This window comes from Extensimonas perlucida (assembly GCF_007655255.1).
GTDB lineage: Bacteria > Pseudomonadota > Gammaproteobacteria > Burkholderiales > Burkholderiaceae_C > Extensimonas > Extensimonas perlucida.
Genome location: NZ_VMYE01000002.1, coordinates 56,250 through 112,057 on the forward strand (window position 1 = coordinate 56,250; position 55,808 = coordinate 112,057).

Annotated in this window: 53 protein-coding genes (2 of these 53 cut by a window edge); 29 read left to right on the forward strand and 24 right to left on the reverse strand. The window is 66.7% G+C overall.

The genetic code is table 11. The features are described 5' to 3' along the window. The 3 genes from FK527_RS02895 to FK527_RS17455 form a co-directional block, all read right to left on the reverse strand. A protein-coding gene (locus tag FK527_RS02895) for a threonine ammonia-lyase (protein WP_144730004.1) crosses the window boundary here: on the reverse strand, window positions 1-1,206 show its 5' portion. It extends 6 nt beyond the left edge of the window; only the first 1,206 of its 1,212 coding nucleotides appear in the window; its start codon is at window positions 1,204-1,206; its stop codon lies off the left edge, out of view. Window positions 1,207-1,257: 51 nt separating this feature from the next. Further along, window positions 1,258-1,713 carry a PACE efflux transporter gene (locus FK527_RS02900; protein WP_144729539.1) on the reverse strand — a complete coding sequence of 152 codons (456 nt, stop codon included), beginning with the start codon at window positions 1,711-1,713 and terminating at the stop codon, window positions 1,258-1,260. A 159-nt stretch (window positions 1,714-1,872) separates the two neighbouring features. Further along, a complete protein-coding gene (locus FK527_RS17455) occupies window positions 1,873-2,958 on the reverse strand; it encodes a patatin-like phospholipase family protein (protein ID WP_144729541.1) in 1,086 nt (361 codons plus the stop codon). 373 nt (window positions 2,959-3,331) lie between these two features. On the opposite strand from FK527_RS17455, the gene FK527_RS02910 reads away from it, so the two are divergent. Further along, window positions 3,332-3,853: a flavin reductase family protein gene (locus FK527_RS02910; RefSeq protein WP_144730007.1), complete on the forward strand. Its 522-nt coding sequence runs from the start codon at window positions 3,332-3,334 to the stop codon at window positions 3,851-3,853. A gap of 65 nt (window positions 3,854-3,918) precedes the next feature. On the opposite strand, the gene minE is transcribed toward FK527_RS02910, so the two are convergent. The 4 genes from minE to FK527_RS02930 all read right to left on the reverse strand — a co-directional run bounded on the left by minE (window position 3,919) and on the right by FK527_RS02930 (window position 6,843). Next, complete coding sequence (gene minE / locus FK527_RS02915) at window positions 3,919-4,185, reverse strand: cell division topological specificity factor MinE (RefSeq protein ID WP_144729543.1); 267 nt, start codon at window positions 4,183-4,185, stop codon at window positions 3,919-3,921. 3 nt (window positions 4,186-4,188) lie between these two features. Then, complete coding sequence (minD, locus tag FK527_RS02920; RefSeq protein ID WP_144729545.1) at window positions 4,189-5,004, reverse strand: septum site-determining protein MinD; 816 nt, start codon at window positions 5,002-5,004, stop codon at window positions 4,189-4,191. Between the two features lie 59 nt (window positions 5,005-5,063). Then, window positions 5,064-5,852, reverse strand: a complete 789-nt coding sequence (gene minC, locus FK527_RS02925; RefSeq protein WP_144729546.1) for a septum site-determining protein MinC — start codon at window positions 5,850-5,852, stop codon at window positions 5,064-5,066. A gap of 88 nt (window positions 5,853-5,940) precedes the next feature. Continuing rightward, the gene (locus FK527_RS02930; RefSeq protein ID WP_144729548.1) at window positions 5,941-6,843 is read right to left on the reverse strand and encodes an ion transporter; all 903 of its coding nucleotides are present in this window, start codon (window positions 6,841-6,843) and stop codon (window positions 5,941-5,943) included. Between the two features lie 37 nt (window positions 6,844-6,880). On the opposite strand from FK527_RS02930, the gene FK527_RS02935 reads away from it, so the two are divergent. From FK527_RS02935 to FK527_RS02950, 4 genes are all read left to right on the forward strand, one after another. Further along, window positions 6,881-7,630: an enoyl-CoA hydratase/isomerase family protein gene (locus FK527_RS02935; protein ID WP_144729549.1), complete on the forward strand. Its 750-nt coding sequence runs from the start codon at window positions 6,881-6,883 to the stop codon at window positions 7,628-7,630. 35 nt (window positions 7,631-7,665) lie between these two features. Then, window positions 7,666-8,088, forward strand: a complete 423-nt coding sequence (locus tag FK527_RS02940) for a hotdog fold thioesterase (protein WP_144729551.1) — start codon at window positions 7,666-7,668, stop codon at window positions 8,086-8,088. 65 nt (window positions 8,089-8,153) lie between these two features. After that, window positions 8,154-8,645: a cyclic nucleotide-binding domain-containing protein gene (locus FK527_RS02945; protein ID WP_144729553.1), complete on the forward strand. Its 492-nt coding sequence runs from the start codon at window positions 8,154-8,156 to the stop codon at window positions 8,643-8,645. A gap of 236 nt (window positions 8,646-8,881) precedes the next feature. Further along, window positions 8,882-9,472, forward strand: coding sequence for a hypothetical protein (locus FK527_RS02950; RefSeq protein ID WP_342778953.1), 591 nt, complete (start codon window positions 8,882-8,884; stop codon window positions 9,470-9,472). A gap of 55 nt (window positions 9,473-9,527) precedes the next feature. Here the strand turns inward: FK527_RS02950 and FK527_RS02955 are convergent, their stop codons facing one another. After that, window positions 9,528-11,513 (reverse strand): monovalent cation:proton antiporter family protein, encoded by a 1,986-nt coding sequence (locus FK527_RS02955; RefSeq protein ID WP_144729557.1) that lies wholly within the window; start codon window positions 11,511-11,513, stop codon window positions 9,528-9,530. A 39-nt stretch (window positions 11,514-11,552) separates the two neighbouring features. Between FK527_RS02955 and FK527_RS02960 the strand changes: the two genes are divergently transcribed. From FK527_RS02960 to lptC, 3 genes are read left to right on the forward strand one after another with little or no spacing between them, the layout of a single operon-like run. After that, entirely contained in the window at window positions 11,553-12,554 is a 1,002-nt protein-coding gene (locus tag FK527_RS02960) for a KpsF/GutQ family sugar-phosphate isomerase (protein ID WP_144729559.1), read from the forward strand. After that, window positions 12,554-13,135 carry a KdsC family phosphatase gene (locus FK527_RS02965; RefSeq protein ID WP_186298367.1) on the forward strand — a complete coding sequence of 194 codons (582 nt, stop codon included), beginning with the start codon at window positions 12,554-12,556 and terminating at the stop codon, window positions 13,133-13,135. Before FK527_RS02960 ends, FK527_RS02965 begins: the two co-directional genes overlap by 1 nt. After that, the gene (gene lptC, locus FK527_RS02970; protein WP_144729561.1) at window positions 13,132-13,782 is read left to right on the forward strand and encodes an LPS export ABC transporter periplasmic protein LptC; all 651 of its coding nucleotides are present in this window, start codon (window positions 13,132-13,134) and stop codon (window positions 13,780-13,782) included. Before FK527_RS02965 ends, lptC begins: the two co-directional genes overlap by 4 nt. A 107-nt stretch (window positions 13,783-13,889) precedes the next feature. On the opposite strand, the gene FK527_RS02975 is transcribed toward lptC, so the two are convergent. Together FK527_RS02975 and FK527_RS17195 are read right to left on the reverse strand one after the other, a co-directional pair. Further along, entirely contained in the window at window positions 13,890-14,543 is a 654-nt protein-coding gene (locus FK527_RS02975; protein WP_144729563.1) for a YiaD family glycine zipper/OmpA-like lipoprotein, read from the reverse strand. A gap of 69 nt (window positions 14,544-14,612) precedes the next feature. Continuing rightward, on the reverse strand, window positions 14,613-14,816 hold the full coding sequence (locus FK527_RS17195; protein ID WP_186298379.1) for a hypothetical protein: 204 nt from the start codon (window positions 14,814-14,816) through the stop codon (window positions 14,613-14,615). Between FK527_RS17195 and mltA the strand changes: the two genes are divergently transcribed. Continuing rightward, window positions 14,749-15,942: a murein transglycosylase A gene (mltA, locus tag FK527_RS02980; RefSeq protein WP_144730013.1), complete on the forward strand. Its 1,194-nt coding sequence runs from the start codon at window positions 14,749-14,751 to the stop codon at window positions 15,940-15,942. The two genes, FK527_RS17195 and mltA, sit on opposite strands and share 68 nt — an antisense overlap. A 254-nt stretch (window positions 15,943-16,196) precedes the next feature. Here the strand turns inward: mltA and FK527_RS02985 are convergent, their stop codons facing one another. Both FK527_RS02985 and FK527_RS02990 read right to left on the reverse strand, forming a co-directional pair. After that, window positions 16,197-17,921, reverse strand: coding sequence for an MFS transporter (locus FK527_RS02985; protein WP_144729565.1), 1,725 nt, complete (start codon window positions 17,919-17,921; stop codon window positions 16,197-16,199). A 120-nt stretch (window positions 17,922-18,041) separates the two neighbouring features. Then, the gene (locus FK527_RS02990; protein ID WP_144729567.1) at window positions 18,042-18,533 is read right to left on the reverse strand and encodes an Lrp/AsnC family transcriptional regulator; all 492 of its coding nucleotides are present in this window, start codon (window positions 18,531-18,533) and stop codon (window positions 18,042-18,044) included. Window positions 18,534-18,728: 195 nt separating this feature from the next. On the opposite strand from FK527_RS02990, the gene FK527_RS02995 reads away from it, so the two are divergent. After that, complete coding sequence (locus tag FK527_RS02995; RefSeq protein WP_144729569.1) at window positions 18,729-22,319, forward strand: indolepyruvate ferredoxin oxidoreductase family protein; 3,591 nt, start codon at window positions 18,729-18,731, stop codon at window positions 22,317-22,319. Between the two features lie 79 nt (window positions 22,320-22,398). On the opposite strand, the gene FK527_RS03000 is transcribed toward FK527_RS02995, so the two are convergent. Then, entirely contained in the window at window positions 22,399-23,700 is a 1,302-nt protein-coding gene (locus FK527_RS03000) for a helix-turn-helix domain-containing protein (RefSeq protein WP_144729570.1), read from the reverse strand. Window positions 23,701-23,826: 126 nt separating this feature from the next. Further along, window positions 23,827-24,102: a DUF4242 domain-containing protein gene (locus FK527_RS03005; RefSeq protein ID WP_144729572.1), complete on the reverse strand. Its 276-nt coding sequence runs from the start codon at window positions 24,100-24,102 to the stop codon at window positions 23,827-23,829. Here FK527_RS03005 and FK527_RS03010 point away from each other — a divergent pair. The 3 genes from FK527_RS03010 to FK527_RS03020 all read left to right on the forward strand — a co-directional run bounded on the left by FK527_RS03010 (window position 24,101) and on the right by FK527_RS03020 (window position 28,210). Continuing rightward, window positions 24,101-24,304, forward strand: coding sequence for a hypothetical protein (locus FK527_RS03010; RefSeq protein WP_144729574.1), 204 nt, complete (start codon window positions 24,101-24,103; stop codon window positions 24,302-24,304). The genes FK527_RS03005 and FK527_RS03010 overlap by 2 nt on opposite strands. Before the next feature lie 140 nt (window positions 24,305-24,444). Further along, window positions 24,445-25,953 (forward strand): aldehyde dehydrogenase family protein, encoded by a 1,509-nt coding sequence (locus FK527_RS03015; RefSeq protein ID WP_144729576.1) that lies wholly within the window; start codon window positions 24,445-24,447, stop codon window positions 25,951-25,953. A gap of 130 nt (window positions 25,954-26,083) precedes the next feature. Beyond that, entirely contained in the window at window positions 26,084-28,210 is a 2,127-nt protein-coding gene (locus FK527_RS03020) for a PQQ-dependent dehydrogenase, methanol/ethanol family (RefSeq protein ID WP_144729577.1), read from the forward strand. Between the two features lie 77 nt (window positions 28,211-28,287). Here the strand turns inward: FK527_RS03020 and pip are convergent, their stop codons facing one another. After that, window positions 28,288-29,253 (reverse strand): prolyl aminopeptidase, encoded by a 966-nt coding sequence (gene pip / locus FK527_RS03025; protein ID WP_144729579.1) that lies wholly within the window; start codon window positions 29,251-29,253, stop codon window positions 28,288-28,290. A 28-nt stretch (window positions 29,254-29,281) separates the two neighbouring features. Between pip and FK527_RS17200 the strand changes: the two genes are divergently transcribed. The 15 genes from FK527_RS17200 to FK527_RS03095 all read left to right on the forward strand — a co-directional run bounded on the left by FK527_RS17200 (window position 29,282) and on the right by FK527_RS03095 (window position 47,214). Then, window positions 29,282-29,428 carry a hypothetical protein gene (locus FK527_RS17200; RefSeq protein ID WP_186298368.1) on the forward strand — a complete coding sequence of 49 codons (147 nt, stop codon included), beginning with the start codon at window positions 29,282-29,284 and terminating at the stop codon, window positions 29,426-29,428. Window positions 29,429-29,564: 136 nt separating this feature from the next. Further along, window positions 29,565-29,639 carry a pyrroloquinoline quinone precursor peptide PqqA gene (gene pqqA / locus FK527_RS03030; protein ID WP_144730016.1) on the forward strand — a complete coding sequence of 25 codons (75 nt, stop codon included), beginning with the start codon at window positions 29,565-29,567 and terminating at the stop codon, window positions 29,637-29,639. 118 nt (window positions 29,640-29,757) lie between these two features. Beyond that, a complete protein-coding gene (pqqB, locus tag FK527_RS03035; protein WP_222116128.1) occupies window positions 29,758-30,678 on the forward strand; it encodes a pyrroloquinoline quinone biosynthesis protein PqqB in 921 nt (306 codons plus the stop codon). Then, window positions 30,675-31,421, forward strand: coding sequence for a pyrroloquinoline-quinone synthase PqqC (pqqC, locus tag FK527_RS03040; protein WP_144729583.1), 747 nt, complete (start codon window positions 30,675-30,677; stop codon window positions 31,419-31,421). Before pqqB ends, pqqC begins: the two co-directional genes overlap by 4 nt. Then, the gene (gene pqqD, locus FK527_RS03045) at window positions 31,414-31,695 is read left to right on the forward strand and encodes a pyrroloquinoline quinone biosynthesis peptide chaperone PqqD (protein WP_144729585.1); all 282 of its coding nucleotides are present in this window, start codon (window positions 31,414-31,416) and stop codon (window positions 31,693-31,695) included. The genes pqqC and pqqD overlap by 8 nt, the downstream gene beginning before the upstream one ends. Continuing rightward, window positions 31,692-32,858, forward strand: coding sequence for a pyrroloquinoline quinone biosynthesis protein PqqE (gene pqqE / locus FK527_RS03050; RefSeq protein WP_144729586.1), 1,167 nt, complete (start codon window positions 31,692-31,694; stop codon window positions 32,856-32,858). The genes pqqD and pqqE overlap by 4 nt, the downstream gene beginning before the upstream one ends. Window positions 32,859-32,934: 76 nt before the next feature. Continuing rightward, window positions 32,935-33,429 carry a (2Fe-2S)-binding protein gene (locus tag FK527_RS03055; RefSeq protein WP_144729588.1) on the forward strand — a complete coding sequence of 165 codons (495 nt, stop codon included), beginning with the start codon at window positions 32,935-32,937 and terminating at the stop codon, window positions 33,427-33,429. After that, the gene (locus FK527_RS03060; RefSeq protein WP_144729590.1) at window positions 33,426-35,741 is read left to right on the forward strand and encodes a xanthine dehydrogenase family protein molybdopterin-binding subunit; all 2,316 of its coding nucleotides are present in this window, start codon (window positions 33,426-33,428) and stop codon (window positions 35,739-35,741) included. The genes FK527_RS03055 and FK527_RS03060 overlap by 4 nt, the downstream gene beginning before the upstream one ends. Before the next feature lie 267 nt (window positions 35,742-36,008). Then, window positions 36,009-37,856, forward strand: a complete 1,848-nt coding sequence (locus FK527_RS03065) for a PHA/PHB synthase family protein (protein ID WP_144729592.1) — start codon at window positions 36,009-36,011, stop codon at window positions 37,854-37,856. A gap of 108 nt (window positions 37,857-37,964) precedes the next feature. After that, window positions 37,965-39,479, forward strand: a complete 1,515-nt coding sequence (locus FK527_RS03070; protein WP_222116123.1) for an efflux transporter outer membrane subunit — start codon at window positions 37,965-37,967, stop codon at window positions 39,477-39,479. 21 nt (window positions 39,480-39,500) lie between these two features. Next, window positions 39,501-40,580, forward strand: a complete 1,080-nt coding sequence (locus FK527_RS03075; RefSeq protein WP_144729594.1) for an HlyD family secretion protein — start codon at window positions 39,501-39,503, stop codon at window positions 40,578-40,580. Beyond that, window positions 40,577-43,369: a ribosome-associated ATPase/putative transporter RbbA gene (gene rbbA / locus FK527_RS03080; protein ID WP_144729596.1), complete on the forward strand. Its 2,793-nt coding sequence runs from the start codon at window positions 40,577-40,579 to the stop codon at window positions 43,367-43,369. The genes FK527_RS03075 and rbbA overlap by 4 nt, the downstream gene beginning before the upstream one ends. Before the next feature lie 2 nt (window positions 43,370-43,371). Next, entirely contained in the window at window positions 43,372-44,508 is a 1,137-nt protein-coding gene (locus tag FK527_RS03085; protein WP_144729598.1) for an ABC transporter permease, read from the forward strand. A gap of 34 nt (window positions 44,509-44,542) precedes the next feature. Beyond that, window positions 44,543-45,994 carry a bifunctional enoyl-CoA hydratase/phosphate acetyltransferase gene (locus tag FK527_RS03090; RefSeq protein ID WP_144729600.1) on the forward strand — a complete coding sequence of 484 codons (1,452 nt, stop codon included), beginning with the start codon at window positions 44,543-44,545 and terminating at the stop codon, window positions 45,992-45,994. Continuing rightward, window positions 45,991-47,214 carry an acetate/propionate family kinase gene (locus FK527_RS03095; protein WP_144729602.1) on the forward strand — a complete coding sequence of 408 codons (1,224 nt, stop codon included), beginning with the start codon at window positions 45,991-45,993 and terminating at the stop codon, window positions 47,212-47,214. The genes FK527_RS03090 and FK527_RS03095 overlap by 4 nt, the downstream gene beginning before the upstream one ends. Here FK527_RS03095 and FK527_RS03100 read toward each other — a convergent pair. The 8 genes from FK527_RS03100 to FK527_RS03135 form a co-directional block, all read right to left on the reverse strand. Then, complete coding sequence (locus tag FK527_RS03100; protein WP_144729604.1) at window positions 47,202-47,696, reverse strand: aromatic-ring-hydroxylating dioxygenase subunit beta; 495 nt, start codon at window positions 47,694-47,696, stop codon at window positions 47,202-47,204. The two genes, FK527_RS03095 and FK527_RS03100, sit on opposite strands and share 13 nt — an antisense overlap. 34 nt (window positions 47,697-47,730) lie before the next feature. Beyond that, window positions 47,731-49,050: an aromatic ring-hydroxylating oxygenase subunit alpha gene (locus FK527_RS03105; RefSeq protein ID WP_144729606.1), complete on the reverse strand. Its 1,320-nt coding sequence runs from the start codon at window positions 49,048-49,050 to the stop codon at window positions 47,731-47,733. 59 nt (window positions 49,051-49,109) lie between these two features. Beyond that, complete coding sequence (locus FK527_RS03110; protein WP_222116124.1) at window positions 49,110-50,105, reverse strand: PdxA family dehydrogenase; 996 nt, start codon at window positions 50,103-50,105, stop codon at window positions 49,110-49,112. A 154-nt stretch (window positions 50,106-50,259) separates the two neighbouring features. Continuing rightward, on the reverse strand, window positions 50,260-51,276 hold the full coding sequence (locus tag FK527_RS03115) for an amidohydrolase family protein (RefSeq protein ID WP_144729608.1): 1,017 nt from the start codon (window positions 51,274-51,276) through the stop codon (window positions 50,260-50,262). Beyond that, on the reverse strand, window positions 51,273-52,052 hold the full coding sequence (locus FK527_RS03120; RefSeq protein ID WP_144729610.1) for a TetR/AcrR family transcriptional regulator: 780 nt from the start codon (window positions 52,050-52,052) through the stop codon (window positions 51,273-51,275). The genes FK527_RS03115 and FK527_RS03120 overlap by 4 nt, the downstream gene beginning before the upstream one ends. A gap of 25 nt (window positions 52,053-52,077) precedes the next feature. Continuing rightward, entirely contained in the window at window positions 52,078-52,878 is an 801-nt protein-coding gene (locus FK527_RS03125; protein ID WP_144729612.1) for an SDR family oxidoreductase, read from the reverse strand. Then, window positions 52,875-53,786, reverse strand: coding sequence for a VOC family protein (locus FK527_RS03130; protein ID WP_144729614.1), 912 nt, complete (start codon window positions 53,784-53,786; stop codon window positions 52,875-52,877). The genes FK527_RS03125 and FK527_RS03130 overlap by 4 nt, the downstream gene beginning before the upstream one ends. A 12-nt stretch (window positions 53,787-53,798) precedes the next feature. Next, window positions 53,799-54,287 (reverse strand): aromatic-ring-hydroxylating dioxygenase subunit beta, encoded by a 489-nt coding sequence (locus FK527_RS03135; protein WP_144729616.1) that lies wholly within the window; start codon window positions 54,285-54,287, stop codon window positions 53,799-53,801. Window positions 54,288-54,355: 68 nt separating this feature from the next. Here FK527_RS03135 and FK527_RS03140 point away from each other — a divergent pair, with 68 nt between their 5' ends. After that, window positions 54,356-55,390 (forward strand): IS630 family transposase, encoded by a 1,035-nt coding sequence (locus FK527_RS03140; protein WP_073673098.1) that lies wholly within the window; start codon window positions 54,356-54,358, stop codon window positions 55,388-55,390. 21 nt (window positions 55,391-55,411) lie between these two features. Here the strand turns inward: FK527_RS03140 and FK527_RS03145 are convergent, their stop codons facing one another. Next, a protein-coding gene (locus FK527_RS03145; RefSeq protein WP_186298369.1) for an aromatic ring-hydroxylating oxygenase subunit alpha crosses the window boundary here: on the reverse strand, window positions 55,412-55,808 show its 3' end. It continues 890 nt past the right edge of the window; only the last 397 of its 1,287 coding nucleotides appear in the window; its start codon lies beyond the right edge, outside the window; its stop codon occupies window positions 55,412-55,414.

Sequence of the window (55,808 nt, forward strand, 5' to 3'; positions counted from 1 at the left end):
GCCGGCGTCCAGCAGCTTGGCGTTCAGCGCCTGCGCGCGCAGGCGCTGCAGCAGCTCCTGCACGTGCGCACGATCGCGCGTTTGCAGCACGAGCTCGATGTCCACGTATTGCCCTGCGAGCGGCGTGAAGGCGCGCTGGTGGTGGATTTCCTGCACGTTGGCGCCGGCCTCGGCCACCAGGGCGGTGATGCGCGCGAGTGAGCCGGGCACGTCGCGCGTGCTGACCACGAGGCGCACGAGCCGCCCGCTGCGCACCATGCCGCGCCCGATGATGGCCGCGAGCAGCAGTGGGTCGATGTTGCCGCCCGAGAGCACCAGCCCCACTTTGCGCCCGGCAAAGCGCGCCCGCTGGCGCAGCAGCGCGCCCAGGGCCGCCGCGCCTGCGCCTTCGGCCAGGGTTTTTTCGATTTCGAGCAGCATGACGATGGCCTGCTCCACGTCGCCCTCATCGACGAGCAGCACCTCGTCCACATGCGCGCGGATGGCCGCGAGGCAATGCGCGCCGGGGCCGCTCACGGCGATGCCCTCGGCGATGGTGCTGTCGCCCTGCGGCAGGGCGCTGCCCGTGAGGGCGTTGAACACGCCCGGAAAGCGCATGGTCTGCACGCCCAGCACTTGCACGTCGGGGCGCAGCGCCTTGGCCGCGGTGGCCACGCCGCCGATGAGCCCACCGCCGCCCACGGGCACGACCAGCGTGTCGATGGTGGGCTGCTGGGCGAGCATTTCGAGCGCCAGCGTGCCCTGGCCGGCCATGATGGCCTCGTCGTCGTAGGGGTGCACGAACACCAGCTGCTGCGCGGCCGCGAGCGCCTGCGCGTGCGCGCGTGCGGCGTCCAGCGTGTCGCCGTGCAGCACCACCTCGGCACCGAAGCTGCGCGTGCGCGCCACCTTTACGCCGGGTGTGAAGCGCGGCATGACGATCACCGCCCGAATGCCCAGCCGCTGCGCATGGAAGGCCACGCCCTGCGCGTGGTTGCCCGCGCTCATCGCGATGACGCCGCGCGCACGCTCCGCGGGGGTGAGCTGGGCGAGCTTGTTGTAGGCGCCGCGCTCCTTGAACGAGGCGGTGAACTGCAGGTTTTCGAACTTCAGGAACACCTGCGCGCCGCAGACTTCGCTGAGCGTGCGCGACTCGACGCAGGGAGTCTCGAGCACCTGGCCGCGCAGGCGTTCGGCGGCTCGTTGGATGTCGTGCAGGGTAAGCATGGTGCGCATGGTAGGCCGGCGCCATGGGCGGTGTGGGCGCAGCGAGCGGCCTCAGCGCGCCGCGGCTGGCAGGCCGAACAGGTGGTCGAACACCCAGGTGAAGACGAAGGTATAGACCAGAAAAAACAGCAGCAACCCAAAGTCCATCGCCAGCGCCTGCCACAGGCTCACGCCAAACCACCAGGCGAGCAGCGGCACCAGCACCAGCGACAGCCCGGCCTCGAAGCCGATGGCGTGCGCCACGCGCCGCGCCAGGCTGCGCCCGCGCACGCGCTGGCGGCGCTCCCAGCGCTCGAACAGCGTGTTGAAGAGCACATTCCACACGATCGCGATCACCGAGCACACGACCGAGATCACACCCGAATGCACCGCGTTCTGCCCGGTGGCCCACATGAAGCCCAGCGCCGAGACGGCGATCGCGATGGCCTCGTACGCGGCGACGAAAATCACGCGCCGCCAAGGGCCTTGCAAGGAGCACAGCAGCGGCGCCGTAGGTGGATGTGGCATGGGGCGAGACTGTAACCCTTGCCGATGCACGCCATGCGCGGGACGGCAATGAGCGCCAGCATTAGGAGGTTTTCGCTCGTTTTAGAGGAGCTGCTTGTGCTTATTGATAGAGCGCTAGAAGGCTAAAACATTACCCGATTTTTGCTACATATACAATAGCTATCCCCGCGCCCGCGCCGCCACGGCGGGCCACTGTGCGGCGAGCTGCTCGCGCGCGCTGCGCCAGCCAATGGCGATGATCTCCTCGACGCGGTCGAACTCCATGAAGCGCACCGCGCCCAGCGGCGGCTGGATCAGGATCTCGGGCGGGTCTTGCTGCAAGCTGGCCTCGGTGATGCGCGCCTGCATGATGTAGAGCGAGCCCAGCAGCACCTCGAAGATGCCGGGCAGCGGCTCTTGCGGCGTGCGGCGCAGCCAGGCGCTGATCTGCGCGAACATGGGGCTTTCCTTGGCGCGCAGGCTCTCGAGCAGGCGCGTGAGTATGGGCGTGAGCGCACCGCCGTTGGTTTTGCCGCGCTCCTTGCCTTGTGCGTCGCTCAGGCCGTTTGTGGTTGCGCTGTTGCCCTCGGCGCCGTTGCCGTCTGCGATACCACCTCTGGCTGCGCCATTGCCGTTCGCACCCTGGCCCTTCACCGCCACGCGGTTGCGCCGGCCGCTCACGATGTCGTGGTTCAGGTCCACCGCGATCACCACCTCGGCCCCCAGCGCGCGCGCCACGCTCACGGGCACGGGGTTGACCAGGCCGCCATCGACGAGCAGGCGGCCGTTGCTGCGCACCGGTGTGACGATGCCGGGCACGGCGATGCTCGCGCGTACGGCCTCGGTCAGCTCACCGCTGCGCGCCACCACCTCGGCGCCGGTCTCCCAGTCGGTGGCCACGGCGGCAAAGGGCAGCGCCAGGTCTTCGATCAGCGCGCCGGGCACGTGCGCGCGCACGAACTCGGCCACGCGCTGGCCGTCGATCAGCCCCGAGCGCGGAAACACCGGGTCCAGCAGCGCGACGATGCCCGCCCAGTCGAGGTTGGCCAGCCGCTCGGCCATGCGCTCGATCTTGCCCGACGCATACACTGCGCCGACCACCGCGCCCATGCTCGTGCCCGCGACGCAGTGCACATTGATGCCGGCCTCCTGCAGCGCGCGCAGCACGCCGATGTGTGCCAGCCCGCGCGCCGAGCCACTGCCCAGCGCCACGCCGACGCGCGGCTGGGTTGCAAGGGCAGGGGTGGTGGGTGAGGGTGACGGCATGGTTTTTTGAAGTTGAAGTGTGCGAAGACAGGCCCGTAGTTTGGCGCAGACTTTGCGTTCATCACGGTTGTCCATGAGGCGGAATTTCCCGATATGCGCGATATATGCCCCGTCATTGCGAGGGCCGTCAGGCCCGCGGCAATCCATACGGCCTTCGATGCGAGGCCTGCACCCCTTGCAAAGCCGGGGCTGGATTGCCGCGCCCCCACGGGGCTCGCAATGACGGGTGTCTTTCATGCCGGGATATCAAAACCGGAACCCACCCGCGACCCAATTGCCTCGCCAGCCGCCTCGCCAACACCCCCAGCCGAACAAGGCATATTCACCCTGCCCATAATGGCGCCGATTTTCCCGCCCCCCGATTGCGATGACCGTGTCCCAGCTGCTGCCCCGCCCCATGCAGGCCCGTGCGCCTGCGTTTTCGTCGCGCGAATTCCGTGCGGCGCTGGGCATGTTCGCCACGGGCGTGACCATTGTCACGGCGCGCGGGGCCGGGGGTGAGCTGGTCGGGTTGACGGCGAGCTCGTTCAACTCGGTGTCGCTGGCGCCGCCGCTGGTGCTCTGGAGTCTGGCGCATGCGGCCTCGGTGCTGCCGGCCTTCATGGCCGGCTCGCACTACGCGATCCATGTGCTCGCGGCCGACCAGCGCGACCTGGCCGAACGCTTTGCGCAGCGCGGCGTCGATCGCTGGGCGGGCGTGCAGCACGCGCCGGGCGTGGCCGGTGCGCCCATCATTGCGGGCGCGGCGGCGGTGTTCGAATGCTTCAACCGCAGCCAGTATGTCGAGGGCGACCACACCATCTTCGTCGGCGAAGTCGAGCATTGCGCACACCGCCCCGGCACGCCGCCGCTGCTGTACCACGGCGGGCGCTTTTACACCGAGCATCCGCTGTAACGCTCTTATAAAAAGAGCTTTTCACGCAAACTGGGTGGGCTCAATAGCTGAAAAATGTGTGCGCTTCAGCGCCCGGCGTCGGGCAGCTCGATCTTCACTTCGAGCACTTCGAGGTTGTCCTGGCGTTCGAGGTGGACTTTGATGTCGTTCGGGTCAATGGCCACGTATTTGGAGATGACGGCCATCAGTTCGCGCTGCAGCGCGGGCAGGTAGTCGGGCTGGCCGGCGTTGCGGCCGCTGCGCTCGTGCGCGAGGATGATCTGCAGGCGCTCCTTGGCGACGGTGGCCGTCTTCTTTTTCTCGCCGAGCAAAAAGGACAGGAAAGAGGCCATGGCTCAGCGACCCCCGAACAGGCGTTTGAAGAAGCCGGGTTTTTCGGCTTCGACGAAGCGCAGCGGTTTGTCTTCGCCGAGAAAGCGCGCGACCACGTCTTTGTACGCCTCGGCCACGTCCGTGCCTTGCAGGTGGATCGCCGGGACGCCCTGGTTGGACGCCTGCAGCACGGACTCGGACTCGGGGATCACGCCGATCAGCGGGATGCGCAGGATGTCCTGGATGTCTTCGAGCGAGAGCATCTGCCCGTCCTGCACGCGGCTGGGGTTGTAGCGCGTGATGAGCAGGTGCTCCTTGACGGGCTCGGCGCTTTCGATGGCGCGGCGGGTTTTGCTGCCCAGCATGCCCAGGATGCGGTCGGAGTCGCGCACCGAGGAGACTTCGGGGTTGGTCACGAGCAGCGCCTCGTCGGCAAAGTGCATGGCCATGAGGGCACCGGTTTCTATGCCCGCGGGCGAGTCGCAGACGATGTATGCAAAGCCCATGTCGGCCAGATCTTTGAGCACTTTTTCGACGCCTTCGAGCGTGAGCGCGTCCTTGTCGCGCGTCTGGCTCGCGGCGAGGATGAACAGGTTGTCGCACTGCTTGTCCTTGATCAGCGCCTGGTTCAGGTTGGCCTCGCCGTGGATCACGTTGATCAGGTCATAGACCACGCGGCGCTCGCAGCCCATGATGAGGTCGAGGTTGCGCAGGCCGACGTCGAAGTCGATCACTGCGGTCTTGTGGCCGCGCAGCGCGAGGCCCGAGGCAAAGCTGGCACTGGTGGTGGTTTTGCCCACGCCACCTTTGCCGGAGGTCACGACGACGATTTTGGCCATGTGTTGCAAAGTCCCTGAGGGATGAGAAGGTGAATGAGTGTCAGATCCGTGAATGGTAATCAAAGCGGCTCGATGAGCAGCTTTTCGCCTTCGAGGCGCACCTGCGCGGGCTTGCCCAGCACTTGCGCGGGCAGGGCCGTTTCGGTGGTGCGGTAGATGCCGGCAATCGACACAAGCTGCGGCTCCATGCAGGTGCTGAAGATGCGCGCTTCGGTGTTGCCGCGCGCGCCCGCGATGGCGCGCCCGCGCAGCGGCGCATAGACATGCACGTTGCCGTCGGCGATCACCTCGGCGCCAAAGCTCACCACCGACAGCACCACGAGGTCGGCGCCGCGCGCATAGACCTGCTGGCCCGAGCGCAGCGGCTTGTCGATCACCACGGCGGCAGCGCCGGGCACGGGCACTTCGCGCACGACCTCGCGTACCACCTCGCGCACTACCTCGACCTCGCGCACGCTGGTCTGCGGCGCGGCCGAGGCGGGCGCTACGGCGCTCGCGCCGCGTTCGCGGGCGGCGCTCGCGTCGGGCGCGGCCACCAAGCCCGCAGCGTGCGCCGCCGCCATCTGCGCCAGGCTGCCGCCGCGCACGGCCACGGGTTGCGTGCGGTGCTGGCGCAGCAGGGCGCCGAGCGCGGCAAAGTCCACGGCCGCGTCGCTCTCACGCAGCGCGGCCAGGTCGATCAGCACCGGGTCGTTGTCGAAAAAACCGGGATCGGCGGCCAGGCGCGCGGTGAGCTCGGCCGCCACCTGTGCCAGATCGGCCGTTTTGAGCAGCACCGCCACCAGGGGCAGCGAGGCGCTTTTGAGTTCAAAGCTGGTGCGGGTCGCGCCCGGGGAGTCCATGGACATGGGGTGGTGCTGTGTCGAGGAAAAGCACTGTGCACCCAAAAAGCACAGGCGCAGCAGAGCCGGCAAGTGTAATGTGCGCGTGGGTACCTCAGACGTCGTGCGTCCAGGGCGGCAGCGGCGCCCCGCAGTGCATGCAAAAGCGCGCCTCGGGCAAATGCCCTTCGCTCAAGCATTCGGGGCAGGTGCGGGTGGTGACGGGGGTGGGCGCGATGCCCAGCGAGGCTTGGCGCTGCGCTGCCATCTCGGCCGTCACGATGCCCGTGGGTACAGCCAGGGTGCCCCAGCCCAGCAGCATCATCACCGACGAAATGAAGCGGCCCAGGTCCGTCTTGGGCGTGATGTCGCCAAAGCCCACGGTGGTCATCGTGGTGATGGCCCAATACACAGAGGTGGGAATGGTGGTGAAGCCGTGCGCCGGCCCCTCGACCACGTACATCAGTGTGCCCAGAACCAGCACCACCATGAGCACGCCGGTAATGAACACCGTGATCTTGCGTCGGCTGGCGTGCAAGGCCAGCGCCAGACCGCGGTACTCGGTCATGTAGGCCGTGAGCTTGAACACGCGAAACACGCGCAACAGGCGCAGCACGCGCACGTCGATCAGCACATGCGCTTCGGGCAGTAGCAGCGCCAGATAGGTGGGCAGCAGCGCGAGCAGGTCGACGATGCCAAAAAAGCTGGTGGCGTAGCGCCACGGGTGCGGCACGCAGGCCAGGCGCAGCAGGTATTCGAGCGTGAACAGCAGCGTGAAACCCCACTCCGCCAAGGTGAAGACGCCGCCCAGGCGCTGGTGCAGCGCGGGCACGCTGTCGGCCATGACCACGGCCACGCTGAGCAGGATCGCCACGATCAGGCCCTGGTCGAACCAGCGCCCGGCGCGCGTGTCCGACTCGAAAATGATGGTGTAAAGCCGCTGGCGCCAGCCCTGCAGGGGGCGGCCCGCAGCGACAGGGCGTGGCGGCGCTGCCTGGGTGCCCCGTTTTTGATACATTTTTCGCTTCCGCTCCACTTCGACCACTCCTTGTCCCATGCTTCCGCTGCTTCACGTCGATGGTGCCATCGCCACCATCACCCTGCGCCGCCCGCGCGTGGCCAACAAGCTCACGCCCGAGGACCTGCCCGAACTCATCCGCCACGTCGCCACCGTCAACCAGACGCCCGGTGTGCTGGTGCTGGTGCTGCAGTCCGAAGGCAAACATTTTTGCAGCGGCTACGACATCGGCCAGGTCGCGCAGAGCCAGAACAAGGGCAGCGCTTTCGGCGAGATGGTCGATGCGCTCGAAGATTGCCGCGCTGTCACCATCGCCGCGATCCAGGGCGGCGTCTATGGCGGCGCCACCGACATGGCGCTGGCCTGTGATTTTCGCGTGGGCACCAGTGCCGCGGAGATGTTCATTCCGGCCGCGCGCCTGGGCCTGCACTTTTACCAAAGCGGTCTGGAGCGCTACGTCAGCCGGCTGGGTGTCGACATGGCCAAGCGCCTGTTCCTGTGCGCCGAAAAGCTCGACGCGCGCGCGATGCATGCCTGCGGCTACCTCACGCACCTGGTCGAAGGCCCCGACCCTGCCGAAACCGTGCGCGCCCTCGTGCAGACACTCGCGGCCATGGCGCCGATTGCCTTGCTGGGCATGAAAAAGCACCTGAACCAGATCGCCCGCGGCCATGCCGACGCCGAGAGCATCGCGCGCGAAGTGCAGCGCAGCGCAGCCTCGCAAGACCTGCGAGAAGGCGGTCTGGCCTGGCAGGAAAAGCGTGCGCCGGTCTTTCAGGGGCGCTGAGCCGACTTTTTTCTCCGCCTCACCACGCCATTCCCATGTCCATCTGGAAAAAACCCATTTCATTGCAAGCGCTGCAAGACGCCCAAGCCAATACTGCCGCCAGCCACCTGGGCATAGAGATCACCGAAATCGGTCCCGATTTTCTGCGTGGGCGCGTGCCCGTGGACGCGCGCACCAAGCAGCCTTTTGGTCTGCTGCATGGCGGCGTGAGCGTGGTGCTGGCCGAATCGCTGGGCTCCATGGGCGCCTACCATGCCTGCCCCGAAGGCCACCACGCCGTGGGCCTGGAAATCAACGCCAACCACATCCGCTCGGCCACGAGCGGCTGGGTCACGGGCACGGCGCGTGCGGTGCACGTGGGGCGCACCACCCAGGTCTGGCAGATCGACCTCGTCAACGATGCCGGGGAGCTGACCTGCACCTCGCGCCTCACCATGGCCATCCTCGCGCCGCGCTGAGTTTTGTAAGTGTGGGTAAATAGGACTTGTGGCGGCGCGACAGGCGCGGTAGCGTATGCGGCATCATGTCCAGCCTCGCACACCCCGCCGCCAGAATCGACCTCTCGGGCCTCGTCGCGGCCGTCGCCCAGGCACCTGACGACGAGAGCCTGAACAACCCGCTGTCGCCTGCGCAATGGGACTTGCTGGGCACTTATTTGCAGCCCTTGACCATTCCGAGCGGGCATGTGCTGTTTGCGCAAGGTTCGGCGGATCGGACGCTGTATTTCATCGAAAGCGGCAACCTGAGCGTGCACTACCAGGACGAAAAAGAGCGCCTGCGCATTGCACTTGTTGGCCCAGGGTCCGTGGTCGGCGAGGGCGCGTTCTTCGCGCACCGGCCACGCAGCGCGACGGTGCAGTCCACCGCGGCCAGCAAGCTCTGGGCCTTGGCGGCGCTGCGTTTTGCCGAACTCGCCAACCGCCAGCCAGCCATTGCCTTGGGGGTGGCGATGGCAGCCGGCGCCGTGATGGCCAAGCGGCTGGGTAACCGGCGGCGGCGCGTGGCAGTGACTTGATGCAACCCGCCCGCTGCGGTGCGGTACCGCGGCTGCGCGCAACTTCGGAGAGCTAAACTAATCAAGCCCACCTCCCCCCGAGAATTGCCGTCATGTCCTTGTTCAGCTGGTTCACCCGTCGCCCTGCCAGACCCTCCGCCGCTTCACGGAACACACCCCATCCTCCCACGGCGAGCCAGGCGCACGCCAGCCCGTCGGCGCTGGGCGCGCCTGCAGGCGCATGGCGAAACGAGCGTATGGAACGGCGCGAATTGCTGTACGCGGTGGTACGAAACGCCATGATCCGCGCGGGTGTGCTGTCGGCCCATTACAAATTCAAGGTGCTGTCGCTCGATCCACGCGGTCACCAGTTTCTCGTCATGATCGACCTGGCGCCCGAGTATGGCGGCCAGGTGGAGCGCCTGGGCACCCTCGAAACCCTGATCACTGACACGTCCAGAAGCCGTCACGACATCCTGGTCACCGCCGTTTATTGGCGCATCAAGGACTTTGCCGCCGCCGCACGTGCAGCGCAGCCCGCGGCAGTGCAAAAGACCCCGCAAACGGCCACGCCAAGCGTCCCTGCCGCCGGTGCGCGGCAGCCCAGCGTCGGTGCGGCGCCGGCCTACGACCCCATCGCCGAGGACGAGGTCGCCGCCTTCAAGCGTGCGCTCGCCAGCGCCGGTGCTGCGGCAAAGCCCGTCGCGGCCAGTCAGCCCGGTGTTCTGGCGCACTCCGGCCCCTTGCTCTCGCCAAACCGTCCCACGGGTTTCGAAAACACGGAACTGGTGGACCTCGACGACCACGCGCACATGCTCGGTAATACCCAGTACGGCGCCCTGACTTGACCGGCGCATCGGGGGTCAGCCGTGGCCCGTTTCGGGCCTTGGCGCGTCCGGCGTGTCAACCGCGCAGCAGCTTGTCTTCCGCCAGCGCGAGCGCCGCGGGCTGGCCCGAGAGCACCAGCGTATCGCCTTCGGCCAGCACCACGTCGTCTGCCGCCTCGACCATGCGGCCCTGGCTGCGGCGCAGGTTCACCACCTCCACCCCCATGGCGTGTAAGGCCAGCGCGCCCAGCGTGCGCCCCACGGACGGCGCCTGCGGGGGCAGGCTCACGGTGGTCAGGCGCTCCTGTTCGCGCTCGCTCCCGCCGTCATCGTCGGCGCCATGAAAATAGCCGCGCAGCAGTTGATAGCGCGCGTCGCGCTGCTCCTGCACCAGGCGCAGCACGCGCCGCAAGGGCACGCCCACGAGCGCGAGCGCGTGGCTCGCGAGCATGAGCGAGCCCTCTATGGTTTCGGGTACGACCTCGGTCGCGCCGGCGTCGCGCAGTTTGTCGAGCTGCAGGTCGTCTTGCGTGCGCACCACGACGGGCACCTGCGGCGCGTGCGCGCGTGTGTGCGCGAGCACCTTGAGCGCGCTCGGGATGTCCACATAGGTCACGACGACGGCGCTCGCGCGTGCCAGGCCTGCGGCCGTCAGCGCCTGCAGGCGGCTCGCGTCGCCATAGACCACCGATTGCCCCGCGGCGGCGGCCTGGCGCACGCGGTCCGGGTCCAGGTCGAGCGCGATGTAGGGAATGCGCTCGCGCTCCAGCATGCGCGCCAGGTTCTGCCCGCAGCGGCCAAAGCCGCAGATGACCACGTGCCCACTGGTGTTGATGGTCTGGCGTGCGATCGCCGTGACCTGCAGCGACTGCTGCAGCCAGTCGCTCGCCACGAGGCGCATCACGATGCGGTTGCTGTACATGATCAGAAACGGCGTGGCCAGCATGGACAGCACCATGGCCGCAAGAATGGGGTTCATGAGCGCGGGCCGCACCAGCCCTTGATCCTGTGCAAGCGACAGCAGCACGAAGCCAAACTCCCCCGCCTGCGCCAGGTACAGCCCCGTGCGCAGCGCCACGCCCGTGCTCGAACCCACGCCGCGCGCGAGCAGCAGGATCAGCGCTGCCTTGAGCACCAGGGGCACAATGAACAGCGCGAGTACCAGCACGGCCTGGTCGACGAGCACATGCCAGTCGAGCATCATGCCTATGGTGATGAAAAACAGGCCCAGCAGCACGTCATGAAAAGGGCGGATGTCCGTGCCCACCTGGTGGCGGTATTCGGTCTCGGACACCAGCACGCCCGCAATGAAGGCGCCCAGCGCCAGGCTCAGGCCTGCCAGGTCGGTGAGCCAGGCCAGGCCCAGCGTGATCAAGAGCAGGTTGAGCATGAACAGCTCGTCGCTCTTGCGCCGTGCCACCAGCGTGAGCCACCAGCGCATCACGCGCTGCCCGCCGGTGAGCAGCAGGCCCACGAGCAGCGTGGCCTTGAGCAGCGCCCACGCCAGCGAAGAGACCAGGTCCTCGGGCGCCGCACCGAGCGCAGGAATCAGCACCAGCAGCGGCACCACGGCAAGGTCCTGGAACAGCAGCACCCCCATCACGTTGCGGCCGTGTGCGCTCTCGAGCTCGGCGCGCTCGACCATGAGTTTGACGACGATGGCCGTGCTGCTCATGGCCAAGGTGCCAGCGAGCGCCAGCGCCGTCTGCCAGCCCATGTCCCACACGCCGCCGCGCAGGCGCGACAGCAACAGCAGCAGGGCCATCATGACGAGCATGGTCGTCAGCACCTGCAACAGCCCCAGGCCGAATACCTGCCGGCGCATGGCGCGCAGCTTGGGCAGACTGAACTCGAGCCCGATCGCGAACATCAGAAACACCACGCCGAATTCGCCCAGATGGCGCGCGCTCTCGGGGTTGCGCGCAAACCCGAGTGCATACGGTCCGATCAGCACACCCGCCGTCAAATAGCCCAGCATGGGCGGCAGCTTGAGGCTGCGAAACAGTGCCACGCCGAGCACGGCGGAGAGCAGATACAACAAAGTCAGCGCAAGTGAAGACATGGGGTGGATGCTATCCCACGGCTCTATAAAATCGCCCCAATGACCGCAGTCCCTGGCGCCCCGCGCCCCTTCGACGCCGAGCAGGCCCTGCGCCTGGCCCGCGAAACCTTCGAGATCGAAGCCGCCGCGCTGCGCGCCCTGGCCGCGCGTGTGGATGCGCACTTTGCGCAGGCGGTGCAGCAGATTCTGGCCGTCAAGGGCCGCGTGGTGGTCATGGGCATGGGTAAAAGCGGGCACATCGGGCGCAAGATCGCCGCCACGCTGGCCTCCACGGGCACGCCCGCGTTCTTCGTCCACCCGGCCGAGGCCAGCCATGGCGATTTGGGCATGGTGACGGCCGACGACCTGGTACTGGCCATCTCCAACAGCGGCGAGAGCCACGAGCTCACGGCGCTGCTGCCCGTGCTCAGGCGCCTGGGCGTGCCGCTCGTCGCGCTCACCGGCCAGCTGCAATCGACGCTCGCGCAGCACGCCGACCTCACGCTCGACTGCAGCGTGGAGCGCGAGGCCTGCCCGCTCAATCTGGCCCCCACGACCAGCACCACGGCGCAGCTCGCGATGGGCGACGCGCTTGCCGTGGCCTTGCTCGAAGCGCGCGGCTTTCGGCCCGAAGACTTCGCGCGCTCGCACCCCGGCGGTGCGCTCGGGCGCAAGCTGCTCACGCATGTGCGCGACGTGATGCGCACGGGCGACGCCCTGCCGCGTGTGCACCCCGAGGCCACGTTCAGCACCCTGATGCGCGAGATGAGCGCCAAAAGCCTGGGCGCGGCCGTGGTCGTCGATGCGCAGGAGCGCGTGCTCGGCATCTTCACCGACGGCGACCTGCGCCGGCGCATCGAAGCCGGCGCCGAGCTGCGCACGGCCACCGCCGCGCAGCTGATGCACGCGAATCCGCGCTGCATAGCCCCCGACGCCCTCGCCGCCGACGCCGCCGAGATGATGGAGCGCCACGCGATCACGAGCGTGCCCGTGGTCGATGCGCAAGGCACGCTGCGGGGCATGGTGCATATCGGCGACCTCATGCGTGCCAAGGTGATCTGATGCGTATCTCCCACCCTGCGAACCTCGCGCCCGCACAGTCCTTCGCGCCTGAGCTGCTGCTCGCCGCGCAGGGCGTGCGCGTGGTGTTTTTCGACGTGGACGGCGTGCTCACCGACGGCGGGCTGTACTACAGCGCCGAGGGCGAGACGCTCAAGCGCTTTTCCACCCTCGACGGGCACGGTCTCAAGCTGCTGCGCCAGGCCGGCATCACGCCGGCCGTGGTCAGCGGGCGCGACTCGGCGCCGCTGCGCCTGCGCCTGCAGGCCCTGGGCGTGGAGCACGCGGTGTTCGGCACCGAAGACAAAGCCCCCGCGGCCGAGCGCATCCTCGGCGCGCTGGGGCTCGAGTGGGCGCAGGCCGCCGCCATGGGCGACGACTGGCCCGACCTGCCCGTGCTGCTGCGCAGCGCCTTCGCCTGCGCGCCGCCCGAGGCGCATGTGGAGGTGCGCCACGCGGCGCACTACGTGACCGCGGCGCGCGCCGGCGCCGGCGCGGTGCGCGAGCTGTGCGACCTGCTGCTCACCGCACGCGGGCGCTACGCTGCCTTGCTCCAAGCGTACCAACCACGGTACCAACCATGAGCACACACCGCCCTCTACGACGCCCCCAAGGCGCAGGCCTGCGCCAGCGCACGGAAAGACTCTCGCTCTACCTGCCCATCATGGTCATGGGCGCGCTCGCCCTCGGTTCGTGGTGGCTGGTGCGCAATGCCCCGCGCGCCCCCAGCGCCACGGGCGCACAGGCCGTGCGCCACGACCCCGACTACTTCATGCGCGATTTTTCCGTGCGCAACTTCGACGCCGCCGGGCGCCTGAAAAACGAGGTGCGCGGCACCGTCATGCGCCACTATCCCGACACCGAGACGCTGGAAATCGACCAGGTGCGCATGCGCGCGCAGGGCCAGGACGGCCGCTGGACCGTGGCCACCGCCAAGCGCGCGCTGAGCAACGCCGATGGCTCCGAAGTGCAGCTGTTCGGCAACGCCGTCGTCACGCGCGAGCCGCTGCCGCCCCAGCCCGGGCAGCCGTCGCAGCCGCGCATGGAGTTCCGCGGCGACTTCCTGCACGCCTTTACGCAGACCGAGCGCGTGCGCTCGAACCAACCCGTGACGCTGATCCGCGGCGCCGACCGCTTCACGGCCGACGCCATGGAATACGACAACGTCGAACAAGTGCTGCAGATGCGTGGCCGGGTGCACGGCGTGCTGATGCCCAAAACCGAGCGCTGAGAGGCTGAGAGTTTTTCGGCCGCGGCCGAAAAACTCTCAGCCTCTGAGGCCGCACGCCGGAGCCGGGCATCGCGCCCCAAGGCGCTGCATCCGGCCCGCTGCAGCTTTCAGCTGCGCTCCGCCGCGCGCTCGCCGACGAAAATCTCCACGCGGCGGTTGCGTGCGCGCCCTTGCGAGGTGTCGTTCGACGCCACTGGTTGGTACGAACCACGGCCCTCGATGGTGATGCGGCTGATATCCACGCCGCGCGACACCAGGTAGTCGCGCGTACTTGCGGCGCGGTTCAGCGACAAGGGGTTGTTGACCGCGTCACCTCCCGTGCTGTCGGTATGGCCGACGATATGCACCGTGGCGTTCGGGTTGCCGCGCAGGCTCGCCGCGAACTGGTCGAGCACCGGCGCGAAATCGGGCTGGATGTCGGCACTGCCCACGGCGAACGAGATGTCGCTCGGAATGTCGAGCTTGAGCCGGTTGTCCGCCGTCTGCGTGACTGCCACGCCCGTGCCGCGTGTGGCCGCCTCCATGTCGCGCTTTTGGCGCTCCATGTTCTGCGACCAGATGTAGCCACCCAGCGCACCTACGCCCGCGCCTATGAGCGCGCCTTTGCCGGCGCTGCCGTCCGTGGCCGAGCCGATCACGGCCCCGGCCGCCGCGCCCACGGCCGCGCCGGTGGCCGTGCGCCGCTGGGTCTCGCTCATGTCTGCACAACCCGCGAGCGCAATGGCTGCGGCGCCGAGGCCTGCAATGAAGGTTTGACGCATGATGGAACTCCTTTGAAAGTCATGGAGGGGAAACGGGAGGCGCAAGATTGCAAGAGGCCTTCCCGACCCTCATTGTGGCGGTTCGTGCGGCGGCTGCGGCGAATGCGTGGGCGGGGACGGGGCAGTGGGGCCGGCTGCAGCGGACGGCCCTTGTTCGCCGCTGGGTGGCGGCGTTGGCAGCTCGCCCCGCTTGCGCCCCGCGAACATCGTCCACCAGACGATGAACAGCAGCAGCGCGAGCGCGAGCAGCGCTTCAAGCAAAATGATTCCCATGAGATCAAACCTCCTGCGCCTGTGGATGGCGCTGATTGTAGGAACGCTGGCCGCGTGCTCCACGACCCCACCGGGCCCTGCGCGCCCTTCGGCGCCCGCCGCGGTCACGCCCGCCGCTGCACCCACGCCGGCCGCGCCCACTGCAGGCAAGAGCCGCTGGGTGCCCGCGTCCTGGGACGAGCTGCCCGGATTTGGCACCGACGCACTTCATGAAGCCTGGAACGCCTGGCTCAAGAGCTGCGAGCGCCCCGCGCCCACCTTTGCCCCCCTGTGCCGCGAGGTGCGCCAGCTCAGCATCGCAAGCGCCGAGGAGCAGCGTGCCTGGATGGTCGCGCGTCTGCAGCCCTACCGCATCGAGGCCGCGGACGGCAACCCCGACGGCCTGCTCACGGGCTATTACGAGCCGCTGTTCGATGCCGCACGCCAGCCCGGCAACGGCTTCAGCATCCCGCTCTATGGTTTGCCCGCGGGCTACGGCGCGCGCCGCCCCTGGTTCACGCGCCAGCAGATCGACACCCTGCCCGAAGCCCAGGCCGCGCTGCAGGGCCGCGCGATCGCCTGGCTGCGCGACCCGCTCGAGGCGCTGGCGCTGCATATCCAGGGCTCGGGCCGGCTGCGCATCACCGAGCCCGACGGCAGCGTGCGCCTGGTGCGCCTGGCCTTTGCCGGCACCAACGACCAGCCCTACCAGAGCGTGGGCCGCTGGCTGCTCGACCAGGGCCTCACGCGCGACGCCACCTGGCCCGGCATACGCGCCTGGCTGGCGCAAAACCCCGCGCGCGCCAACGAGCTGCTGTGGGCCAACCCGCGCTACGTGTTCTTTCGCGAAGAGCCGCTGAGCCCGCTGGACGCAAACTTCGGCCCGCGCGGCGCGCAGGGCGTGCCGCTCACGCCGGGGCGCTCGATCGCCGTCGATCGCCAGAGCATTCCCTACGGCACGCCGGTCTGGCTGGCCTCCGCGGGCCCGCAGGTGCAGCTGCAGCGCCTGGTGCTCGCGCAGGACACGGGCAGCGCCATCGTCGGCGCCGTGCGCGCCGACTTCTTCACCGGCTGGGGTCCCGAGGCCGGCGACCTGGCCGGGCGCCTCAAGCAGAACCTGCGCCTGTGGGCGCTGTGGCCGCGGTGATCTACGGCCCGGTCAACCCAGATTGTTCATGAGGACGCGGGATGATCTTTCTGCGTCATTGCGAGGGCTGAAGGCCCGCGGCAATCCATGGGGCGGTCGCAACAGTGCCTGCGTGCATTGCAAAGGTCGGAACTGGATTGCCGCGCCCCTGTGGGGCTCGCAATGACGGGTTTCTTGCCGGCGGCCAAAATGACCGGCAGCCGTCCGCCAGCGCCCGCGTAGGTGCGTAGCACCGCCTAATGGACAATCTGGGTTCAATCCAGGCTCAGGTAGCGCGTCACCACGGGCGGCTCGGTGCCGAGGTGGAAGGCGTATTTGCGCTCGCGCAGTGCCACGTCGGCCGTGGTGACGCGCTCGGCGCGGCGCAGGTGCTCGGTCCACGACTCATCGACGATCTGCTCCACGTAGCGCTCGGGGCGGGCCAGGTCGTGCAGCAATTGCCAGTCGAGCGCGCCCCGGCGCAGCAGGCTGCGGCGGCTTTGCTGCATGAGCGCGCCAAATTCCGCGGCGCGCGCCGGGTCTATGCAGTATTCGACCGTCGTCACCACGCGCCCGGTGTCGGGCGTGACGGCCGGCTGCGGCGCTGCCAGGCCCTGCGCCGGGCTCCAGTCCTCGTCCGCGTGCCGGTCGGCCACGAGCCGCTGCACCAGCGCCATCGCGGCCACGGCCACCGGCGCGGCGAGCGCCAGGCTTAGCTGCACCGAAGTCAGCGCCGCCACCTGGCCCCACAGCGCTGCGCCCAGGGCCGTGGAGCCCATCATGGTGATCTGGAAAATCGACATGCCGCGTGCACGCACCCAATTGGGCAAGGCCAGCTGCGCCGAAATGCTCAGCGAATTGGCCGCGATCATCAGCGCGACGCCCGCACACACCATGGCCGGCATGGCCACATACACGTTGGGCGCGATCGCCACCACGGCGCTGGCGCCGGCCTGCAAGGTGGTGCCGCGCAGCAGCAGCAGCTCGTGCGGCGTGGTCTGGCGCCAGCGTGGCACGAACAGCGCCGCCACGATCGCGCCGGCGCCCATGGAGGCCATGAGCAGCGCAAACGTCGCCGCGCCGCCGCCCGGCAGTTCGCGCGCCACCAGCGGCAGCAGTGCGAACAGCGCCGTGGCGTTGATGTAGAACATGGCGATGCGGGCGAGCAGCGCGCGCATGCGCGGCGACTGGCGCACGAACTGCACACCCACGCGCATGGCGCTCCACAGGCGTTCGCGCCCGAGCGGGTGCGGCACGTGCGGGCGCCGCCAGCGCATGATGGCCAGCCCCGAGAGCACCGACAGCAGCGCGTTCAGCGCAAACACCCACACGCTGCCCGCACTTGCGATGATGACCCCGGCGACCAGCGGCCCGACGATGCGCGAGGTGTTCATGGCCACGCCGTTGAGCGCGAGCGCTGCGGGCAGCTGCGGGCGCGGCACCAGCTCGGGGATCAGCGCCGCGAACACCGGCCAGCGCAGCGCCAGCCCTATGCCGTTGGCAAAGGTGAGCAGCAACAGCAGCGGCACCGAAATCGCGCCGGCAAAAATGACGGCGCTGAGCAGCAGCCCCACCACCGCCACCCAGAACTGCGTGAACATGAAAAAGCGCCGCCGGTCCAGCATGTCGGCCAGCGCACCGCTGGGCAAGCCCAGAAAGAACACCGGCAGCGTCGAGGCCGATTGCACCAGCGCCACGGGCACGGGCGAGCGCGTGAGCGAGGTCATGAGCCAAGCTGCGGCCACGTCGTTCATCCACATGCAGATGTTCGCCGTCACCCAGGTGAGCCAGAGCATGCGAAACACCGGCGCCCTGAGCGGCGCGAGCGGCGACAGATCGGCCCTCTCGGCACTGCGCGCCGCGAGCCGCGCGACCCCATCGGCCGCCGCATGCTCGGCAACTTCCGCCGCCGCCGCCGCTGGGGTGGCGCGGGCTGCATCGGCGGAGGGCGCGCCAGCGGGCGAAGGAGGGGGCGAAGGAGGGGGAGAGGGAGGCGACATGCGCAGCGATTGTGCAATGCCCGCGCTAGTGCCTCGTGGAGGACAGCGTCAAAAATGTTTAATCAAAACAGGCTTTGACGTAGATATATCAAGCATAAGAAGCTATATTAAAAATAGCATTCAGGCGTGCGCCTTGTTGCGCCCCAGGTGCCCAAGCGGCAGCGCGCCGCCGGCCTTGACCTCGCCGAGCGAAAAACTCGTATGCATGTCTTTCACATTCGGTAGGTTCAGCAGCACCTCGCGCGCGAACTGCGAAAAGCGCTCGAGGTCGGGTGCAACCACTTGCAGCTCGAAGGTGCCCGTGCCACTGATGTAGTGGCACGACACTACCTCGGGGATGCGGCGGATCGCCTCTTCCATGGCGCGCGTGAGGTCGCCCGTGTTGCGCTCGGCGTCCAGGCGCACGAAGGCTAGCACGCCCAGGCCGATCTTGTGCCGGTCGATCTCGGCGCGGTACCCGCGGATGAAGCCCGCCTCCTCGAGCGCACGCACGCGCCGCCAGCAGGGCGCGGCCGACAGGCCTACGCGCTGCGCGAGCTCGGCGTTCGTGAGGCGCGCGTCGGCCTGCAATTCCATGAGGATGGCAAGGTCAAATTTATCGAGGGTCTCCAAGGCGGGCTCCAAGGGCGCAAGATTCTTGCGCAGCATAGCCAAATTCAGGCAAAAAACGCAAAGAATTATCGGCGCCATCGCTCTACACTTTTCACCCGAACGCCCGTTTGACGCGCTGCCACACGACTGCTTCCGAGGTATGTTTCTTGCGAGCAAAAGCAGCGCCCCGGCCCACACCATATCGGAGACATCGTCATGAACGCCCCCTTGCCAGACCACATCCGCAAAGCCCTCGAAAAGGCTTCGCTCGACGACAAATACGCGCTCAGCGAAGGCCGCGCCTTCATGAGCGGCGTGCAGGCGCTGGTGCGCCTGCCCATGCTGCAGCGCGAGCGCGACGCGACCGCGGGCCTGAACACTGCGGGCTTCATCAGCGGCTACCGCGGCAGCCCGCTGGGCGGCTACGACCAGGCGCTGTGGGCCGCCAAAAAGCACCTTGCGGGGCACCACGTGGTGTTCCAGCCCGGCGTGAACGAAGAGCTTGCCGCCACCGCCGTATGGGGCACGCAGCAGCTCGACCTATACCCGCAGAGCAAAAAGTACGACGGCGTGTTCGGCATCTGGTATGGCAAGGGCCCGGGCGTGGACCGCTGCTCGGACGTGTTCAAGCACGCGAACATGGCTGGCACGGCGCGCCATGGCGGCGTGATCGCCGTCGCGGGCGACGACCATGTCGCCAAGAGCAGCACCGCCGCGCACCAGAGTGACCACATCTTCAAGGCCTGCGGTCTGCCGGTGTTCTTTCCGAGCAGCGTGCAGGACATCCTCGACATGGGCCTGCACGCCTTTGCCATGAGCCGCTTTTCCGGCCTTTGGGCGGGCATGAAGACCATCCAGGAGGTGGTCGAGTCGTCATCCAGCGTGTCGGTCGATCGCGACCGCGTGCACATCGTGTTGCCCGAAGACTTCGCCATGCCGCCCGGCGGCCTGCATATCCGCTGGCCCGACGCGCCGCTCGAACAAGAGGCGCGCCTCATGGACTACAAGTGGTACGCGGCGCTCGCCTACATCCGCGCGAACCGCCTCAACCACAACGTGATCGAAGGCCCGCAGGACCGCTTCGGCATCATCGCGAGCGGCAAGGCTTACAACGACACGCGCCAGGCGCTGCTCGACCTGGGGCTCGACGACGACACCTGCCGGCGCCTGGGCATCCGCGTGCACAAGGTCAACGTGGTCTGGCCGCTCGAGGCCACGGGCACGCGCGCGTTCGCGCAGGGCCTGCAGGAAATCCTCGTGGTCGAGGAAAAGCGCCAGGTCATCGAATACCAGCTCAAGGAAGAGCTTTACAACTGGCGCGACGACGTGCGCCCCACGGTGGTCGGCAAGTTCGACGAATCCTCGGGCGGCGAATGGGGCACGCCCAACCCCGGCGAGCATTGGCTGCTGCGCCCCAAGGCAGATCTCTCACCCGCGCTGATCGCGCGCGCCATCGCCAGGCGTCTCACCAGGATTGGCGTGCCCGAAGACGTGGCCGCGCGCATGCAGGCGCACCTCGCCGTACTCGACGCCAAGGAGCGCGCCCTGGCCACTCCGGTGGCGCAAACGCCCGACCGCCTGCCCTGGTTTTGCAGCGGCTGCCCGCACAACACCAGCACGCGCGTGCCCGAGGGCTCGCGCGCCATGGCCGGCATAGGCTGCCACTACATGGTCGTGTGGATGGACCGCGCCACCGCCACCTTCACGCAAATGGGCGGCGAGGGCGTGCCCTGGGTCGGCCAGGCGCCGTTTTCCAAGGACGCGCATGTGTTCGCCAACCTGGGCGATGGCACCTACTTCCACAGCGGGCTGCTGGCCATACGCCAGAGCATCGCCGCGGGCGTGAACATCACCTACAAAATCCTCTACAACGACGCCGTCGCGATGACCGGCGGCCAGCGCGTGGGCGAGCGCCCCGAGGGCCATTCGGTGCTGCAGATCATGCACAGCGTCAAGTCCGAAGGCGCGTCCAAGATCGTCATCGTCACCGACGATCCGCAAAAATACGAGGGCGTGGCGCTCGCCGAGGGCGTCACGGTGCACCACCGCGACGAGCTTGACCGCATCCAGCGCGAGCTGCGCGAAGTGCCAGGCTGCACCATCCTGATCTACGACCAGACCTGCGCCACCGAAAAGCGCCGCCGCCGCAAGCGCGGCACCATGGCCACGCCGGCCAAGACGGTAGTCATCAACGAGTTGGTCTGCGAAGGCTGCGGCGACTGCTCCGAACAATCCAACTGCCTCTCGGTCGAACCCGTAGAGACCGAATTCGGGCGCAAGCGGCGCATCAACCAGAACACTTGCAACAAAGATTTCTCGTGTCTCAAGGGCTTTTGCCCGAGCTTCATCACCGTTGAAGGCGGCACGCTCAAAAAACCGCAAAAGGAGAAAAAAGGCAGCCTCGCAGGCCTGCCCGAAGTCCCCGAGCCCACGCTGCCCGTGGCCGAAAGCGCCTGGGGCATCGTCGTCGCGGGCGTGGGCGGCACGGGCGTGATCACCATAGGCTCGCTGCTGGGCATGGCGGCGCACCTCGAGGGCAAGGGCGTGGTCACCATGGACTCGGCCGGCCTCGCGCAAAAGGGCGGCGCCACCTGGAGCCACGTGCAGATCGCCAACCGCCCCGAGGCGCTGCACGCCACCAAGGTCGATACCGCCAAGGCCGACCTCGTGATCGGCTGCGACGCCATCGTCACGGCGCAAAAAACCACGCTGGCCGCAATGCTGCCAGGGCGCACGCACGTGGTGCTCAACAGCCACAACACGCCCACGGCGGCGATCGTGCACAACCCCGACTGGCAATTTCCGCGCGGCAGCTGCGAAAGCGCGATCGCCGAGGCCGCGGGCGGTGCGCAGGCCATCAGCAGCTTCGAGGCCGAGCAGGCCGCCGTGCAATTGCTCGGCGACAGCATCTACACGAATCCGTTGCTGCTCGGCTACGCCTGGCAAAAGGGCTGGATCCCGCTCACGCGCGAAGCGCTGCTGCGCGCCATCGAGCTCAACGGCGTGCAGGTCGCAAACAACCAGGCCGCGTTCGAATGGGGCCGCCGCTGCGCGCACGAGCCCGCTGCGGTGCAGGCGCTGTACCAGGCCGCGCAGGTGATCGAGCTCGTGAAAAAACCCTCGCTCGCCGAAATCGTCGCCAAACGCGTGGACTTCCTGACCGGCTACCAGAACGCCGCCTACGCCGAAAGCTACCGCGCCTTCGTCGAAAAAGTGCAGGCCGCCGAGGCACGCCTGGGGAATCAGCAGGGTGCCGGCACGCGCCTGTCCGAAGCCGTGGCGCGTTCACTCTTCAAGCTCATGGCCTACAAGGATGAATATGAAGTCGCGCGCCTGCACACCGACCCCGCGTTCACCGCCAGGGTCGCCGGCATGTTCGAGGGCGACTACACCATCGTGCACCACCTTGCACCACCGATGCTGGCGAAGAAAAACGAGCGCGGCGAGCTCGTCAAAAAGCCCTACGGCCCCTGGGTGCGCCGCGCGTTTACCGTGCTCGCCAAGCTCAAGGGCCTGCGCGGCACGGCGCTCGACCCCTTCGGCAAGACCGAGGAACGCAAAACCGAGCGCGCGCTGATCGGCGAATACCGCGCCTGCATCGAGGAACTGCTCGCAGGACTCACGCCCGAGAAGCTCACACTCGCCGTGGAAATCGCACGCCTGCCCGAAGGCATACGCGGCTTTGGCCACGTCAAAGAACGCAATCTGCAAACGGTGCGTAGCAAGTGGCAGGCGCTGATGGCGCAGTGGCGCCAGGCGCCGGCCGCAACCAAGGACGCGGCCGTGGCGCAGCGCCAGATGGCTTGAGTCCCGGCGGAGCGCCACCAAGCCCGAAAGCACAAAGGGCTTGTGCAATACGCGCTCTCAGCTATCTTGCTGAAATTCTTTAGCCCCTGTTGATGGCTCCTGCCACTCGGGCCGGGGCTGCTTGCCCTCCTGCTCTTTCCATGTGGCGATAAATCAAGCCGCGTGACACGCCCAGAATGCGCGCCGCTTTGGACACGTTGCCGCCACATTCGGCCAGGGTTTTCGCAATCCATTGCCGATCTGCTGCGCGCAGGCTGATGGGTGTGGCTGGCGGTTGCGGCTGAGCGGGTGCGAAGGGCGGTGGCGAAGCGGATTCCTTGACAGCAACTGCGGCGTGTGAAGCGGGCGGCGCAGCCATGTCAGCGGCAGGCACGCTACCAAGATGAAACGAAGCCGCGTCGCGTTCGTACCCATGCAGGCGGGCGCGCAGCCACAGAGCGAGTCCATTGGGGAGCCTGTGCAGTGCGGGTTCGCGGTGGCGACTCCAGGCTGCAAGTTGTGTTGGCGTTATGCCGAGCGCTTCGTGGGCGGACGCTGGCCTGGCGCGATCCTGCATTGGATTTTTCTGTGGCAGCCCCAGAAGACGCGCTGCTGCGTCATTGCACCAGCACAGCTTGCCATTGGCATCCACGCCGATCAGGCCTTCCATGGGGGTGTCGATCATGCTCGGCAGGGTGTGCAGGTGCACGACGATCTGCTCGTGCGCCTGGGCTTGCAGCAGCCGGTTTTCGATCCCTGCGGCATGCAGGATCACCACCGAGGGCGCGTCAAAACCGAAAGCTTGCGCTTCGATGGAAACATTCAAAATCCCCACCAGCTTGCGCTGGGCGTCATGGATGGGCGCCGCAGCGCAGTGCAGAGTTTGCAGACAATCGAAAAAATGCTCGCCTGCACGCACGGTACAAGGCTGGCCCGTGCGCGCGACCAAACCCGGTGCCGTAGTCGCCACGGCGTCTTCGGACAGGTTGACCCCTGTTCGGAACGCGCGTGAAAACAAAAAACTATCTGCATTCACTGGCTGTATGACCTCCAGCACCACGCCTGTGCCATCGGTCAGTACGGCCTGGCAGCGTGTACCTGCAAGCAAGGCCTGCAATTGCCTCAAGTCGTGCGCTGCTACGTCGAGTAGTGTGCGATTGCGCGTCTGTGCCGTGTGAATGCGGCTGCGGGTAACGAGGTCGAACTCCACCGGCTCACTGGGCTTTCTATGGGCCTGCAGACAGCGGTTCCAGGACTGGATCACGCCCTCGCTCACGACCCCGCTGGGGCGAACGCCTTCTTCAAAAAACTGCTCGCGCGCGAGCGCCAGACGCTGCGCCTCCGAGGCAATGAAAGGCGGCGGTAGAGTCCGGCTCGTGTGCGTTTTGGGAGAGACTGGCATGGTGCTCCTCACTCGCATAGCAGGACTAGTAATAGTGCGCGTGTGGGGTGTGTCATTGACATCTCTATACGCTCCATACGTTCACCCAGCGTTCATAGCCCGCCGGGAGAAGGCAGCGCAAGCCGTTCAGCCCTGTGCCGTGGCAGGGTCGATGACGGCCGCCACGGGCGTGATCTTGTTGGCAGGGATACCCGCCTTGGCCGCATGAGTGCGGATCATGGCCTCGTCCGGGGCGTTGTAGATGCAAAAAATCTTGTCGCCGGTGACGTAACTGTGTTCCCACTGAATGCTGGGCCCCAGTTCCCGGATCACTTGGTTGGAGCTTTGCGCAGCCCCCTTGAGCTGCTCTGCAGACATGCTTCCGGCGCCGGGGATTTCCCGCTCGATGACAAATTTAGGCATGGATAAGACTCCTGAAATGAATATGGAAAAACAAAAAATCACTACCTCTTTCCAGAGAGGCCAAGAAATTAAAGATGAAAAAGTCCAAGGCGTCCAATCCGTGCAAACCCTGATTCAAAAAGAGGCGACAAGCGCCCACGAGCGGCCATGCGTGCGCATTGGAATAGATGGCTGCTCCATATCGGAACAGTTCCTGACCTAGGGAAAGTACCGAGTTCTTCTTCCACGGACGGATCGGTAACTTTGCGGCCGTGGAGTTGAATGGGCTTTGCACCTGGCTCCACGTTGCAGGCGCAAACCCGCTGCATGCGACTGGCATGCACGACACCCGAGGAACAAACCATGAACATCTCTGACATTCAACACCTGATCACGGAAAAAGCCGCCAAGTTTCTGGCGCGTGGAACGCACTCCCTGCTGATCGACGGCCAATGGGTCCCGGCGCAAAGCGGCCAGACCATGGACGTCATCAATCCAGCCAACGAAGAGGTCCTCGGCAAGGTGCCCTCAGCCGGCAAGGCCGACGTGGAGCTGGCGGTGAGTGCTGCGCGCCGGGCCTTCGACCACGGCCCCTGGAGCAAAATGCACGGCACGGAACGTGAACGTCTGCTGCTCAAGCTGGCCGACCTGCTCGAGGCCAATGCCCAGAGTTTTGCCGAAGTCGAAGCCATGGACAATGGCAAGTCGGCCGCCATTGCGCGTGCTGTCGATGTGGCTGTTTCCATCGATACCCTGCGCTACATGGCGGGCTGGGCCACCAAAATTGAAGGCGCGACCACTGACATTTCGGTTCCGATTGCGCCGCAGGCCGAGTTCGTGACCTTCACGCGGCGCGAAGCGGTTGGTGTGGTCGCTGCCGTCGTGCCGTGGAACTTCCCGCTGCTGATGGCGGTGTGGAAGCTGGCGCCGGCCCTTGCCGCCGGCTGTACGGTGGTGCTCAAGCCGGCGGAACAAACGCCCCTCACGGCCTTGATGCTGGGCGAGTTGATCCTCGAAGCCGGCTTCCCTCCTGGGGTGGTGAACATCATCATCGGTGACGGCCCCTCTGCCGGGGCTCCGCTGGTCAGCCATCCCGGCATAGACAAGGTCAGCTTCACGGGCTCGACCGAGGTGGGCAAGCTGATCGGCAAGGCTGCGGTCGAGAACATGACGCGCTTTACCCTGGAGTTGGGTGGCAAGTCGCCGGTGATCGTGCTCGACGACTGCGACCCCGCCACGGCTGCCGCTGGTGCCGCCCAAGCCATCTTCTTCAACCACGGACAGGTTTGCTGCGCCGGCTCCCGCCTGTACGTGCAGAAAAAAATGTTCGACCGCGTGGTGGCCGACGTGGCACAAATTGCCGAATCCATGCCGCTGGGCCATGGTCTCGATCCGGCTGCGCAGATGGGGCCGCTGGTGTCCCAGGAGCAAATGGAGCGTGTCTGCAATTACATCGATATCGGCCGCACGCAGGGAGCACAGGTGGTCACGGGCGGTGGTCGCGCAAAGGACAAGGGCTACTACGTGCAGCCCACGATCCTGACCAACGTCAACCAGGGCATGCGCGTACAGCAGGAAGAAATTTTCGGACCCGTGCTGACCGCCATGCCCTATGACGATCTGGACCAGGTTGCCGCATGGGCCAATGACACGCCCTATGGTCTGGGCGCAAGCATCTGGTCAAACAACCTCTCCAAGGTACATCGCCTGATTCCCAAGATCAAGGCCGGATCGGTCTGGGTCAACTGCCACAGCATGCTCAACCCCGCCATGCCTTTTGGGGGCTACAAGCAGTCGGGCATAGGGCGTGATCTTGGCAAGGCGGCTTTGGATTCTTACCTCGAAACCAAATCGGTTTTCATCGCGGTTTGAACCAGTCATCCAAACTTGCGTAAGGCAGGATCAAAACGAGGTATTACTGTGTGACATGCCTTGTCCTGCTCTGACCAGCACGGGTTTTACCCATCATTTCACGTCCAATTCAACTCTCACAGGAGACACCATGAAACGCCCATACTCCTCCCAAACCGTATTGCCCGTGCTTGCAGCATCGATGCTGCTGGCGGCCACGCAAACGAGCATGGCCGAACCAGCCCAGGCATCCGCTGCGCGCATTGCTGCGGCGACCCGCAAAGTCGATGGCAACTTCATCCGCGCCAACGAAGCCAAAACCAATGACTGGCCCAGCTACGGCCTGGACTACGCCGAAACGCGCTTCAGCAAGCTCGACCAGATCAACACCGGCAACGTCAAAAACCTGGGCCTGGCCTGGTCATACGACCTGGGCTCCAAACGCGGCGTCGAAGCCACCCCGCTCGTGGTGGACGGCATCATGTACGTCACGGCCTCGTGGAGCGTGGTGCACGCCATCGACGTGCGCAGCGGCAAAAAAATCTGGACCTACGACCCCAAAGTGCCCAAGGCGCTCGGCTACCGCGGCTGCTGCGACGTGGTCAACCGCGGCGTGGCCCTGTATGAAGGCAAGGTCTATGTCGCCTCGTTCGACGGCCGCCTGATCGCCCTCGACGCCGCCACGGGCAAAAAGGTCTGGGAAAAAGACACCATCATCGACCACAAGCACTCCTACACCATCACCGGCGCGCCGCGCATCTTCAAAGGCAAGGTCATCATAGGCAACGGCGGCGCCGAATACGGCGTGCGCGGCTACATCACCGCCTACGACGCCAAGACCGGCGCGCAGAAATGGCGCTGGTTCACCGTGCCCGGCGACCCGAGCAAACCCTTCGAAGACGAATCCATGGCGCGCGCCGCCAAAACCTGGGACCCGAGCGGCAAATACTGGGAAGTGGGCGGCGGCGGCACCGCCTGGGACACGCTGACCTTCGACCCCGAACTCAACCTCATGTACGTAGGCACGGGCAACGGCAGCCCCTGGTCACAGCGCAAACGCAGCCCTGCTGGCGGCGACAACCTGTACCTGTCCTCCATCGTCGCGCTCGACCCCGACACCGGCAAATACGTCTGGCACTACCAGGAAACGCCCGGCGACAACTGGGACTACACCTCCACCCAGCCCATGATCCTGGCCGACCTCAAGATCGAAGGCCAGCCGCGCAAGGTCATCCTGCACGCACCCAAGAACGGCTTCTTCTACGTCATCGACCGCACCAGCGGCAAACTCATCTCGGCCAAGAACTTCGTCGATGTGAACTGGGCCACGGGCTACGACGCCAACGGCCGGCCGATCGAAACGCCCGAGGCGCGCCCCGAAGGCAAGCCGTACGATGCCATCCCCGGCCCCTACGGTGCGCACAACTGGCACTCGATGTCGTACAACCCGCAAACGGGGCTCGTCTATCTGCCCGCGCAAAACGTGCCGGTCAACCTGATGGACGACAAGAACTGGAGCTTCAACGCCAAGTCTCCGGGCGAACCCGGCTCGGGCACCGGCTGGAACATCGGCGCCTTCATGAACCCTGTGCCGCCCAAGAGCAAGCCCTTCGGGCGCCTGATCGCCTGGGATCCGGTGCAGCAAAAAGCCGTCTGGACGCAAGAGCATGTCTCGCCCTGGAACGGCGGCACGCTGAGCACGGCGGGCAACCTGGTGTTCCAGGGCACGGCCGACGGGCGCTTCGTCGCCTACAACGCCAAGACCGGCGAGAAACTCTGGGAGGTCGCCACGGGGACCGGCGTCGTCGCAGCACCATCGACCTACATGGTCGATGGCAAGCAGTATGTGTCGATTGCCGTCGGCTGGGGCGGTGTGTATGGCCTTGCGCAGCGCGCCACCGACCAGATCGGCCCGGGCACGGTCTATACCTTCGTGCTCGACGGCAAGGCACCCATGCCCTCCTTCGTGCAGCAGCGCAACGACAAGCTCCTCAGCGGCGTCAAATACAACCCTGCCGACATCCAGGCCGGCACCATGCTGTACGTGAGCAACTGCGTGTTGTGCCACGGTGTGCCGGGCGTGGATCGCGGCGGCAACATCCCGAACCTGGGCTACATGGACGCCTCGCTCATCGAGCACCTCGATAAGGTCATCTTCAAGGGCCCAGCGATGGAACGCGGCATGCCGGACTTCACGGGCAAGCTGAGCATGGAGGATGTGCAAAAGATCAAGGCCTTCATCCAGGGGACGGCGGACGCCATACGGCCGAAGAAGTGAGCGTAAAACAACGGCGGTGCGTGCTTTCGGGCGGTCTCTACCTTATCTGGCGGGCTTACGGAAATGCTCCAACGTATTCATGCAAGCCCGCCATCCTGCCCCGCAAGTGCAAGGGCCTGTGTTGCCAGCGCTTGCACCATGCGCGGCTCGAAGGGGTTGTGCCCTGTTTCTTCGATCCAAAGCAAGCGACTGCCAGGCAGCCGCGCATGCACCTCCCACGCGGCGATGGGGCGGCATACCCAATCCAGGCGGCCATGAAGCAAGATGGTCGGAATGCCATGCAGACGCTGCAAATGCTTGAGAAAAAAGCCCTCATTCCTGCCGAAACATCCGTGGCGCAAGTAGTGCGCCTGTATGCGGTATTTATCGACCAGAGTGCGGGCAAGCTCTGGCGCCACGCCATGGCGTGGCGCGACCAGCCGGCGTTCCGTCACGCAGGCTTCCCAAGCCTCCCAGGCCAAGGCAGCGGCCAGCGCTTCTTCGGGCGCGCCTTCCAGCACCGCGTGCGACAAAGATGCCAGCGCGCCATCCGCGGTTGCGCTGGCAAACTGCTGCACCAAGGCCTGCCAGGCATCGGGCAAAAGCACGCGCACCTGATGGAAAAACCAGTCCAGGTCTGCCTTGCGCCCCAGAAACACGCCGCGCAGCAGCAAGCCTTTGCACACCGAAGGATAAGCTGCAGCGTAGGCAAGCCCCAGTCCCGCTCCCCAAGAGCCGCCGACCACCAGCCACTGCGCAATGCCCAAGTGCTTGCGCAACTGCTCCAGATCGCGCAGCAAGTGGAGGGCGGTATTGGCGTGCAGGCCGCCCCTGGGCGTGCTGCGGCCGCAGCCGCGTTGATCGAAAAACACCATGCGAAAACGTGTGGGATCGAACAATCGCCGATGTGCAGGACTGCAACCGCTGCCGGGGCCGCCATGGAGAAACACCAATGGCACCCCTTCGGGGTTGCCGCATTGTTCGTGATAAACCCTATGGCCGCCTCCCACAGCCAGCATTCCACTGGCATAAGGGGCTATCGGTGGATAAAGCATGGAAGGCATGAAAAGGTGCGTATGTCAAGAGGGCGGGTTGTCAATTCTAGGAGCCTGTCGGACTTTGGGCGTCGAAAGCGAGAATGTGCCTCAGCGAGAACAGTTTTTGCCGGATTCGCCGCCCCATAGTGGTGCTATGGGGCAAGAAGCCGGTAAAAAATGGGCCGCTGCGGCGCATTCGTAGCCGACGACTCCAAAGTCCGACAGGCTCCTAGGGATTATCCCTAGGGAACTTGCCGGGTAAAACTGGCACACTGAGTCTGTCCCTTCGGATCATCCGAAGGATTTTTGTTCCTCCAAACCTTGAAAGGAGTATCACCATGAAATGGGAAAAACCTGCTGCAATTAATATGCGCTTTGGTTTTGAAATCACCATGTATATTGCGGTTCGCTGAAATATAAATCCCGCCAAGCTGCCTTGGCGGGATTTATCTGTAAAAGTTGCCGCGACATGCGGCATGAATGAAGTTTCCTGGAAGCAGGAAATTGGTGTCACGATCATCGACGGGTTTTATTTTGAAAATCCATGTTCTCGGCGCTGCTGCCGGTGGCGGCTTTCCGCAATGGAATTGCAACTGCCTTCACTGCACGGCCATACGCAGCGGCAGCCCAGATTACCGCGCGCGCACGCAGTCTTCGATTGTGGTGAGTGGCAACCACACAGATTGGCTGCTGTTCAACGCATCGCCTGACATCTTGCAGCAGTTGCGCGCATTTCCGGCGCTGCAGCCAGGGCGCACGCTGCGCGACACTGCCATCCGCGCCATCTTTTTGATAGACGCGCAGATCGACCACACTACCGGCCTGTATATGCTGCGCGAGCACCGCGAGCCCCTGCAGATATGGTGCCATGCCTTGGTGCGCGAAGACCTCACGCACGGCAATCCTATATTCAACCTGCTGCGCCACTATTGCGGGGTGCAGTGGCACGATGTCCCTCTGCACGGGGAAGGCTTTGCCATCCCGGCTGTGCCGGGGATCGGGTTTGATGCGCTGCCACTTATCAGCAACGCTCCGCCGTATTCACCGCACCGCGACCGCCCCCAGCCGGGCGACAACGTAGGCGTGACGCTGACCGACCAGCAAACCGGCAAAAAGCTTTTTTATGCTCCCGGTCTCGGCCAGATGGAGCCGCATGTCTGGGCGGCCATGCAAGCGGCTGACTGCGTGCTGGTCGATGGTACGCTGTGGAGCGACGATGAAATGATCGCACTCGGCGCATCGCGAAAAACCTCTCGTGCCATGGGGCACCTTCCGCTGAGCGGGCCTGGCGGCATGCTCGAATGGCTGGAGCAACTGCCCCGTCGCACGCGCAAGGTGCTGATCCATATCAACAATACCAACCCGATCCTGAATGAGCGCAGCCCTGAGCGGCAAGAACTGACGCGCCGCGGCATCGAGGTGTCCTACGACGGCATGGAGATCGAACTGTGAGCCAACACCACCTCCCACCCCCCTGGAGCAAGGAAGAATTCGAGGCAAAACTGCGCGGCAAAAACAGCGGCTACCACATCCACCACCCTTTCCACGTGATGATGGCCGAGGGCAAGCTGACGCAAAAGCAGTTGCAAGGCTGGGTGGCCAACCGCTTTTACTACCAGATTTGCATCCCGATCAAAGACGCAGCCATCCTGTCCAACTGCGATGACCGCGAGATTCGCCGCGAGTGGATCCAACGCATTCTCGACCACGATGGCTACAAGATCGGCGGCATCGAAGACCCGGGCGGGATCGAGGCCTGGATTCGCCTGGGTGAAGCCGTCGGCCTGACGCGCGAAGCCGTCACGTCCTTGCGCCATGTGGCGCCGGCTGCGCGCTTTGCCGTGGATGCCTACGTGAACTTCGCACGGCGCCAGCCATGGCAAGAGGCCGTGGCATCCAGCCTGACCGAGCTGTTCGCCCCGCACATTCATCAGCAGCGCATAGACACCTGGCCCACGCAATACCCGTGGGTACAGACGCAAGGCCTGCACTATTTCAAGCAGCGCCTCACACAGGCGCGTCGCGACGTGGAACACGGGTTGCGCTTCACGCTGGACTATTTCAGCCAGACACGTGCCATGCAGGAGCGTGTGCTGGACATACTGCAGTTCAAGCTCGACGTTCTGTGGGCCCTGGCCGATGCCATCATGCTCGACCAATGCCACATCGAGATCAAGGGGCCCAAGCATGGCTGAGCTGCCTTCCCTGACGCCGCAGGAGCGCCCGCGCCTGGCCGGGCACTTCCGCCTGCAATGGGAGGAGGCGCAAAAGGCCTGGGTGCTGCTTTACCCGGAAGGCATGGTCAAGCTCAACGGCAGCGCCGGGGAAATCATGCGCAGGATCGACGGCCGCAAAACGGTGGGCGAGATCGTGGAGGAACTGGAACGTGCATTCGCCACCGCGGGGCTGGCCCAGGATGTGCAAGACTTTCTGGTCATCGCACAACAGCAAGGCTGGATCAAGACATGAGTGAGCCTGCCACCCAGGCTTTTGCAGCTGGCGGCCCGGACATCGGCCCACCGCTCTGGCTGCTGGCCGAGCTGACCTATCGCTGTCCGCTGCATTGCGTGTTTTGCTACAACCCCGTCGATTTTGCCCACGCCGGCCCGGAGTTGGGCACGGACGATTGGCTGCGCGTGCTGCGCGAGGCGCGCGCCGCGGGCAGTGTGCAATGCGGCTTTTCAGGCGGCGAACCCCTGCTGCGCGACGACCTCGAGGTGCTGGTGGCCGAAGCGCACCGGCTGGGCTTCTATACCAACCTGCTGACTTCCGGTGTGGGCCTGACGCAGCAGCGTGCCGCGGCCCTCAAAGCCGCAGGCTTGGACCACATCCAGCTCTCCTTTCAGGACTCGACCAAAGAGCTCAACGATTTTTTGTCCCACACCAAGACGTTCGATCTCAAGCGCCGCGTCGCCGACACGATCAAAAGCCATGGCTGGCCCATGGTGATGAACTGTGTGATCCACCGCCAGAACATAGACCACATCGGCACCATCATCGAGCTGGCGGTGGAGCTCGGCGCCGAATACCTGGAGCTGGCCAACAACCAGTATTACTCGTGGGCCGCCCTCAACCGGGATCAACTGCTGCCCTCGCGCGCGCAGTTGCAGCGTGCCGAAGCCCTGACCAACGACTATAGGCAAAAGCTCGGCGACAGGATTCGCATTTTTTTTGTGGTGCCCGATTACTATGAAACCCGCCCCAAAAAGTGCATGAACGGTTGGGGCAACGTGTTCCTGACCATCACGCCCGATGGCTATGCGCTGCCTTGCCACACGGCGCGCATGCTCCCGGACATCGACTTCCCGAACGTGCGCGACATGCGCGTGGACGACATCTGGCACCGCTCACCCGCCTTCGACCGCTTTCGTGGTTTTGCGTGGATGAAAGAGCCTTGTCGCACCTGCCCGGAAAAAGAAAAGGACTTGGGCGGCTGCCGTTGCCAGGCCTTCATGCTGAGCGGCGATGCGGCGAATGCCGACCCGGTGTGCAGCAAATCGCCCCAGCATGCGCTGATCGAACAAGCCGTTGCGCGCGCCCAGCTGCCTGATGCCGAACGCGTGGACGCCAAACCTTTGGTGTTTCGCGATCCGGCCAATGCACGGCCCGCGTCCCGATTTTTTGAACCGTGAGGGATACGCGCGCTGGGCTCCCTCGGGCAGCAGTCGGAATGCGCGCGCATATCAAAAAGCATAGCAAGGAGACGCCATGGACTTGCACGTCAACGGCAAAAATCACCCCCTGCAAGGCGACCAGGTCGCACCCGAAATGCCCTTGCTCTGGGCGCTGCGCGACGTGCTGCAGCTCACGGGCACCAAGTTCGGCTGCGGCATCGGCGCCTGTGGCGCGTGCACCGTGCACCTGGATGGGCAGGCCGTGCGCTCCTGCGTGACGCCGCTGTCTGCCGTGCAGGGGCGCGAGGTGCGCACGATAGAGGGGCTGGCCTCGCCCGCTGGCCTGCACGCCTTGCAGGCCGCCTGGATCGCGCAGCAGGTGCCGCAGTGCGGCTACTGCCAAAGCGGCATGCTCATGGCCGCGGCAGACTTGCTCGCGCGCCACCCGCAGCCCAGCGACGCCCAGATCGACGAGGCCATCAGCAATCTGTGCCGCTGCGGCACCTACCCGCGCGTGCGCGCCGCCATCCATGCCGCGGCGCACGCCCAGCCCACGGCAGCCGCGCCCACGGCCGAGATGATGCGATGAAGCGCCGTACCTTCGTGTTGAGCGCCCTCGCCGGCGCAGGGCTGCTCGTGGTCGGCTGGGGCGTGGCGCCGCAGCGCGCGCGCCTGGGCAAGCCCGAGGACTTTGCCGGCAGCGGCGGCGAGATCGCGCTCAATGGCTGGATCCGCATCACCCCCCAGGGCCGCGTGGTGATGGCCATGCCTCGCGCTGAAATGGGGCAGGGCGTGCACACGGCGCTGCCCATGCTGGTGGCCGACGAGCTGGACCTGCCGCTCGAATGGGTCAGCACCGAAACCGCGGGGCCGCAATCCATTTATGGCAACGTCGCCATGTTCGTCGCGTCGCTGCCTTTTCATCCGCGCAGCACCCAGCCGGGCCAGGAGACGGTGGCGGCGCGCACGGGCCAATGGTTGGTCGGCAAGCTCGCGCGCGAGCTGGGCCTGAGCGTGACCGGCGGCTCTTCGACCGTGACCGACGCCTGGGAGCCGGTGCGCCTGGCCGCGGCCACGGCGCGCGCGCAACTGGTGGCTGCCGCCGCCCAGCGCTGGAGCGTGCCAGCCGCCGAAATCCAGGTACTCGATGGCGCGCTGCAGCATGGCGCGCGCCGTGCCCACTTTGGTGAACTGGCCGAAGCGGCCGTGCGCATCCAGCCCGAGCACGTGCGCCCCAAAACCGCAGCGCAGCGCAAACTCATCGGCCAGGCCGCGCTGCGCCGTGACGTGCCCGCGAAAGTCACAGGGCAGGCCGTGTTCGGCATCGATGTGCGCCCGCCCGGTTTGCTGTTTGCTGCCGTGCGCATGGCGCCCATGCTGGGCGGCGGCGTGGGCGCGCTGCGCAACGAGGCCGAGGTGCTGCGCATGCCCGGCGTGCAAAAGTGCCTGCGCCTGGGCGCGCACGCTGGCGCCACGGCGGGCGTGGCCGTGGTGGCGCACACCACCTGGCATGCCCTGCGCGCAGTGCAGGCGCTCGACGTGCAATGGCAGGCGCCGTCGGACGATCAAGGCCAGCCCAAGGCAGCGCAGACACTGGCCGATTCCGACCGCATCCTGCAGGCTCTCGTGCACGAAGCCAAGGAGGGCGACGGCGGCACCACGTTCCACAGCCGCGGCGATGCCGCGCAGGCCGAAGCGCAGGCGCGCCACCAGATCGAGGCAACGTACCAGGCGCCCTACCTGGCGCACGCCACCATGGAGCCCATGAACGGCACCGCCTTGCTGCAGGACGGCCGGCTGACGCTGTGGCTGCCAACGCAAGTGCCCTCACAGGCGCGCAAGCTCGCGGCCAAGGCGGCGGGGGTGGACGAAGCGCACGTGGTCTTGCACGTGACCCTGCTCGGCGGCGGCTTTGGCCGGCGCCTCGAAGTGGATTACGTGCTGCAGGCGGTGGAGGCCGCCAAGGCCATGCCGGGGCGGCCGGTGCAAATCCTTTGGCCACGCGAGGAAGACACGACGCACGACTTCTATCGCCCTGCGAGCGCCGCGCACCTGCGCGCGAGCTGGGGTGCAGACTGGGGCAAGGCGGGCGCGCGCCCGCAAAGCCTGCGCATCCACAGCGCGGGCGATGCCATCACGCCGCGCTGGATGGCGCGCACCTTGCCCGCACTGGCCGGGCCCGTGGACATGCCCGACAAAACCGCCATGGAGGGCCTGTTCGACCAGCCCTACGCCATTCCCCACCAGCACATGCACCACGCTGCCACGCGCAACGAGGTGCCGGTGGGCTTCTGGCGCTCGGTGGGGCATTCGCACCATGCGTTTTTCATCGAGAGCTTCATCGACGAGATGGCGGTCGAGAGCAAGATGGACCCGGTGGCCTTCCGCCTCTCGCTGCTCGCCGACATGCCGCGCCATGCGGCCGTGCTGCGCCTGGCGGCGGACAAGGCCGGCTGGGGCGCTCCGCTGGCCGCAGGCCGCGCGCGCGGCGTGGCTTTGCACGAGTCGTTTGGCAGCATCGTCGCGCAGGTGGCGGAAGTCTCGCTCGACCAGGACGCGCCGCGCGTGCACCGCGTGGTCGTGGCGGTGGACTGCGGCACCGTGGTCAACCCCGGCATCGTCGCGCAGCAGATGGAGAGCGGGGTGATCTTCGGCCTCACGGCCGCGCTGCATGGCTGCATCGACGTCAAAGACGGCATGGTGCAGCAGAAAAATTTTCCCGACTATCCGCTGCTGGGCCTGGCGCAAAGCCCGGTCATCGAAACGCACATCGTCCCGAGCAGCCTGCCCCCGACGGGTGTCGGCGAGCCTGGCACGCCGCCCATCGCGCCGGCCGTGGCCAATGCCTTGTTTGCCTTGACCGGCAAGCGTCTGCGTGCGCTGCCCCTGCGGCTGGGCTAGATTTTCGTCGGCACAAGTGCCGACGGTGGCAAGGCAACACACCCATACCCGAGTGGGCCATGGGTGTGCTGCGACTTTGCCGCGCCCCTGTCTTCTTTCGGACTTATCCTGAAGCAGCTCTCCTTGTGCGGGTGAGCCGGGTGGCGTTGACGTGAGTCAAGTCCTTGCACCGCTACGCTGCCTATAGTTCGTTCCCGTTTGCCCCCGCTTGCCAGCCACGGCGCCTTTTGGCTTGGCTGCGGCGCAGCTCCCTGAAAGGAAACGCGCATGCCCCGTTCCGGTTTCGACAATCCGCCCAGCACCCTGCCCAGTTCGTTCGCAGACGCGCTCGACCCGGCATTCCGCGCCGCGCTGGCGCAGCAAACGGCCTCGCTGTCGCCTATGGCGGGGGTGCTGTCCGCAAGCGATTGGGCCATGCATCTGGCCGCATCGCCCGGCAAATGCCTGGACTTGCTGCGCCTCGCGCTGCAAAAGAACGACGCCTTGCTGCGCTACGCCACCGAAGAGGCGATCGACCAGTTCCAGCGGCTCGCCGATGGCCCGCAAGGGCCGCAAGAGCAGGCGCCGCCAGGCGCGACGAGCGACGCGCAGACCGCAGCGGCGCAACCGCCCCGGCGCCACCTCAGTGTCAAGCCGCCCACGCTGGACCCGCGCTTTGCTGCGCCCGAATGGCAGCAGTGGCCGTTCAACGTGCTGCAGCAGTCGTTTTCGCTCACCGAGGAGTGGTGGACCGCGGCCACGCGCGGCGTCTGGGGCGTGGACAAGCACCATGAAGACATCGTCGCCTTTGCGGCGCGGCAGCTGCTCGACGTGTTCTCGCCGGGCAACCAGTTGCTCACCAACCCGGTGGCGCTGCAGCGCACACGCGAGCAAGGCGGCATGAACCTCGTGCACGGCGCGCTCAATGCGCTCGACGACTGGCGCCGCGCGCTGGCGGGCGAGCCGCCGGCGGGCGCAGAGAATTTCGCCGCGGGCCAGAACCTGGCCATCACGCCCGGCAAGGTGGTGCTGAAAAACCACCTGATAGAGCTCCTCCAGTACGCGCCCACGACCGAGACCGTGCACCCCGAGCCCATCCTGATCACGCCGGCGTGGATCATGAAGTACTACATCCTCGACCTCTCGCCGCACAACTCGCTGGTCAGATATTTGGTCGATCACGGCTTCACGGTGTTTTGCATTTCCTGGAAGAACCCCACGGCCGAGGACCGCGATCTGAGCCTGGACGACTACCTGAACCTGGGTTTTCGCGCTGCGCTGGCCGCCGTGAACGCCATCGTGCCCGAGCGCAAGGTGCATGCCGTGGGCTACTGCCTGGGCGGCACGCTGCTCGCCATTGCCGCCGCCGCGATGGCGCGCGACGGTGACGAGCGCCTCGCCACGATGACGCTGTTTGCCGCGCAGACCGACTTCACCGAGCCCGGCGAGCTCGCGCTCTTCATCGACGAGAGCCAGCTGAGCCTGCTCGAAGCGCAGATGGACGTGACCGGCTACCTGCGCGCCGAGCAGATGGCCGGTGCTTTTCAGATGCTGCGCTCGTACGACCTGCTGTGGTCGCGCATGGTCAACGACTACCTGCTCGGCGAGCGCCGGCCTCTGAACGACCTCATGGCCTGGAACGCCGACGGCACGCGCATGCCTGCCACCATGCACACGCAGTACCTGCGCCGCCTGTTCCTCGACGACGACCTCAGCGAGGGCCGCTACCACGTCGATGACAAACCCGTGAGCCTGGGCCGCATCACGCTGCCCACCTTCATGGTCGGCACCGAGACCGACCACGTCGCGCCCTGGCGCTCGGTGCACAAGCTGCACTACCTGAGCCCGGCCGAGATCACCTTCGCGCTCACGAGCGGCGGGCACAACGCCGGCATCGTGAGCCCGCCGGGCCACCCGCGCCGCCACCACCGCATCCTCACGCGGCCCGCGGAGGGCAATTACGTCGATCCCGACGACTGGCTTGCGCTGGCCGAGCTGCGGCCCGACTCGTGGTGGCCCTCGTGGCTGGCGTGGCTTGAGGCGCATTCGGGCGCGCCCGTGGCGCCGCCGGCCATGGGCGCCAAGGGGTATCCGCCGCTTGCCGACGCGCCGGGCACCTATGTGCTGCAAAAATGAGCGTACCTGGCAGCAAGCGCCGACATCAGGATTGCTTCTGAAACTGTAGCTGCTTGCGCTTGATGCATATGTGTAAACAGCCAATTTGTTCATAAATTGTGGAGCTCAATGACTGCACCCTCTGCCTTCCCGCACTGCCCGGCGCTGCCGCCGCCGCTGCCCATGCTCATCGCAGCGGCGGCGCTGCTGCTCGCTGGTTGCATGTCGCTCGCGCCGTCCTACGAGGCGCCCCAAGCTCCTGTGGCCGAACGCTACGCGGCAGAAGACCTCGGCCGCGCCGACGGCGGCGTGCAGGCGGCCGCGCTGGCCTGGCGCAGCTACTTCACCGAGCCGCGCCTGCAACAGCTGATCGCGCAGGCGCTCGAAAACAGCCGCGACCTGCGCAGCGCCACCCTGCGCGTGGCCGAGGCGCAGGCGATTTTGGGCATTCAGCGGGCCGACCTGTTCCCCACAGTCGCGGCCACGGCCGACGGCGCACGCGGGCGCACGCCCGCCGACCTGAGCCCCACGGGCCGCGCCGTCACGGCAAGCCAGTACCAGGCGGGGCTGGGCCTTGCGAGCTGGGAGCTCGACTTCTGGGGCCGCGTGCGCAGCCTGCGCGACGCCGCACTCGAGAACTACCTCGCCACCGACGAGGCGCGCCGCGCCGTGAGCGTGAGCCTGGTCACGCAGCTCGCCAACGCCTACTTTGCACTGCGCGAGCTCGACGAGCGCCTCGCGCTCGCGCAGCAGACGGTTGCCAACCGGCAGGAAGCGGTGCGCATCTTCACGCGCCGCTTCGAGGTCGGCGCGATCGCGCGCACCGACCTCGTGCAGACAGAAACCCTGCTGCACCAGGCGCAAAGCCTGGCCGCACAGCTCGGTCAGCTGCGGGCCCTGCAGCTGCACGCGCTCAGCCTGCTCGTGGGCATGCCGCTGCCAGAACTTGCGCAGCCCGGCACGCTCGACGACCAAGCCATGGCCACCGAGCTGCGCGCCGGGCTGCCGTCCGACCTGCTGCTGCAGCGCCCCGACATCCTGGCCGCCGAGCACCGCCTGCGCGCGGCGCACGCCAACATCGGCGCGGCGCGCGCGGCCTTCTTCCCGCGCGTCACGCTCACGGGCGCCTACGGCACGGCGAGCGCCGAGTTCAGCGGTCTGTTCGATTCCGGCAGCAGCGCCTGGCAGTTCATGCCCAGCCTGTCGCTGCCGATCTTCGACGGCGGGCGCAACCGCGCCAGCCTCGACCTGGCGCAGGTGCGGCGCAACCTGGCCGTGTCCGACTACGAAAAAACCATACAGTCTGCGTTCCGCGAAGTCTCCGACGCGCTCGCCGCGCGGCGCTGGCTGGGCGAACAGCTCGGCGCCGACCGTGCCACGCTGGCCGCGCAGGCCGAGCGTGCGCGCCTCGCGCAGCTGCGCTACGACAACGGCAGCGCTCCTTATTTCGAAGTGCTCGACGCACAGCGTGAGCTGCTCAGCGCGCAGCAGCAGCTCGTGCAAACGCGCCGCGCGCTGCTCGCGAGCCGCGTGAACCTCTACGCCGCGCTCGGTGGCGGCAGTGCGGAATTCGCCACGCTGCCCGCGCTGGCCACGCTGCCTTCCTCTGCTGCTGCGGCTGCCACAGCGCCGTCCGCCCCCTGAACCCACGCCACGAGTTCCGCCATGCCCGTCCCCATGCCAAGAAAAAAAATCCTCATCGCCTCTGCCATCGTCCTCGTCGTCGCGCTGCTCGCCTGGTTCGGCTGGAAAAAGCTGCGCGCGGACGGCGACGCGCAAGCCGTGGTCGGCGGCAATGGCCGCATAGAGGCTACCGAGATCGACGTGTCCACCAAATTCGCGGGCCGCGTGGTCGATGTGTTCGCCAATGAGGGCGACTTCGTCAGCGCGGGCCAGGTGCTCGCGCAAATGCAGGTCGATACGCTCACGGCCCAGCGCAACGAAGCCGTGGCGCAAAAGCAGCAGGCCATGACCGGCGTGGCGAGCGCGCAAGCCCAGGTCAAGGTGCGCGAGAGCGACCTCGCCGCCGCGCAGGCCGTGGTGGTGCAGCGCGCGAGCGAGCTCGACAACGCGCGCCGGCGCCTCGTGCGCTCGCAGACGCTCGCGACCGAGGGCGCGACGTCCATCCAGGAGCTCGACGACGACCGTGCCGCGGTGCACAACGCCGAGGCCGCGCTGGCCGCGGCCAAGGCGCAGGCCCAGGCCGCCGAGTCGGCCATTGCCGCGGCCAAAGCGCAGGTCACGGGCGCGCAGGCCACGGTGGAGGCGCTCACGGCCACGATAGCGCGCATAGACGCCGACATCGCCGACAGCAAGCTCAAGGCGCCGCGCGACGGCCGCGTGCAGTACCGCGTGGCCCAGCCCGGCGAGGTGCTGGGCGCGGGCGGCAAGGTGCTCAACATGGTCGATCTGAGCGACGTCTACATGACCTTTTTCCTGCCCGAGACCGTCGTCGGCCGCGTGCCGCTGGGCACCGAGGCGCGCATCGTGCTCGACGCCGTGCCGGGCTACGTCATTCCGGCCAAGGTCTCCTTCGTCTCCAGCGTCGCGCAGTTCACGCCCAAGACGGTGGAAACCGCGCTCGAGCGGCAAAAGCTCATGTTCCGCGTGAAGGCGCGCATAGACCCCGAGCTGCTGCGCAAGCACCTCAAGCAGGTCAAGACCGGCCTGCCCGGCATGGCCTGGGTGAAGATAGACGCGCAAGCACCCTGGCCGGAAAACCTCGGCGTGAAGGTGCCTGAATGACGCTGCCCGCCCGCAACCCGCAACCCGAAGGCGACGCCCTGCAGCACGGGGCTCGCCTCGATGGCAGCGTCGTGCGCCTAGACGGCGTGGGCCTGCGCTACGGCGAGACGCGCGCGCTCGATGGCATTAGCCTCGAAATTCCCGCAGGCCGCATGGTGGGCCTGATCGGCCCCGACGGCGTGGGCAAGTCCAGCCTGCTCGCGCTGATCTCGGGGGCGCGCGCCGTGCAGGAGGGAACGGTGGAGGTGCTGGGTGGCGACATGCGCTCCAAGCGCCACCGCGACCGCGTCTGCCCGGCCATCGCCTACATGCCGCAGGGCCTGGGCAAGAACCTCTACCCCTCGCTCTCGATCGAGGACAATCTGCAGTTCTTCGCACGCCTGTTCGGCCACGGCGCGGCCGAGCGGCGCCGGCGCATCGACGAATTGACGCGCGCGACCGGGCTGTACCCGTTCCTCAGCCGCCCCGCGGGCAAGCTCTCGGGCGGCATGAAGCAAAAGCTCGGCCTGTGCTGCGCGCTGATCCACGACCCGGACTTGCTGATCCTCGACGAGCCCACCACGGGCGTCGATCCGCTGGCGCGCAGCCAGTTCTGGACGCTGATCGGCGACATCCGGCGCGAGCGTCCCGGCATGAGCGTGATGGTGGCCACGGCCTACATGGAAGAGGCCGAGCGCTTCGACTGGCTCGTGGCTATGGACGCCGGCCGCGTGCTGGCCACCGGCACGCCGCAGGAGCTGCACGCGCGCACGCACACGCAGACGCTCGAACAGGCCTTCATCGCGCTGCTGCCCGAGGAGGAAAAGCGCGGGCACCAGGCCGTGGTGGTGCCGCCTTTCGTCGATGGCGAAGACATCGCGATCGAGGCGCGCGATCTCACCATGCGCTTTGGCGACTTCACCGCGGTCGATCATGTCAACTTCCGCATCCGCCGCGGCGAGATCTTCGGCTTTCTCGGCAGCAACGGTTGCGGCAAGACCACCACCATGAAGATGCTCACCGGCCTGTTGCCGCCCAGCGAAGGCGAAGCCTGGCTGTTTGGGCAGGAGGTCGATGCGCACGACATTGCGACGCGCCGGCGTGTGGGCTACATGTCGCAGGCGTTCTCGCTGTATTCGGAGCTCAACGTCGAGCAAAACCTGGTGCTGCACGCGCGCCTCTTTGGCGTGCCCGAGGCGCAGATTCCGGCGCGCGTGCAGGCGCTGATGGAGCGCTTCGGCTTGGCCGAGCATCCCAAGGCCTTGCCCGACAAGCTGCCGCTGGGCGTGCGCCAGCGCCTGTCGCTGGCCGTGGCGCTGGTGCACGAGCCCGAGCTCTTGATCCTCGACGAGCCGACCTCGGGCGTCGATCCGGTGGCGCGCGACGCGTTCTGGCAGTTTCTGATCGATCTTTCGCGCAAGGACAAGGTCACGATCTTCATCTCGACCCATTTCATGAACGAGGCCGAACGCTGCGACCGCATCTCGCTCATGCACCAGGGCAAGGTGCTGGTCAGCGACACGCCCAAGGCCATCGTCGCCCAGCGCGGCGCGGCCACGCTCGAAGAAGCCTTCATCGCCTACCTCAAGGACGCCGCGCCGGCCGAAGTCGCACCCGCAGGCACGGCAGCGCCAGCGTCCGCAGCGCCCAAACCCCATGCCCCGGCGCATCCACGCGCGCGCCTGTTCAGCCCCGGACGCGCCTTGAGCTACACCTTGCGCGAGGCACGCGAGCTGCGCCACGACCCGGTGCGCCTGGTGATGGCATTGTTCGGCACCGTGGTCTTGATGCTCATCATGGGCTACGGCATCACCATGGACGTGAACGACCTGAGCTACGCCGTGCTCGACCGCGACCACAGCCCGCTGAGCCAGAACTACGCGCTCAACCTCGCGGGCTCGCGCTACTTCATCGAGCACGCGCCGATCACCGACTACGCCGAGCTGGACCGGCGCATGCGCAAGGGCGAGATTTCGCTCGCCATCGAGATTCCGCCGGACTTCGAGCGCAAGCTGCTGCGCGGCCAGCCGGTGGAGATCGGCGCCTGGGTCGACGGCGCCATGCCCATGCGCGCCGACACCATCCAGGGCTACGTGCAGGGCATGCACCTGAAGTGGATGGAAGACCTGGCGCGCACCCAGCTCGGGCAAGAACTTGGCACCGGCGCCGCGACCGTGGAGACGCGCTTTCGCTACAACCCGGACGTGCGCAGCCTGCCCGCCATGGTGCCGGCCGTGATCCCGTTGCTGCTGATGATGATCCCGTCCATCCTCACGGCGCTCTCGGTGGTGCGCGAAAAAGAGCTGGGCTCCATCATCAACCTCTACGTCACGCCCGTGACGCGCGCCGAATTTCTGCTCGGCAAGCAGCTGCCCTACATCGTGCTGGGGGTGCTGAACTTTCTGGTTCTGTCGCTGCTGGCCGTGACCTTGTTCGATGTGCCGGTCAAGGGCGGGTTTCCGACCTTGCTGCTGGCCTCGATCGTCTTTGTCGGTTTCTCGACCGGATTCGGTCTGTTCGCCTCGACCTTCACGCGCAGCCAGATCGCGGCCATGTTCTTCACCATGGTCGGCTCCATGCTGCCGGCGATGCAGTTCTCGGGCCTCATCCACCCCGTGTCATCGCTCGAAGGCGTGGGGCGCATGATCGGCGAGGTCTATCCGCTCGCCAACTACGTCACCATCAGCCGCGGCGTGTTCAACAAGGCGCTCACCTTCGCCGACCTGCACGCCATGTTTCCGCCCATGGTTGCGTCGGCGCTGCTCATCGTGGCCTTGGCCATCGTGCTGCTGAAAAAGCAGGAGAAGTGAGCATGGCGAATCGATGGAGCTACCTGACCAACATCTACCGGCTCGGCATCAAGGAGCTCTGGAGTCTGGTGCGCGACCCCATCATGCTGGTGCTGATCGCCTACGCCTTCAGCTTCCAGGTGTATATCGCCGCGACGGGCATTCCCGACAGCATCAGCAAGGTGCCCATCGCGGTGGTCGACGAGGACGACTCGGCGCTGTCCGGACGCATCGTCGCGGCGCTGCAGCCGCCGCAATTCATGCCGCCGCAGCGCGTCACGCTGCCCGAGGTGGATGCCGGGCTCGACGCCGGGCGTTTCACTTTCTCGCTCGACATCCCGCCGAACTTCCAGCGCGACGTGCTCGCGGGGCGCTCCCCGGCCGTGCAGCTCAACGTCGATGCCACGCGCATGGCGCAGGCCTTCACGGGCAGTGGCTACGTGCAGCAGGTCGTGCTCGGCGAGGTCAACGAGTTCATGCAGCGCTACCGTAGCACCCCGCAGCTGCCGGTAGAGCTGGCGCTGCGCATGCGCTTCAACCAGGCCTTGACGCAGTCCTGGTTTGGCGCGCTCATGGAGATCATCAACAACGTCACCATGCTGTCCATCGTGCTGGCCGGCGCGGCGCTGATCCGCGAGCGTGAACACGGCACCATCGAACACCTGTTGGTCATGCCCGTGACACCTTCGGAGATCATGCTCGGCAAGATATGGTCCATGGGAATGGTGGTTCTGCTTGCGACGGCATTCTCGCTGCACTTCATCGTGCAGGGGGCGCTGCAGGTGCCTATCGAGGGCTCGGTGACGCTGTTTCTGGCGATTGCCGCGCTGCACCTGTTCGTCACCACCTCCATGGGCATCTTCATGGGCACGATCGCGCGCAGCATGCCGCAGTTCGGCATCTTGATGATGCTGGTGCTGTTGCCCATGCAGATGCTCTCGGGCGGCTCCACGCCGCGCGAGAGCATGCCGCAGATCGCGCAGAACATCATGGAATTCGCGCCCACCACGCACTTCGTTGCCGCCTCGCAGGCCATTTTGTACCGCGGCGCCGGCATTTCCGTGGTCTGGCCGCAGGTCGTGGCGCTGTGCCTCATCGGCGCGGCCTTCTTCGCCGGCGCGCTCGCGTACTTCCGCAAAAGCATCACGCACATGGCGTGAGCACACCGTTTTTTCCACTCCCTCCGCACCTGCCATGCCAGACACCGCCTTGCCCGCGCCTGCCCACTCGGCAGACCCCAGCACCACGGACTTGCGCGTGGTGCGCAACCGCACCTTCGACGAGATTGCCGTTGGCGACACGGCCAGCCTAGAGCGCACGCTCACGGCCGAGGACATCCAGCTGTTCGCGATCCTCTCGGGCGACGTGAATCCGCAGCATCTGGACCCGGAGTTTGCCGCCTCCACGCGCTTTCATGGCGTGATCGCGCACGGCATGCTCGGCGGCGCGCTGATTTCGGCCGTGCTGGGCACGCGCCTGCCCGGCCCGGGCACGATTTATCTGTCGCAGACGCTCAAATTCCTCGCGCCCGTGCGCGTGGGCGACCGCCTGCGTGCAAGCGTGCGCGTGGTTGCGCGCGACGAGGTCAAAAAACGCCTGCAGCTCGAGTGCAGCTGCGTCAACCAGGACGGCGTGACCGTGATCAGCGGCGTGGCCGAAGTGCTCGCGCCGACCGAGCGCATAGCGCGCCCGCGCAGCACGCTGCCCGAAGTGCGCCTGACCATGGGCGAAGCGGGCCTCACGCGCCTGCTGGACCTTGCGCGCCCGCTCGGGCCGCTGCGCGTGGCGGTCGTGCATCCGTGCGACGAAATCAGCCTGCTGGGCGCGCTCGATGCGCACGCGGCGGGGCTGATCGAGCCCGTGCTCGTGGCGCCGCGCGCGCGCCTGCAAGCCGTGGCGCACTCCGCGGGGCTGGACATTTCCGATCTGGCCATCGAAGACGTGCCGCACAGCCACGCCGCCGCTGCGCGCGCCGTGCAGCTGGTGGCGCAAAACCAGGTGCAGGCGCTCATGAAGGGCAGCCTGCACACCGACGAGCTCATGGGCGCAGTGGTCGCGCACGACGCGGGCCTGCGCACCAAGCGCCGCATCAGCCACTGCTACCTGATGCAGTCGCCCGCCTACCCGCGCCCCTTCATCGTGACCGACGCGGCCGTCAACATCGCGCCCACGCTCGAAGACAAGGCCGACATCGTGCGCAACGCGATCGATCTTGCGCACGCGATCGGCGTGGCGCAGCCGCGCGTGGCGATCCTCGCCGCGGTCGAAACCGTGAACCCCAGCATGCCCGCGACGCTGGACGCCGCCGCGCTGTGCAAAATGGCCGACCGCGGCCAGATCAGCGGCGGCATCCTCGACGGGCCGCTCGCGTTCGACAACGCCGTGTCGATTGCCGCGGCGCGCATCAAGGGTATCCAGTCCGACGTGGCGGGCCAGGCGGACATTCTGGTGGTGCCCGACCTCGAAAGCGGCAACATGCTCGCCAAGCAGCTCGAATACCTGGGCGGCGCCGCGAGCGCGGGCATCGTGCTCGGCGCGCGCGTGCCCATCGTGCTCACGAGCCGCGCGGACACGCGCGAAACGCGCATCGCCTCGTGCGCCCTCGCGCTGCTGCTGGCCCAGCACTACAAGGCGTCGCCCCCATGAGCGCCGTACAGAACGACCTCATCCTGGTGCTGAACTGCGGTTCCTCGAGCATCAAATTCGCGCTCTACGACGCCGCCGTGCAGCCACTGCCGCGTGCGCCCTGGTGGGGCGGCAAGGTCGAAGGCATCACCGGCGCGCAGCCGCAGTGGAGCGAGAACGGACAGGCGCCACAAGCGCTGCAGCTGGACGCCAAGGCGCCCTACCACGCGGCGCTGGAGCACATCCGCGCGCGCGTGCGGGCTTTTCTGCGGCAGCACTGCGCGGGCCGCGGCATCGGCGTCGTGGCGCACCGCGTGGTGCATGGCGGCAGCAAATACTTTGCGCCCGTGCGCATGGACGCGGCCGTGCTTGCCGACCTGCGCAGCTACATTCCGCTCGCGCCGCTGCACCAGCCGTTCGCGCTCGAGGCCATCGAGGTGCTGCTCGCGCACCCCGAGCTGCCGCAGGTCGCGGTGTTCGACACGGCCTTCCACCACACCCTGCCCGAGGTCGAAAAAATGCTGCCCTTGCCCTATTCGGCCTGGGAGCGGGGCGTGCGCCGCTATGGTTTTCATGGCTTGTCGTACGAATACCAGTCGCTCGCGCTGGCCGAGCGCTACGGCGCGGCCGCACGCGGGCGCACCATCGTCGCGCACCTGGGCAGCGGCGCGAGCCTGTGCGCCATGCAGGACTTGCGCAGCGTGGCCACGACCATGGGCTTTTCGGCGCTCGACGGGCTCATGATGGGCACGCGCTGCGGCGCGCTCGACCCCGGCGCGCTGCTGTACCTGATGGAGATCGAAAAACGCACGCTCGCAGAAGTCGGCCACATGCTCTACCACGAGTGCGGCCTGCTGGGCGTCTCGGGCGTGTCGGCCGACCCGCGTGAGCTGCTGCCGCTCGAAGGCGGCAATGCGCGCGTGCAGGCGGCGCTCGCGCTGTACGTGCGGCGCATCGTGCGCGAGATCGGCGCGCTCGCTGCCGTGCTCGGCGGCCTGGACATGCTGGTGTTCACCGCGGGCATAGGCGAACACAACGACACCTTGCGTGCGCGCGTGTGCGCCGGGCTCGCCTTTTTGGGCGTGGCGCTCGACGCCCAGGCCAATGCGCGCCACGCGCCTTGCATCTCGAGCGCGGCAAGCCGCGTGCGCGTGGCCGTCGAGCCCACCAACGAAGAGTGGATCGCCGCCTGGCACGCCGCGCGCCTGCTGCAAGACGGGCCCGGGGCTCAGACGCTGTAGATATCGAGCACGGTGTCGATCAGGTCGTTGAGCACCACGATCTTCTTCCTGCGGATCAGCCAGCTGCCTTCGTGCGGTGCGAGCAGGTACTCATAGTGGCCGTAAAAAAGCTGCGTAGCAGCGTTGCGGAACAGGTGCGTGAGGAAGTTCGCCTTCACGCTGCAGCTGCCATCGGCCTGCAGCACGGGGCGCACGTTGCTCACCGTGTGGCAGGTGCGCGGCAGCGGAATGGAGGCCGCCGAGCGCCCCGTGCGCAGGCGGTACACGCGGTCTTCGAGGCCCGTGCGGTTCGGGTAATACATCAGCGAGACCGCGCTGCGCGGGTTGTCCACGAGCTCGTATTCCGAGTCCCACGACGGAATCCAGTATTCGGCCTGGGCATCGAACAGGGCGAGCCAGTCGTCCCAGCGGCGCTCGTCGACGCACTCGGCTTCGCGGTACAAAAAGGCGCAGACGCTTTGCTGCAGTTCTGTGGCGTTCATGGTTTTTTTGCTCTCAAGTGGTTTTTGCGGGTGCTCATTCGGCCTGCATGAGCTCGAGCCAGCGCTGGTGCTGGGCGACGAAGATGCCCTCGTCGGACACGCGCACGCCGCTGCTGGCGGGGTGTATGCCCAGGGCTGCGGCGTCGGCGTCGGCGCCCACGATTTCGTGCGCGGCGCCGCGTGTCATGTCGCTCCAGCGCATCACGTCATGGTTTTCGCAGCCGATCTGCGAGGCGTTGAATTCGGTCAGGTCGTCGGGCGTGGCCATGCCCGAGGCGTTGAAGAAGTCCTCGTACTGGCGGATGCGCTTGTCGCGCTCAGCCGGCGCCTCGCCCACGGGGCCGAAGCAGTAGATCGTGACTTCGGTCTTGTTCGCGGCGATCGGGCGGAACACGCGGATCTGCGTGCCCATCTGGTCCATGATGAACACGTTCGGGTAGACGAGCAGGTTGCGCGAGCGCAACACGGCCCACTTGGCTTTCTCTGCGCCCAGGCGCGCCTCGATGTCTGCGCGCGCGGCATAGACGGGCCTGTCCTGCGGGTTGGTGATGTCGGTCCAGATCACCGTGTGGCCGTTTTTCAGGTCGTAGTAGCCGCCGCGGTTGCGCGTGAAGTCGCCCACCGCGAGCACTTTCATGCCCTTGCTCTCGGCATTGATGCGCGCGCGGTTCTTGATCATCTGCACGTAGTTCGCATGCACCGTATCCACGTGGTAGCCATCGACGCCATTTTCGACCTGCAATTTCCAATTGCCGTCGTAGGTGTAAACCGAGCGGCCCGGGAGCACTTCGAGGCCTTGCGGGGATTGATCGACCACCAGGTCGAGGAAGGTCTTGCTCTCGGCCAGATGGTCTTCGAGTGGCTCGGCGTCGGGGTTGAGCGTGGCAAACAGGAAACCGCGGTAGCTTTGCAGGCGCACTTTGACGAGGCCGCGCTTGCCTTTGTCGAAGTCGCTCGGGTAGCCGGCGCCGTCTTGGTTCATCACCGACAGCAGATCGCCCTTGGCGTCGAAGACCCAGCCGTGGAACGAGCACGTAAAGTTGTTCACGCTGCCCTTGGAGGTGCGCGCCAGCGTCGCGCCGCGGTGCGAGCAGATGTTCACGAAGGCGTTGAGCGCACCGTTCTTGTCGCGGTTCACCACGATGGGCGTGCGCCCGATCCACGCGGTCAGGTAGTCCTTGGGCTTGGGCAGCTGACTTTCGTGGGCCACGTAGACCCAGATTTTTTGCCAGATTTTTTTCTGCTCGAGCTCGAACAGTTCTTCATCGACAAAGATGCGTCTATCGACCGCGCGCAGCGCGTCGCGCTCGTGGTGCACGCATTCATCGAGCAGGGATTGGGGGGCGGCGTCCATGGCAAGTCTCCTTTGCTTGAGGGGGAACGAAAAACGGGTGGGGCGCAAGACTCTCAGCCTCAGTCCAGCGCCGGAAAGCCACGCCCCGCGGCGAGCGAGGCGGCGGTGAGGATGGCGTTGAGCAGCATCGAGTGGTCGGCCACGCCGCGGCCCACGATGTCGTAGGCCGTGCCGTGCGCCACCGTGACGTGCGGGTAGGGCGGGCCCACGACCACGGCCACGTTGCCCGCGAAGGCCGCGGTCTTGATCGCGATGTGGCCCTGGTCGTGGTACATCGCGAGCACGATGTCGTAGCGCCCCTCGATGCAGTGGCGAAACACCGTGTCGGGGCTGATCGGGCCGCGCACGTCCAGGCCCGCGGCCTGCGCGCGTGCGATGCCGGGCAGCATGCGCTCCTCTTCGGGGCCTTTGGCGTGCGGGTTGAAGCCCGCCACCGCGATGCGCGGGCGCGCCAGGCCCCAGCGGCGCAGCACCTCGTGCAGCGTGCGCACGGCGGATTCGATGAGCTCGGCCGTGATGAGCGCGGACACGTCGCGCAGCAGCACGTGGTCGGTGAGGTGCGCCACGCGCAGCGGGCCCGAGACGAGCAGCAGGTAGCTCTCGCCGGGCTTGGCCTGCACCACGCGGTCGAGCACGCCGGCCATGTCCATGGCCACCGAACTGATAGGCGCCATCACGGTGGCCTGCAGCCGGCCCGCGCGTGCAAAGGCATCAGCCTCGTCGAGCCAGACCGCCGAGGCGCGCCCGCAGGCTTCGTTGTCGCGCCCGGGCGTGACCAGTGCAGGGTCGAGCGCGCCCGAGTCGAGCACGTCGAGCGCATCCGCGCCGCCGCGCAGCTCTTCGGGCGCAGCCACGGTGCGCACGCGCACGGGCAAGCCGAGCTGCGCCGCGGTCTGCTGCAGCACCGCGGCGCTGCCGATGGCGACGGGTTGGCACACCGCCTGCAGCCGGCCGCTCGCCCAGGACTTGAGCAGCACCTCGGGCCCTACGCCGCAAGGGTCGCCGATCACTACGCCCACGCGCGGCAGTTCGGCAGTTGTGTCAGAAGAAGTCACGGCTAACTCCAAAAATGAAAACGGGGAAAGGCCAAAAACGCAGGCTTCATGGGCGTGACGTTTGCTATTAAATTGATTGCGAAAAATAGGTGGTCAATTTGGCATCTAGCGCTTTAACAACAAGCACAAGCAGCTCTTTTTATGATTGCAGAAATCATGGACTTTCTGGCGTGCGTCCAAGCCAGCGCAAAGCGTTGCCCTGGCGCAGCGCCTGCTGCGCGGCGGCGTCCAGCGCCAGCGCGGCCACGCGGCCCACCGGGTCTTTGTCCATGATCGCGAACGGGTAGTCGCTGCCCAGCATGATCTGGCCGAGGCCAAAACTCTGGATCAAAAAGGCGATGCCGGCCGCGTCATAGACCAGGTCGTCGTAGAACATGCTGCGCGCTGCCGTGCGCGGCGCCACGGGCATGGCCTGCTGCAGCGGCGGGAACTGCTCCCAGGCATGCTGCAGGCGCGGCAGCAGCTGCGCGAGCGTGCCGCCGCCGTGGCTGAAGGCGATGCGCAGGCCCGGATGGCGCGCAAGCGTGCCGCCGGTCAAAAGCGAAGCGGCCGACAGCCCCACCTCGCCCGGAAACGCGAGCGCCTGCTCCAAAATCGGCGGGCCGACCAGCCTGTCCATGCCCGCGGGGCGCAGCGCGTGCACGAAGATGGCCGCGCCCCAGCGCTCTGCCGCCGCAAAAAACGGCTCGAAGCGCGCGTCGCCAATGCTCACGCCGTCGATGTTGCTGCCGATCTCGACGCCCGCGAGGCCGCACTGGTGCACGGCGTGGTCGAGCTCGTCGATCGCGCGCTCCACGTCCTGCAAGGGCACGGCGCCCAGGCCGACGAAGCGCGCAGGCGCCTGCTGCACCATGCCTGCGATGCTCTCGTTCAAATAGCGCGTGAGCACCTGCGCGTCGGCGCCATCCAGCCAGTACGAGAGCAGCTCGGGCATGGGCGAGAGCACCTGCTGGCCGACCTGCATGGCGTCCATGTCGGCCAGGCGCACCTGGCAGTCCCAGCACTGGTGCGACACGGTGCGATAGACCTTGCCGTCCAGCATCACGTGCTTGTGGCAGGGCTGGGCATCGGCCATGCTGGGCCAGCGCACGCCCAGGCGCTGCCCCAGGTAGGGCGGGAATTCGGCCGGAACGACGTGCGTGTGCACGTCCATGCTTGCAAAAGTGCTCATACGGCAGCGGGCCTGTGGGCAGACGGGGTTTCGGGCGGGGGTTCGGACTGTTGTGCCGCAGAAGAGGGCGGGCGCGAGGGCGGTGCGGTGCGCCCGCTGGACGGGCGGTTTGCGAGGTACCTGCCCAAAATCTCCACCCACAGGCGCAGCAGGCGCTGCACCTGCGCGGGGTCTGGCGCCCACAAGTGGCGCACGCCAAAGCCGCGCACCAGGCTCACGGTGAGCAGCAGCAGGTCTTCGCTGAGCTCGGCGCTCAGGCCCAGCTCCTCGATCACGGCGAGCCACTGCTGCTCGACCGGGCGGCGGTAGTTGTGCACCACGGCCACGGCGGTGTCCTTCAGGGCCGGGTCTTTAGCACCCGCGAGCAACAGGTCCAGGCCCACGGCGAAGCAGTCGCTGAAATAAAACGCCTGCGTGTCCTTGAGCAGCGCCTGAGCCGGATTGCCCGAATGCCGTGCGCTTTCGGCCAGGCGCAGGCCGTCGGCCAGAGCGATGCCAAACACGTGCTCCATGGCCGCCGTGACGAGTTCGAGCTTGCTCGGGAAATGGTGTACCAGCGCCCCGCGCGACACCCCGGCGCGCTGCGCGACCTCGGGCGTCGTGAGCCCGACGAAGCCGCGCTCCTTGAGCACCGCGAAGGCCGCGTTGAGGATGCGCCCGCGCGTCTCGTCGCTGCGCATGGCCTGCGTGCGGCGCGGCTTTTGGGCTGCGGCACGCGGTTTGCGGCGTGGCGCGGCGGGGGTTTCGGGGTTCTGCGGCGCTGGCATGGTGCTCATGGAAAAGGCAAGTTTGCTCGGTGGGCTAGCCGCGCATGGTGCTGCCGCCGTTGACACTGATCACCTGCCCGGTCACGAAAGCCGCTTCGGTCGAAGCCACGTAGCTGACCATGGACGCGACCTCGGCCATTTCGGCCGCGCGCCCCATGGGGATGATGCTGACGAAGCGCTCGACCAGCGCAGGGTCTTTTTCGGCGATCTCCACGAGCTGCGGCGTGCGCACCGCGCAGGGGGCGACCGTGTTCACGGTGATGCCGTCGCGCGCGAACTCGCGCGCCAGGCCCGTGGTCAGGCCGTGTGCGCCGCCCTTGGCCGCGTTGTAGGCCGCGTGCGCCCACAGGCCGCTCATGACCGAGTCCGCGCCGATGATGATGATGCGCCCGTAGCGCTGCTGTTGCATGGTCGGCAGGGCCGCGCGGCAGCACCACAGCACCGTCCAGAGGTTGCGGTCTATGGTCTGCTTGAGCGTCTGCGGCGTGTGTTCGAGAAAGGGCAGGATCACGCCGCCGCCCGCGTTGTTCACGAGGATGTCTATGCGCCCGAAGGCGTCGCGCGTGGCCTGCATCAGCGCCTCGGCCGTGGCCTCGAGCGACAGGTCGCCCGCGGCGGTGATGACCTCGGCGCCGGTGGTGCGCACCGCGGCGGCGCTGGCTTCGAGCCCTGCGGCATCGGCATCGGCGAGCGCCAGGCGGGCGCCGTCGCGCGCCAGGCGCAGCGCGATCTCGAGCCCGATGCCGCGCGCCGCGCCCGTGACCACGGCCACGCGGCCCGCGTGCGGCTGCGCCTTGAAGGCCCAGTCCTGCCCCGAAGATGTCACCGTGCTCATGCGGCCTCCTGGCGTTCGATCTGGCCGACCTTGCCGAAGGCTGGCTTGGGCAGACTGCCCCAGGTGTCGAGCGCGAGCGGATGCGGCTCGAGCATGCGCGGCTCGCGGGCGCCTTTTTCGGGGAACTCCTCCATGCCGAAGCTGTATTCGATGGTCATGCCGTCGGGGTCGAGGAAATACAAGAAGATGCTGCCCGAGGGCATGTGGCGCCCCGGCCCGAAGACGATGGGGATTTCGGCCTTTTGCATGCGGTTCATGGCGCGGCCGATGTCGTCGATGTCGCTGACCATGAAGTTCACATGGTTCAGGTGGTTGCCGCCTTGCGAGCGCCCGATCGCGAAGCTGTGGTGGAACGGATTGGGCTGGCAGCGCATGAAGGCAAAGTGCCCTTCGACGAAGTCCGAAATCGCAAAGCCGAGCTGCGCGTGCAAAAACGCCGCCATCTCGTCGAAGCGCTCGACCGAGAGCACCACGTGCCCCAGGCGCGCGATCTTGGTCAGGCGCTGCTGGAAGGGCACGGCCATCTGCTGCATGCGCGTGTAAAGCTCCATGGTCAGGCCCGAGTGCGGCTCGACGAAGCGCAGGCCGTCGCCCTGGCGCAGCAGGGCGCGCTCCTCGGCGCCGATGTCGTGCACGGCCAGGCCCAGGCTTTCGAGGTGCTTGCGCGCGTGTTCGAGCTCGGCGCGGCTTTCGAGCTCGAAGCCCACGCGCTTGACGCCCGGCGCCGCAGCCGGGTAGAGCACCATGTTGTGGTGGTCGGTGCTGCAGCGCAAAAATGCCGGCCCGCCGGGCACGCGCTCGGTCAAGTCCAGCCCCACGAGTTCGGTGTAGAACTTGGTCGAACGCTCGATGTCGGTGACGTTCAAGGCCACGTAGCCGAGCTTGCGGTAGCGAAAAGGAATGCTCATGGCAGTGCTTTCTTACAACAGGATGCTCACGCGCCCTTGCGGACGCAGCGATTCGAGGTCGAGCACGCAGCGCTTGCTGCGGATCTTGAGCGCGCCGTCGGCGCCGCGCACCAGCGTGTAGTCGGTGCTGCCCACGTAGGTGTCGGTGAAGCCGTCCTTGCTGCGGTAGGTGACGAAGGCGGCGTTGACCTGCGCGCTGTCGGCGCTGCGCGCGAGGATGCGCACGTTGCTCACGAGGTGGCGCGTCTTGGAGCGCGGCTGCTCGGAGACGGCCATCTTCTTGTTCAGGCGCTTCACGCGCTCGCTGAGCCGGAAGGCGTCGTCGGCGATGTAAAACAGGCTGCTGTCGGGGCTGGCGTCGCGCGGCAGGTCGGTGGCGGGGACTTCGTAGCGCGCGTCGGCGGTGTAGAGCGCAAGCCAGTCGTCGAGCCGCCAGTCGTCGAGCAGCGCGGCTTCGTGGTAGAGAAAGTCTTCGACTTCGGAGCGGGTCAGGTTTTGCATGGGCTGCCTCCTTATTGATTCGGCCCTTGTGCACTTGAATTTATCTGCACCGCCCCCAACTCGGATTCATGCAAGCAACTGACATGAGATCGTTGAGCCGCGAAGCGCGGCATGAGCGCCGGGTTCAGGTCATCCGGCTACGCAAGGCCGGCAACACCTACGACAAGATCGCCGCGCTCACCGGCCTGAGTCGCACAGGCGTCTTCAACATCTGCAAACGCCATGAGGCGCTCGGTGCCAAGGCGCTGCACGACGCCATTGGCGGGCGCAAGCTCGGCGAAAACCGCTTGCTCGACCCCGCCCAGGAGGCCCTGGTGCGCAAGCTCATCGCCGACAAGACGCCCGATCAGCTCAAGATGCCCTACGCGCTGTGGACCCGCGCCGCTGTGGCCCAACTCATCGAACAGCGCTTTGGGCTGCGACTGCAAGTGCGCACCATGGGCAAGTACCTGGCGCGCTGGGGCTTCACGCCGCAAAAGCCGATGAAGAAGGCCTACGAGCAGTCACCGGCGGCGGTCAAGAAGTGGCTCGACGAGGACTACCCCGCCATTGCCGCGCGGGCCAAGGCCGAGGGAGCCGAAATTCACTGGGGCGACGAGAGTGGACTGCGCAGCGACGATGTACGCGGCCGTGGTTTTGCGCCCAAGGGCCAGACGCCGGTGGTGCGGGTCAACAACAAGCGCCACAACCTGTCGGTCATCTCCACCGTGACCAACAAAGGGCAGATGCGCTGGCGCATCTTTGACGGGGCGCTCAACACCACAATCCTGATCGACTTCCTGCGCCGGCTGATCAAGGGACAGACCAAGAAGGTGTTCCTGATCCTGGACAACCTGCGGGTGCATCATGCCAAACCGGTCAAGGCCTGGCTGGCCGAGCATGCCGATGCCATCGAGGTGTTCTACCTACCGAGCTATAGCCCGGAGTTGAACCCGGATGAGATGGCCAATGCGGATATCAAGCAGGCGGTCACGAAGCTGGCACCGGCGCGAACGAAGCTGCAACTGGCCAAAGCCACAGCCAAGCACCTTCGCAGCGTGCAACGCCAGCCCGAGCGCATCCGCAAGTACTTCGAGCACGCCACGGTACGCTATGCGGCTTGAGTCAAGTTCATTGAGGCCGGATCAATAGTTCTTCTGCTGGGCTTCGTTCAAACGGCTCAGGCGCTTGTGCCATTCGGTCCAGAAGGCGCGCATCTGAATCTCATCATCCGCGGCGGGTTGCGGCCTGCCCATGCCTTTGGAGATGTCGTTCCAAGGCACTTCCTGCAGGTTGTTGAAGCCCGCCTGGCATTGCTGCAGCGCCTCGACGTCGTCGGGCGTGGCAAAGCCGCCGGGGCCGAGGAATTCGAGAAAGCTCTCGAGGCGCGACTTGCGTGCCCATTCGCCTTCTTCAGCCGGCGCGAGCGCCCAGGCATTCACGTGCAGGTGGTCGGGCGCGAGCGGGTAAAACGTGCGCACCGTGATCGCCATGATGTCGTTGATGATCAGGTTCGGGAAGATCAGCAGATTGCGGTTTTTG

What these genes read in the sequence shown, in the direction of transcription:
- FK527_RS02900 (WP_144729539.1), bottom strand. Translation starts at nt 1,713, where the DNA reads ATGCCACATCCACCTACGGCGCCGCTGCTGTGCTCCTTGCAAGGCCCT.
- FK527_RS17455 (WP_144729541.1), bottom strand. Translation starts at nt 2,958, where the DNA reads ATGCCGTCACCCTCACCCACCACCCCTGCCCTTGCAACCCAGCCGCGC.
- minE (WP_144729543.1), bottom strand. Translation starts at nt 4,185, where the DNA reads ATGGCCTCTTTCCTGTCCTTTTTGCTCGGCGAGAAAAAGAAGACGGCC.
- minD (WP_144729545.1), bottom strand. Translation starts at nt 5,004, where the DNA reads ATGGCCAAAATCGTCGTCGTGACCTCCGGCAAAGGTGGCGTGGGCAAA.
- minC (WP_144729546.1), bottom strand. Translation starts at nt 5,852, where the DNA reads ATGTCCATGGACTCCCCGGGCGCGACCCGCACCAGCTTTGAACTCAAA.
- FK527_RS02930 (WP_144729548.1), bottom strand. Translation starts at nt 6,843, where the DNA reads ATGTATCAAAAACGGGGCACCCAGGCAGCGCCGCCACGCCCTGTCGCT.
- FK527_RS02935 (WP_144729549.1), top strand. Translation starts at nt 6,881, where the DNA reads ATGCTTCCGCTGCTTCACGTCGATGGTGCCATCGCCACCATCACCCTG.
- FK527_RS02940 (WP_144729551.1), top strand. Translation starts at nt 7,666, where the DNA reads ATGTCCATCTGGAAAAAACCCATTTCATTGCAAGCGCTGCAAGACGCC.
- FK527_RS02945 (WP_144729553.1), top strand. Translation starts at nt 8,154, where the DNA reads ATGTCCAGCCTCGCACACCCCGCCGCCAGAATCGACCTCTCGGGCCTC.
- FK527_RS02950 (WP_342778953.1), top strand. Translation starts at nt 8,882, where the DNA reads ATGGAACGGCGCGAATTGCTGTACGCGGTGGTACGAAACGCCATGATC.
- FK527_RS02955 (WP_144729557.1), bottom strand. Translation starts at nt 11,513, where the DNA reads ATGTCTTCACTTGCGCTGACTTTGTTGTATCTGCTCTCCGCCGTGCTC.
- FK527_RS02960 (WP_144729559.1), top strand. Translation starts at nt 11,553, where the DNA reads ATGACCGCAGTCCCTGGCGCCCCGCGCCCCTTCGACGCCGAGCAGGCC.
- FK527_RS02965 (WP_186298367.1), top strand. Translation starts at nt 12,554, where the DNA reads ATGCGTATCTCCCACCCTGCGAACCTCGCGCCCGCACAGTCCTTCGCG.
- lptC (WP_144729561.1), top strand. Translation starts at nt 13,132, where the DNA reads ATGAGCACACACCGCCCTCTACGACGCCCCCAAGGCGCAGGCCTGCGC.
- FK527_RS02975 (WP_144729563.1), bottom strand. Translation starts at nt 14,543, where the DNA reads ATGCGTCAAACCTTCATTGCAGGCCTCGGCGCCGCAGCCATTGCGCTC.
- FK527_RS17195 (WP_186298379.1), bottom strand. Translation starts at nt 14,816, where the DNA reads ATGGGAATCATTTTGCTTGAAGCGCTGCTCGCGCTCGCGCTGCTGCTG.
- FK527_RS02985 (WP_144729565.1), bottom strand. Translation starts at nt 17,921, where the DNA reads ATGTCGCCTCCCTCTCCCCCTCCTTCGCCCCCTCCTTCGCCCGCTGGC.
- FK527_RS02995 (WP_144729569.1), top strand. Translation starts at nt 18,729, where the DNA reads ATGAACGCCCCCTTGCCAGACCACATCCGCAAAGCCCTCGAAAAGGCT.
- FK527_RS03000 (WP_144729570.1), bottom strand. Translation starts at nt 23,700, where the DNA reads ATGCCAGTCTCTCCCAAAACGCACACGAGCCGGACTCTACCGCCGCCT.
- FK527_RS03010 (WP_144729574.1), top strand. Translation starts at nt 24,101, where the DNA reads ATGGATAAGACTCCTGAAATGAATATGGAAAAACAAAAAATCACTACC.
- FK527_RS03005 (WP_144729572.1), bottom strand. Translation starts at nt 24,102, where the DNA reads ATGCCTAAATTTGTCATCGAGCGGGAAATCCCCGGCGCCGGAAGCATG.
- FK527_RS03015 (WP_144729576.1), top strand. Translation starts at nt 24,445, where the DNA reads ATGAACATCTCTGACATTCAACACCTGATCACGGAAAAAGCCGCCAAG.
- FK527_RS03020 (WP_144729577.1), top strand. Translation starts at nt 26,084, where the DNA reads ATGAAACGCCCATACTCCTCCCAAACCGTATTGCCCGTGCTTGCAGCA.
- pip (WP_144729579.1), bottom strand. Translation starts at nt 29,253, where the DNA reads ATGCCTTCCATGCTTTATCCACCGATAGCCCCTTATGCCAGTGGAATG.
- pqqD (WP_144729585.1), top strand. Translation starts at nt 31,414, where the DNA reads ATGGCTGAGCTGCCTTCCCTGACGCCGCAGGAGCGCCCGCGCCTGGCC.
- pqqE (WP_144729586.1), top strand. Translation starts at nt 31,692, where the DNA reads ATGAGTGAGCCTGCCACCCAGGCTTTTGCAGCTGGCGGCCCGGACATC.
- FK527_RS03055 (WP_144729588.1), top strand. Translation starts at nt 32,935, where the DNA reads ATGGACTTGCACGTCAACGGCAAAAATCACCCCCTGCAAGGCGACCAG.
- FK527_RS03060 (WP_144729590.1), top strand. Translation starts at nt 33,426, where the DNA reads ATGAAGCGCCGTACCTTCGTGTTGAGCGCCCTCGCCGGCGCAGGGCTG.
- FK527_RS03065 (WP_144729592.1), top strand. Translation starts at nt 36,009, where the DNA reads ATGCCCCGTTCCGGTTTCGACAATCCGCCCAGCACCCTGCCCAGTTCG.
- FK527_RS03070 (WP_222116123.1), top strand. Translation starts at nt 37,965, where the DNA reads ATGACTGCACCCTCTGCCTTCCCGCACTGCCCGGCGCTGCCGCCGCCG.
- FK527_RS03075 (WP_144729594.1), top strand. Translation starts at nt 39,501, where the DNA reads ATGCCCGTCCCCATGCCAAGAAAAAAAATCCTCATCGCCTCTGCCATC.
- rbbA (WP_144729596.1), top strand. Translation starts at nt 40,577, where the DNA reads ATGACGCTGCCCGCCCGCAACCCGCAACCCGAAGGCGACGCCCTGCAG.
- FK527_RS03085 (WP_144729598.1), top strand. Translation starts at nt 43,372, where the DNA reads ATGGCGAATCGATGGAGCTACCTGACCAACATCTACCGGCTCGGCATC.
- FK527_RS03090 (WP_144729600.1), top strand. Translation starts at nt 44,543, where the DNA reads ATGCCAGACACCGCCTTGCCCGCGCCTGCCCACTCGGCAGACCCCAGC.
- FK527_RS03095 (WP_144729602.1), top strand. Translation starts at nt 45,991, where the DNA reads ATGAGCGCCGTACAGAACGACCTCATCCTGGTGCTGAACTGCGGTTCC.
- FK527_RS03100 (WP_144729604.1), bottom strand. Translation starts at nt 47,696, where the DNA reads ATGAACGCCACAGAACTGCAGCAAAGCGTCTGCGCCTTTTTGTACCGC.
- FK527_RS03105 (WP_144729606.1), bottom strand. Translation starts at nt 49,050, where the DNA reads ATGGACGCCGCCCCCCAATCCCTGCTCGATGAATGCGTGCACCACGAG.
- FK527_RS03115 (WP_144729608.1), bottom strand. Translation starts at nt 51,276, where the DNA reads ATGAGCACTTTTGCAAGCATGGACGTGCACACGCACGTCGTTCCGGCC.
- FK527_RS03120 (WP_144729610.1), bottom strand. Translation starts at nt 52,052, where the DNA reads ATGAGCACCATGCCAGCGCCGCAGAACCCCGAAACCCCCGCCGCGCCA.
- FK527_RS03125 (WP_144729612.1), bottom strand. Translation starts at nt 52,878, where the DNA reads ATGAGCACGGTGACATCTTCGGGGCAGGACTGGGCCTTCAAGGCGCAG.
- FK527_RS03130 (WP_144729614.1), bottom strand. Translation starts at nt 53,786, where the DNA reads ATGAGCATTCCTTTTCGCTACCGCAAGCTCGGCTACGTGGCCTTGAAC.
- FK527_RS03135 (WP_144729616.1), bottom strand. Translation starts at nt 54,287, where the DNA reads ATGCAAAACCTGACCCGCTCCGAAGTCGAAGACTTTCTCTACCACGAA.
- FK527_RS03140 (WP_073673098.1), top strand. Translation starts at nt 54,356, where the DNA reads ATGCAAGCAACTGACATGAGATCGTTGAGCCGCGAAGCGCGGCATGAG.